This window comes from Mycolicibacterium chlorophenolicum (genome assembly GCF_001044235.1).
Lineage (GTDB): Bacteria > Actinomycetota > Actinomycetes > Mycobacteriales > Mycobacteriaceae > Mycobacterium > Mycobacterium chlorophenolicum.
The window spans coordinates 1-56478 of record NZ_JYNL01000019.1; the positions used below are offsets into that span (position 1 = coordinate 1).

52 protein-coding genes, 1 tRNA gene and 9 pseudogenes (1 of these 62 only partly in view) are annotated in these 56478 nt (G+C 63.5%); 28 read left to right on the forward strand and 34 right to left on the reverse strand.

The window, feature by feature from the left end:
• Nucleotides 1-133 precede the first annotated feature (133 nt).
• Nucleotides 134-1537, reverse strand: a complete 1404-nt coding sequence (locus MCHLDSM_RS07725; protein WP_048469561.1) for an IS1380 family transposase — start codon at nt 1535-1537, stop codon at nt 134-136.
• A gap of 293 nt (nt 1538-1830) precedes the next feature.
• Entirely contained in the window at nt 1831-2394 is a 564-nt protein-coding gene (locus tag MCHLDSM_RS07730) for a type 1 glutamine amidotransferase domain-containing protein (RefSeq protein WP_048469562.1), read from the reverse strand.
• A gap of 487 nt (nt 2395-2881) precedes the next feature.
• On the opposite strand from MCHLDSM_RS07730, the gene MCHLDSM_RS39145 reads away from it, so the two are divergent.
• The 3 genes from MCHLDSM_RS39145 to MCHLDSM_RS07740 are packed head-to-tail and all read left to right on the forward strand — an operon-like array spanning nt 2882 to nt 3937.
• A complete protein-coding gene (locus tag MCHLDSM_RS39145) occupies nt 2882-3112 on the forward strand; it encodes a hypothetical protein (RefSeq protein WP_234713920.1) in 231 nt (76 codons plus the stop codon).
• Entirely contained in the window at nt 3109-3447 is a 339-nt protein-coding gene (locus MCHLDSM_RS39150; protein WP_234713921.1) for an MDR/zinc-dependent alcohol dehydrogenase-like family protein, read from the forward strand. The genes MCHLDSM_RS39145 and MCHLDSM_RS39150 overlap by 4 nt, the downstream gene beginning before the upstream one ends.
• Nucleotides 3448-3496: 49 nt before the next feature.
• Nucleotides 3497-3937: an STAS domain-containing protein gene (locus MCHLDSM_RS07740; protein WP_234713922.1), complete on the forward strand. Its 441-nt coding sequence runs from the start codon at nt 3497-3499 to the stop codon at nt 3935-3937.
• Between the two features lie 27 nt (nt 3938-3964).
• Here the strand turns inward: MCHLDSM_RS07740 and MCHLDSM_RS07745 are convergent, their stop codons facing one another.
• The 3 genes from MCHLDSM_RS07745 to MCHLDSM_RS07755 are packed head-to-tail and all read right to left on the reverse strand — an operon-like array spanning nt 3965 to nt 7163.
• Nucleotides 3965-5143: an AI-2E family transporter gene (locus tag MCHLDSM_RS07745; protein WP_234713923.1), complete on the reverse strand. Its 1179-nt coding sequence runs from the start codon at nt 5141-5143 to the stop codon at nt 3965-3967.
• A 35-nt stretch (nt 5144-5178) separates the two neighbouring features.
• Nucleotides 5179-5976: a type 1 glutamine amidotransferase domain-containing protein gene (locus MCHLDSM_RS07750; RefSeq protein WP_407661949.1), complete on the reverse strand. Its 798-nt coding sequence runs from the start codon at nt 5974-5976 to the stop codon at nt 5179-5181.
• A 35-nt stretch (nt 5977-6011) separates the two neighbouring features.
• Complete coding sequence (locus MCHLDSM_RS07755) at nt 6012-7163, reverse strand: low temperature requirement protein A (protein WP_048469565.1); 1152 nt, start codon at nt 7161-7163, stop codon at nt 6012-6014.
• 492 nt (nt 7164-7655) lie between these two features.
• Here MCHLDSM_RS07755 and MCHLDSM_RS07760 point away from each other — a divergent pair, with 492 nt between their 5' ends.
• From MCHLDSM_RS07760 to MCHLDSM_RS07770, 3 genes are all read left to right on the forward strand, one after another.
• Entirely contained in the window at nt 7656-8804 is a 1149-nt protein-coding gene (locus MCHLDSM_RS07760) for a zinc-dependent alcohol dehydrogenase (protein ID WP_048469566.1), read from the forward strand.
• 21 nt (nt 8805-8825) lie between these two features.
• A complete protein-coding gene (locus MCHLDSM_RS07765; protein WP_048469567.1) occupies nt 8826-9404 on the forward strand; it encodes a hypothetical protein in 579 nt (192 codons plus the stop codon).
• 227 nt (nt 9405-9631) lie between these two features.
• Entirely contained in the window at nt 9632-10201 is a 570-nt protein-coding gene (locus MCHLDSM_RS07770; protein WP_048469606.1) for a DsbA family protein, read from the forward strand.
• 87 nt (nt 10202-10288) lie between these two features.
• Here MCHLDSM_RS07770 and MCHLDSM_RS07775 read toward each other — a convergent pair whose 3' ends face one another.
• From MCHLDSM_RS07775 to MCHLDSM_RS38075, 4 genes are all read right to left on the reverse strand, one after another.
• On the reverse strand, nt 10289-11203 hold the full coding sequence (locus tag MCHLDSM_RS07775) for a hypothetical protein (RefSeq protein WP_322788668.1): 915 nt from the start codon (nt 11201-11203) through the stop codon (nt 10289-10291).
• Nucleotides 11204-11390: 187 nt separating this feature from the next.
• Nucleotides 11391-12671: a sensor histidine kinase gene (locus MCHLDSM_RS07780; protein WP_048469569.1), complete on the reverse strand. Its 1281-nt coding sequence runs from the start codon at nt 12669-12671 to the stop codon at nt 11391-11393.
• A gap of 145 nt (nt 12672-12816) precedes the next feature.
• Nucleotides 12817-13125, reverse strand: coding sequence for a hypothetical protein (locus tag MCHLDSM_RS07785; RefSeq protein WP_048469570.1), 309 nt, complete (start codon nt 13123-13125; stop codon nt 12817-12819).
• Nucleotides 13126-13334: 209 nt separating this feature from the next.
• Nucleotides 13335-13419, reverse strand: a tRNA-Tyr gene (locus tag MCHLDSM_RS38075).
• Between the two features lie 1010 nt (nt 13420-14429).
• Between MCHLDSM_RS38075 and MCHLDSM_RS40080 the strand changes: the two genes are divergently transcribed.
• Entirely contained in the window at nt 14430-14552 is a 123-nt protein-coding gene (locus MCHLDSM_RS40080) for a hypothetical protein (protein ID WP_268781453.1), read from the forward strand.
• Nucleotides 14553-14873: 321 nt separating this feature from the next.
• The gene (locus MCHLDSM_RS40330; RefSeq protein WP_109788768.1) at nt 14874-15035 is read left to right on the forward strand and encodes an ATP-binding protein; all 162 of its coding nucleotides are present in this window, start codon (nt 14874-14876) and stop codon (nt 15033-15035) included.
• Nucleotides 15036-15157: 122 nt separating this feature from the next.
• Here MCHLDSM_RS40330 and MCHLDSM_RS07795 read toward each other — a convergent pair whose 3' ends face one another.
• The 4 genes from MCHLDSM_RS07795 to MCHLDSM_RS07805 all read right to left on the reverse strand — a co-directional run bounded on the left by MCHLDSM_RS07795 (nt 15158) and on the right by MCHLDSM_RS07805 (nt 19794).
• On the reverse strand, nt 15158-16474 hold the full coding sequence (locus tag MCHLDSM_RS07795; RefSeq protein ID WP_234713924.1) for a prolyl oligopeptidase family serine peptidase: 1317 nt from the start codon (nt 16472-16474) through the stop codon (nt 15158-15160).
• A 490-nt stretch (nt 16475-16964) separates the two neighbouring features.
• Nucleotides 16965-17798 (reverse strand): COG4705 family protein, encoded by an 834-nt coding sequence (locus MCHLDSM_RS07800; RefSeq protein ID WP_048469573.1) that lies wholly within the window; start codon nt 17796-17798, stop codon nt 16965-16967.
• Nucleotides 17799-18251: 453 nt separating this feature from the next.
• Nucleotides 18252-18599, reverse strand: coding sequence for a serine dehydratase beta chain (locus MCHLDSM_RS35890; protein ID WP_082168796.1), 348 nt, complete (start codon nt 18597-18599; stop codon nt 18252-18254).
• 301 nt (nt 18600-18900) lie between these two features.
• Nucleotides 18901-19794: an EamA family transporter gene (locus tag MCHLDSM_RS07805; protein WP_048469607.1), complete on the reverse strand. Its 894-nt coding sequence runs from the start codon at nt 19792-19794 to the stop codon at nt 18901-18903.
• 173 nt (nt 19795-19967) lie between these two features.
• On the opposite strand from MCHLDSM_RS07805, the gene MCHLDSM_RS35895 reads away from it, so the two are divergent.
• The 3 genes and pseudogenes from MCHLDSM_RS35895 to MCHLDSM_RS35900 form a co-directional block, all read left to right on the forward strand.
• Nucleotides 19968-20822 (forward strand): LysR family transcriptional regulator, encoded by an 855-nt coding sequence (locus MCHLDSM_RS35895; RefSeq protein WP_082168788.1) that lies wholly within the window; start codon nt 19968-19970, stop codon nt 20820-20822.
• Nucleotides 20823-21014: 192 nt separating this feature from the next.
• Nucleotides 21015-21188: pseudogene (locus MCHLDSM_RS40335) on the forward strand (Mu transposase domain-containing protein); the annotation flags it as partial.
• A 96-nt stretch (nt 21189-21284) separates the two neighbouring features.
• Nucleotides 21285-21600: pseudogene (locus MCHLDSM_RS35900) on the forward strand (ATP-binding protein); the annotation flags it as partial.
• Between the two features lie 3 nt (nt 21601-21603).
• On the opposite strand, the gene MCHLDSM_RS07810 reads toward MCHLDSM_RS35900, so the two are convergent.
• From MCHLDSM_RS07810 to MCHLDSM_RS07855, 10 genes are all read right to left on the reverse strand, one after another.
• Complete coding sequence (locus tag MCHLDSM_RS07810; RefSeq protein ID WP_063840622.1) at nt 21604-23325, reverse strand: PucR family transcriptional regulator; 1722 nt, start codon at nt 23323-23325, stop codon at nt 21604-21606.
• Between the two features lie 43 nt (nt 23326-23368).
• Complete coding sequence (locus tag MCHLDSM_RS39155) at nt 23369-23689, reverse strand: hypothetical protein (RefSeq protein ID WP_048469574.1); 321 nt, start codon at nt 23687-23689, stop codon at nt 23369-23371.
• Entirely contained in the window at nt 23686-24399 is a 714-nt protein-coding gene (locus MCHLDSM_RS07820) for a gamma-glutamyl-gamma-aminobutyrate hydrolase family protein (protein ID WP_048469575.1), read from the reverse strand. The genes MCHLDSM_RS39155 and MCHLDSM_RS07820 overlap by 4 nt, the downstream gene beginning before the upstream one ends.
• Nucleotides 24396-25109: a substrate-binding periplasmic protein gene (locus MCHLDSM_RS07825; RefSeq protein ID WP_048469576.1), complete on the reverse strand. Its 714-nt coding sequence runs from the start codon at nt 25107-25109 to the stop codon at nt 24396-24398. Before MCHLDSM_RS07825 ends, MCHLDSM_RS07820 begins: the two co-directional genes overlap by 4 nt.
• Entirely contained in the window at nt 25106-26557 is a 1452-nt protein-coding gene (locus tag MCHLDSM_RS07830) for a glutamine synthetase family protein (protein ID WP_234713925.1), read from the reverse strand. The genes MCHLDSM_RS07825 and MCHLDSM_RS07830 overlap by 4 nt, the downstream gene beginning before the upstream one ends.
• A gap of 33 nt (nt 26558-26590) precedes the next feature.
• Nucleotides 26591-27802, reverse strand: coding sequence for an NAD(P)/FAD-dependent oxidoreductase (locus MCHLDSM_RS07835; RefSeq protein ID WP_048469578.1), 1212 nt, complete (start codon nt 27800-27802; stop codon nt 26591-26593).
• Nucleotides 27802-27990 carry a ferredoxin gene (locus MCHLDSM_RS07840; RefSeq protein ID WP_048469579.1) on the reverse strand — a complete coding sequence of 63 codons (189 nt, stop codon included), beginning with the start codon at nt 27988-27990 and terminating at the stop codon, nt 27802-27804. Before MCHLDSM_RS07840 ends, MCHLDSM_RS07835 begins: the two co-directional genes overlap by 1 nt.
• A gap of 34 nt (nt 27991-28024) precedes the next feature.
• Nucleotides 28025-29227: a cytochrome P450 gene (locus tag MCHLDSM_RS07845; protein ID WP_048469580.1), complete on the reverse strand. Its 1203-nt coding sequence runs from the start codon at nt 29225-29227 to the stop codon at nt 28025-28027.
• 90 nt (nt 29228-29317) lie between these two features.
• Nucleotides 29318-30058 carry a PDC sensor domain-containing protein gene (locus MCHLDSM_RS07850; RefSeq protein ID WP_048469581.1) on the reverse strand — a complete coding sequence of 247 codons (741 nt, stop codon included), beginning with the start codon at nt 30056-30058 and terminating at the stop codon, nt 29318-29320.
• Entirely contained in the window at nt 30055-30792 is a 738-nt protein-coding gene (locus MCHLDSM_RS07855) for a FadR/GntR family transcriptional regulator (protein ID WP_048469582.1), read from the reverse strand. Before MCHLDSM_RS07855 ends, MCHLDSM_RS07850 begins: the two co-directional genes overlap by 4 nt.
• A 141-nt stretch (nt 30793-30933) precedes the next feature.
• On the opposite strand from MCHLDSM_RS07855, the gene MCHLDSM_RS07860 reads away from it, so the two are divergent.
• Nucleotides 30934-32442: an APC family permease gene (locus MCHLDSM_RS07860; RefSeq protein WP_048469583.1), complete on the forward strand. Its 1509-nt coding sequence runs from the start codon at nt 30934-30936 to the stop codon at nt 32440-32442.
• Between the two features lie 22 nt (nt 32443-32464).
• Nucleotides 32465-33823 carry an NAD-dependent succinate-semialdehyde dehydrogenase gene (locus MCHLDSM_RS07865; protein WP_048469584.1) on the forward strand — a complete coding sequence of 453 codons (1359 nt, stop codon included), beginning with the start codon at nt 32465-32467 and terminating at the stop codon, nt 33821-33823.
• 1020 nt (nt 33824-34843) lie between these two features.
• Here MCHLDSM_RS07865 and MCHLDSM_RS07870 read toward each other — a convergent pair.
• From MCHLDSM_RS07870 to MCHLDSM_RS38085, 4 genes and pseudogenes are all read right to left on the reverse strand, one after another.
• Nucleotides 34844-35119, reverse strand: coding sequence for a WhiB family transcriptional regulator (locus MCHLDSM_RS07870; protein WP_048469609.1), 276 nt, complete (start codon nt 35117-35119; stop codon nt 34844-34846).
• Nucleotides 35120-35255: 136 nt separating this feature from the next.
• A pseudogene (locus MCHLDSM_RS38080) lies at nt 35256-35723 on the reverse strand (gamma-glutamyl-gamma-aminobutyrate hydrolase family protein); the annotation flags it as partial.
• 262 nt (nt 35724-35985) lie between these two features.
• The gene (locus MCHLDSM_RS07880) at nt 35986-36705 is read right to left on the reverse strand and encodes a substrate-binding periplasmic protein (RefSeq protein WP_048469585.1); all 720 of its coding nucleotides are present in this window, start codon (nt 36703-36705) and stop codon (nt 35986-35988) included.
• An 11-nt stretch (nt 36706-36716) separates the two neighbouring features.
• Complete coding sequence (locus MCHLDSM_RS38085; protein ID WP_156455052.1) at nt 36717-36884, reverse strand: hypothetical protein; 168 nt, start codon at nt 36882-36884, stop codon at nt 36717-36719.
• Nucleotides 36885-37315: 431 nt separating this feature from the next.
• Between MCHLDSM_RS38085 and MCHLDSM_RS07885 the strand changes: the two are divergent.
• The 5 genes and pseudogenes from MCHLDSM_RS07885 to MCHLDSM_RS07895 all read left to right on the forward strand — a co-directional run.
• Nucleotides 37316-37968 (forward strand): annotated as a pseudogene (locus MCHLDSM_RS07885) (aminotransferase class III-fold pyridoxal phosphate-dependent enzyme); the annotation flags it as partial.
• 72 nt (nt 37969-38040) lie between these two features.
• A pseudogene (locus MCHLDSM_RS35910) lies at nt 38041-38325 on the forward strand (acyl-CoA dehydrogenase family protein); the annotation flags it as partial.
• Nucleotides 38322-39794, forward strand: a complete 1473-nt coding sequence (locus tag MCHLDSM_RS07890) for an aldehyde dehydrogenase family protein (RefSeq protein WP_048469586.1) — start codon at nt 38322-38324, stop codon at nt 39792-39794. The pseudogene MCHLDSM_RS35910 and the gene MCHLDSM_RS07890, both read left to right, overlap by 4 nt.
• An 80-nt stretch (nt 39795-39874) precedes the next feature.
• Nucleotides 39875-40072 (forward strand): annotated as a pseudogene (locus tag MCHLDSM_RS39160) (CoA transferase); the annotation flags it as partial.
• Complete coding sequence (locus MCHLDSM_RS07895; protein WP_053082937.1) at nt 40069-40881, forward strand: gamma-glutamyl-gamma-aminobutyrate hydrolase family protein; 813 nt, start codon at nt 40069-40071, stop codon at nt 40879-40881. The pseudogene MCHLDSM_RS39160 and the gene MCHLDSM_RS07895, both read left to right, overlap by 4 nt.
• A gap of 259 nt (nt 40882-41140) precedes the next feature.
• On the opposite strand, the gene MCHLDSM_RS07900 is transcribed toward MCHLDSM_RS07895, so the two are convergent.
• A complete protein-coding gene (locus MCHLDSM_RS07900) occupies nt 41141-41602 on the reverse strand; it encodes a DDE-type integrase/transposase/recombinase (protein ID WP_053082938.1) in 462 nt (153 codons plus the stop codon).
• A 270-nt stretch (nt 41603-41872) separates the two neighbouring features.
• Here MCHLDSM_RS07900 and MCHLDSM_RS38090 point away from each other — a divergent pair, with 270 nt between their 5' ends.
• Both MCHLDSM_RS38090 and MCHLDSM_RS07905 read left to right on the forward strand, forming a co-directional pair.
• Nucleotides 41873-42034, forward strand: coding sequence for a hypothetical protein (locus tag MCHLDSM_RS38090; protein ID WP_156455053.1), 162 nt, complete (start codon nt 41873-41875; stop codon nt 42032-42034).
• A gap of 108 nt (nt 42035-42142) precedes the next feature.
• Nucleotides 42143-42736 carry a helix-turn-helix domain-containing protein gene (locus tag MCHLDSM_RS07905; RefSeq protein ID WP_048469587.1) on the forward strand — a complete coding sequence of 198 codons (594 nt, stop codon included), beginning with the start codon at nt 42143-42145 and terminating at the stop codon, nt 42734-42736.
• Between the two features lie 59 nt (nt 42737-42795).
• Here the strand turns inward: MCHLDSM_RS07905 and MCHLDSM_RS07910 are convergent.
• A pseudogene (locus MCHLDSM_RS07910) lies at nt 42796-43362 on the reverse strand (transposase); the annotation flags it as partial.
• Nucleotides 43363-43389: 27 nt separating this feature from the next.
• A complete protein-coding gene (locus tag MCHLDSM_RS07915; protein ID WP_048469588.1) occupies nt 43390-44625 on the reverse strand; it encodes an IS256 family transposase in 1236 nt (411 codons plus the stop codon).
• Between the two features lie 335 nt (nt 44626-44960).
• On the opposite strand from MCHLDSM_RS07915, the gene MCHLDSM_RS07920 reads away from it, so the two are divergent.
• Entirely contained in the window at nt 44961-46013 is a 1053-nt protein-coding gene (locus MCHLDSM_RS07920; RefSeq protein WP_048469611.1) for an IS110 family RNA-guided transposase, read from the forward strand.
• 7 nt (nt 46014-46020) lie between these two features.
• Here the strand turns inward: MCHLDSM_RS07920 and MCHLDSM_RS35920 are convergent.
• Nucleotides 46021-46402, reverse strand: a pseudogene (locus MCHLDSM_RS35920) (IS21 family transposase); the annotation flags it as partial.
• A 438-nt stretch (nt 46403-46840) separates the two neighbouring features.
• Here MCHLDSM_RS35920 and MCHLDSM_RS07925 point away from each other — a divergent pair.
• From MCHLDSM_RS07925 to MCHLDSM_RS07945, 5 genes are all read left to right on the forward strand, one after another.
• Nucleotides 46841-48118 carry an aminotransferase family protein gene (locus tag MCHLDSM_RS07925; RefSeq protein ID WP_201780366.1) on the forward strand — a complete coding sequence of 426 codons (1278 nt, stop codon included), beginning with the start codon at nt 46841-46843 and terminating at the stop codon, nt 48116-48118.
• A 193-nt stretch (nt 48119-48311) separates the two neighbouring features.
• Nucleotides 48312-49142: a hydroxypyruvate isomerase family protein gene (locus tag MCHLDSM_RS07930; protein WP_048469590.1), complete on the forward strand. Its 831-nt coding sequence runs from the start codon at nt 48312-48314 to the stop codon at nt 49140-49142.
• A gap of 29 nt (nt 49143-49171) precedes the next feature.
• Nucleotides 49172-50056 (forward strand): 2-hydroxy-3-oxopropionate reductase, encoded by an 885-nt coding sequence (locus MCHLDSM_RS07935; protein WP_048469591.1) that lies wholly within the window; start codon nt 49172-49174, stop codon nt 50054-50056.
• Between the two features lie 33 nt (nt 50057-50089).
• Nucleotides 50090-51880, forward strand: coding sequence for a glyoxylate carboligase (gcl, locus tag MCHLDSM_RS07940; RefSeq protein ID WP_048469592.1), 1791 nt, complete (start codon nt 50090-50092; stop codon nt 51878-51880).
• Nucleotides 51881-51908: 28 nt separating this feature from the next.
• Complete coding sequence (locus MCHLDSM_RS07945) at nt 51909-53048, forward strand: glycerate kinase (protein WP_048469593.1); 1140 nt, start codon at nt 51909-51911, stop codon at nt 53046-53048.
• A gap of 165 nt (nt 53049-53213) precedes the next feature.
• Here the strand turns inward: MCHLDSM_RS07945 and MCHLDSM_RS07950 are convergent, their stop codons facing one another.
• Nucleotides 53214-53522, reverse strand: a complete 309-nt coding sequence (locus tag MCHLDSM_RS07950) for an IS110 family transposase (RefSeq protein WP_234713927.1) — start codon at nt 53520-53522, stop codon at nt 53214-53216.
• Nucleotides 53523-53661: 139 nt separating this feature from the next.
• On the opposite strand from MCHLDSM_RS07950, the pseudogene MCHLDSM_RS40680 reads away from it, so the two are divergent.
• Together MCHLDSM_RS40680 and MCHLDSM_RS07955 are read left to right on the forward strand one after the other, a co-directional pair.
• Nucleotides 53662-53811: pseudogene (locus MCHLDSM_RS40680) on the forward strand (IS30 family transposase); the annotation flags it as partial.
• 90 nt (nt 53812-53901) lie between these two features.
• The gene (locus MCHLDSM_RS07955; protein ID WP_048469595.1) at nt 53902-54672 is read left to right on the forward strand and encodes an IclR family transcriptional regulator; all 771 of its coding nucleotides are present in this window, start codon (nt 53902-53904) and stop codon (nt 54670-54672) included.
• A gap of 143 nt (nt 54673-54815) precedes the next feature.
• Here the strand turns inward: MCHLDSM_RS07955 and MCHLDSM_RS07960 are convergent, their stop codons facing one another.
• Together MCHLDSM_RS07960 and MCHLDSM_RS07965 are read right to left on the reverse strand one after the other, a co-directional pair.
• On the reverse strand, nt 54816-56180 hold the full coding sequence (locus tag MCHLDSM_RS07960; protein ID WP_082168790.1) for a (Fe-S)-binding protein: 1365 nt from the start codon (nt 56178-56180) through the stop codon (nt 54816-54818).
• Nucleotides 56181-56202: 22 nt separating this feature from the next.
• Nucleotides 56203-56478, reverse strand: the end of a protein-coding gene (locus MCHLDSM_RS07965; protein WP_082168791.1) for an FAD-binding oxidoreductase. It continues 930 nt past the right edge of the window; only the last 276 of its 1206 coding nucleotides appear in the window; the start codon falls outside the window, past its right edge; the stop codon is at nt 56203-56205.

The following is a 56478-nucleotide window of genomic DNA, read 5'->3' on the forward strand; positions in this document are numbered from 1 at the left end:
CCTCAATCCGTGGATCGACCCTGTTGAGGTCCGGTCAGACTGATTTTGCTGTGCTGCGGTGGGTGGGCAGCGTGAATCCGCTGGTCTGTCCAGCTTTTCCTGTGGTCTCCGGTAGTGCCTGTTCGGCGAGTGGTCAGACGGTTGCGGTGGCTGGTGGGCTGTAGCCGATGGTGTTGCGCCACAACGTGAGCCAGTGATCTGCCCAAGGCCAATGTGCTGGTAGGTGCAGGATCGGTCGGCGTTGTGTCCGGGCCAGCCGGGCCGGGACGGTGACGATCTTGCGGCGCAATGTCGCGCCGCGGGCTACCGCGTGGGCGCCTCCGGCCAGCACGCCGGCGGCGCGCAGCAGGTTGTGCGCGATCGCGGCGCACAACACCCACGCCGAGTTCGCCCCGAACCGCCCAGACGGCATATGGGCCAGGGGGCCGTCGATCAGGTCGGCGAACACGGTTTCGATGATCGCGTGTTGGCGGTGGGTGATGTCGGCCTTGGCGGTGGGAAGGTCGGTGTTGGTGAAGAACGGGTGATATCGCCAGACGGGGAACAGGGCGTCGCGGAATCTGGCGTCTTTGACCCGGCGCACCACTAGGCGGGCGGGGAACCGGTCTTTGGTCGACGCGAAGGCGGTGTAGCTGATTTCGGCGACCTCGGCATCAGAGATCCAGTCCCCGGTGTCGGGATCACGCACCGCACCGGGATATTTCACTGGTGTCCAGGCGGACTCGTCGATCGCGGTGATGGCCCGATCAACGGCCGAGTTTCGAGTCATGACCACCGAGAAGCGGGCGCCGTGGCTTCGGCAGGCACCCACGACGGCGCGGGTGCCGTAGGCCGAATCACCACGCACCAGAATCTGCCCGGTCACGCCGGCAGCGCGGGCGGTCGCGATGGCTTGGGTGATCATCCGGCCCGCGCCTTTCCCGGAGCCGGTCTTGCCGGCACGCAGTCGCATCCCGGCGATCACCGGTGCCGACCCGGGGGTGCTGATCGTGGTGGCCAACGGCGAGAGCCCTTTGCGCAGGACCTGCTTGCCGGCGATCTTGGTGTGACCGTAGGAGGCACCTTGCTTGGCGTGACCGAAAACCGGACGCAGCAACGAGTCAATGTCGATGAACGCTTGGGTGTCCGCGCCGGGCAGCAGGTCCACCCGTTCACACAGCGCGGCCAGATGATGACGCAGGACTGACTCCAGTTGGCGGGCATGTCCGAAAGTGAACTCCCGCAACAATGTTCCAATCGTCGACGGTGCGTACACGCCGCCGAAGAGGCTCTTCATCCCACCAGAGCGCACCACATCGAGGTCATCGATGCTGTCAGCGCCAGCGCACATCCCGGCGATCACCGTGGTCAGCTTCGGTGCCGGATTGGCCGAGCCAGATCTGACCTTGGGTGCCGGGATGGAAATCTTGTCAGCCAACAGTTTCGGCAGCCCGGTCTGGGTGGCCAGTGTCATCACCGGCACCAGCCCCGCGCACGACACGAGATGCTCATCATCAAAGACCGCCGACCCAGCGGCGAACCTATGGGACACTTTCACCGGAAGTGCCTTTCTGAACTGGCCTGATTGATGCGTAGAGAACACCAATCCTCCCAGCTCAAGGGGCACTTTCCTCATTCCGACACCCCACGACCAACCAATTTATCGGTGGATCGAGGNGCCTTTCTGAACTGGCCTGATTGATGCGTAGAGAACACCAATCCTCCCAGCTCAAGGGGCACTTTCCTCATTCCGACACCCCACGACCAACCAATTTATCGGTGGATCGAGGCTTAGTAGCCATGGTCGATCCTCTCGGGTGGGTGATTAGTCGAGGGAGACGGATTTTCACGTCACGGTGATGCGGCCGCTGGGGACTGAGCGAACTCCTCGACGATGGCGCTGCAGAATGCGGGCAGGTCGGCGGGTGATCGACTGGAAATGAGATTCCCGTCGATGACGACCTCCTCGTCGACGACGGTGGCACCCGCGTTGCGCAGATCCGTACGCAGGCTTGGATAAGACGTCAGGGTACGGCCTTCGGCCACACCTGCCTCTACCAAAGTCCACGGTCCGTGGCAGATCGCCGCGACCGGCTTTCCCGACTCCACAAAGGCTCGAACGAAGGACACAGCGGTTTCGTCGATGCGAAGCTTGTCGGGGTTGACCGTACCGCCGGGCAGCAACAATGCGTCATAGTCGTTGACCGATGCGTCGCCGACCAATCGGTCCACAGTAAACGTACCCGCCGAGTCGAGGTCGTTGTTACGCGCCTGGATCTCACCCTCCTTCAGTGACAACAGTTCAGTGTTCGCGCCGGCGTCCTGGAGCGCCTCGCGCGGGTCGTCCAACTCGACGCGTTCGACTCCGTCGGCAGCCAGGATCGCAACCCGCTTACCCTGCAATGTGTTCGCCATGGGAGCTCCTTCCTTCGAGACATGTACGCAGGCTCCTCACCGGAGTGTCCTATGTACGAACAACCTGCTATCCCAAGGCTCGGCGTTTGAGCCGCCGATCTCCTGGCCCTGCCAGGGCGAAAGTGCGGACCGGCATTCACCCCGGCGCATCATGAGGCTGCTCAGCGGATCAGGCGACCTCCATGCGCTCGAGGCGGCCGCGGAGGTGACATCGGACATGCGCCTGAAATATGGTGCGCGGGTGTGCTACCCGGTGCGAGCCGCTGGCCGCACTGCCATGGTTCCCGAGGATGTTCTCTACACCGCACTCGTCCTGGCGGGTCGAATTCGGTGCCGAAGATTCGCCTCGTAGGTGCCTGCACCGAGTCCCCGCGGCATTTCAGACTGCGAGAAGAGAACGCGACTAGAACGACACCGACAAGCGAGGAGATGAGCAGTGGAAGCAGTTGTGTACAACGGACCGCGGGAGATAGGCCCCGTGGGTTTGATGGCTGCGAACTCGGCAATGATCCAGGGCGCCAGCAAGGTGATGATCGTCGACCGGCATCCCGACCGCCTACGCCTTAGTGAAGAAGTCGGCGTCATCCCGATCGACGACTCGAAGGGTGACCCGGTCGAGCAGGTGATGGAGCACACCGGGGGCGGGGTGCCGACAAGGGTTGCGAATGCGTCGGATATCAAGCCCATGACCCTCAGGGACACGAAGATTCGGCGATGACACTGAACCGGCTGGTCGATTCGGTGCGATTCACCGGGCACATCGGAGTGGTGGGCATCTTCTTGCCCCAGGATTCGAACACGCCCGACAAACTGGAGCAGGAGGGGAAGATCGCCTTCGACATGGGCAAGTTCTGGTTCAAGGGTCAAAAGGTCGGCACCGGGCAGGCAAACGTCAAGCACTACAACCGCCAGCTCCGTGACTTGATCCATGAGGGTAGGACCAAGCCTTCATGGATTGTCTCCCATCAACTGTCACTCGACGAGGCTCCGTCCGGCTATCAACACTTCGATGCCCGCGATGACGGATGGACCAAAGTCGTCCTCCACCCATAGAGCGATCAGTGATCCGGCACGCAACGCGACACGTAGCAGCATCTGCTCAGTGGCAGTATTGTGGTGGCTGACCGCGCCGCGTGCCGGATCCGTGACCTGTGCCCTTTCACTCGCGGAGGGTGAAATGCAGGAAAAAAACACTGCCCCAATACGTTTCAATTCAACCCATATAGGCGTACGTCGCGCGCTCGTGGACACGAGCGTCATCAGCATTCAGGGCCAGTTATGCCGGCCTACAACCACCTCGGTCTGGCGAACCGTCGAGGCGGAATTGCGACGAGCACCCGACTCGGTCGCGCTCGATTTGTCGGATGTTACCGACATCGACGCCGCCGGTCTCAGCGTCTTGGTGTCCACCGCCATCCGCGCGGGGGAATCGGACATCTCGTTCTGCTTGGTCGGGGCGTGCGAAGGTGCCGTAGGAGCTGCCCTCGCACAGGCGAATTTGACCGACCTTTTTGAGATCGTCCCGGCAGCAACCGCTCCCTGACAAGCCGCAATCAACAACGCCCGGCAATCACATCTCGTCCAGCCGCGGGAACAGGACTTCGCGCACGATGAGCTGAATGGCGGCCGCCACCGGTATGGCGACCAGCGCTCCGACGATGCCGAGCAGTCCCCCGCCGATGAGCACCGCCACTACCGTTGTGATCGCCGGGATTTCGACTGCGCGCCCGATGATCTTGGGTACCAGCAGATAGTCTTCGATCACTCGCAGCACGACGTAGAACGCCGCCGTGGCGATCGAAAGTGGAAGAGACACGGTCAGCGCCACCGCCGCGACGATCAAACCCGCGACGGTCGAGCCGAACGGTACGAGGTCCAGAAGCGCCACGAGGATTGCCAGCAGCACAGGATACGGAATGCCGAACGCGACGACCCAGGCGAAGGTCGCGAGCCCGGTGATCGCCGAGATCACCACATTGCCGAGAAGGTAGGCACCGACCTTCGCGCACACTTGGTCACCGATCAATATCGTGCGCGGACGACGGGAATTGGGTGCGAAGCGGTAAAGGGTCGCGCGGATACGCGGTATCGATATCAGGAAGTACACGGTCAGCACGGCGAGGACAAACAGATCAGCGATCCCGCCGACGACCGTGCTGCCGGCTTTGACGACCTCACCGACAGCCGAACCTCCGAGGTCGTGAACCGCGCCTGTGACCCGTTGCTGAAGGCCGAACCGATCGTTGAGCCTGCCGATCCAGGAGGAATGGTCCTGAATCGATTGCATGTAGCGGGGTGCGAGGTCGACAAATTGGCGCACCTGCTCGGCAAGGGGCGGAATGCACGCGGCGATCGAACCAACGACCAGAGCGAACAAGGCGGTCAGCACGACCGTGACCGCCGCCCACCGCGGCATCCGCCGGTTGACCAACCATGACACCGCAGGTTCCAGGCCGAGCGCGATGAAGAACGCGGCACCAACCAGCAGCAGCATCGAGGAAACAGAACCCAGCGCTCGAACAGCCCCGTAGGTGACCGCGACCCCGGCCGCACCTGCAAGCCCGATGAAGAATGGCGACCGCCAGTTGGCCCGAGGGCCCGGCGGACCGAGTGGCTCGTCGCGGGAGCGCAGCTGTGCGGCACGTATCTCGGCTCCCGCGATCGGACCCTCAGCGTCGGTGTGGGGCTGACCCACCAGGCGATGGTGGGCCGAGTTGTTGTCCTGTGTCAGCATTTCGTTTTGGGTCATCGTGGCTCCACGGCGTTCAGGCGGCCGAAGGCCGGCTAGGCTCGGATTGACAGATGCCTGCGTAGGGGCGGCGTCAGTGCGGCAGCGACCACACTGGTCAACGCCGTCGCCGAGGGCTTCGGCGACCAGCGCAACGCGGCCATCGCCCAACCGAGTGGCTTGTCCAGCGACGGGTCTGAGCCGTCATGGTCGGGGACCGTCTGCTGTTGACTTGTCGGTTCGGCGAAGATGTCGAGCATGGCAGGCAGGAACGCCCGCATGTCCTGCGGTCCGCGACTCGTGACGAGGTTGCGATCCCGCACCACCTCGCGGTCAAGCCACGTGGCGCCGGCGTTGACCAGATCGTCGCGGATGCCGGGCCAGGAGGTCAGGGTGCGCCCCTTGAGCAATCCTGCTGACGCAAGCACCCAGGGACCGTGGCACAGCGTGACGATCGGTTTACCGCTGTGGTCGAAGGCGCGAACGAAATCCCGTGCGGCTGCCGACTGCCTCAAGAGATCAGGATTGATGAAGCCGCCGGGAAGCAGCAATCCGTCGTAGGCGTCGGGGTCGGCCTCGGTCACCAATTTGTCCACGCCCACCCGGCTGGCGGGCATGTGCAGATTGACCCCCCGAATCCGGCCTCTGCGCAGAGACACGATGTCGACGTTTGCGCCGGCCAACTGCAACGCACGCAGCGGAACCACCAGTTCCACCTTCTCGAAGCCGTCAGCTGCCAGCGCCGCGATATTCCGCCCTGAAAGGCGTCGTGTGTTTGACATCATTCTCCTGTCAATGTCATGGCGCTCCAAGCGCCACTTGCACTTTCGAGTGTCGGCTCGCTGCTCAACCAACCCTGCGACTCACTTACTCGGTTATCGATGCCACCTCAGCGCGCCTGCCCTGCCACCCCGGGACCGATGCGGGGTCGGTGCCGAAGTTCCCAGGCCAACCGAACCCACCCGATGCCGGTGAGCAAGCCGAGCGCCGCGATCGCGGGCATGTGCAGCAGAGCCGGCACGGTTGCTGCGGCTGCAAGCCCGGTCGCGGTGCGGTCGATGGGGACCTGTCGGTGATCGCGCCACCGGTAGGCGACATCTCCTAAATAGAACAACGCCATACCTCCGGCGAGGGAGATGGCCGGCAGCAACGGCAGCGCACTGCCGGGGTGCGCGACGGCGGCGTGGGCGCCGACGGCGAACAGCATGATCCCGGCGACCAACAACAGATGCAGATAGCTGTAGGCGTCGCGCGCCAGATTGGCGCGCTCGGTACCGGTGGCCTGTTCCAGCCGTTGCTCTGCTCCGCCGGTCAGACCGAAGTAGGTCCACCAGAATGTCGCCATGATCGCGACGCCCAGAACGAGGGCGGCGATCACCGCTACCCGATGCAGATTCGTTGCTCCGGAACCCAGTTCGACGACCGCTTCACCAAGAGCGATGATGATGATCGAACCGTGACGCGATACGAAATATGATGGTGAGACGCGGAAACCGCCCAAGCCGAGCACGGCCGGCGCGCCGTAGTCGATCACCGCGGCGGCTATCCACAGCAGTTCGCGTCCCGGACTGGCAACGAAGGCAGCCGCCACGATGCACGCGGGCGCCGCGACGAAGGCAGGCGCTATCCGCCTGATGCTGCGGCGCAAATCGGCGTCCTCATCCGAGGAGTAGGCGACGAACTTCGCGACATGGATCAAGCGCACCGCCAGCAGGGCGATCCCGAACACCAACGCCGCCGACGTGAACGCTGCGGGCAGCGCGGCAGCGGCGACAAGCATGGCCGCCATCGCAGCGATGACCACCGCCTCGTGACTGACGTTGGCGGTGTCGAACGTGTTGATCAGCCACGTATAACCGACCCAGGCCCACCACACGGCGAGCAGCGCGAGCGCCGCCCGCCCGAGTCCCCTCGGCGAGGCGTCATGCAGCACGAGCTGCGTCACCTGCGACATAGCAAAGGCGAACACGAGGTCGAAGAAGAGTTCGAGGTTGCCCTCGGACGTCGATCCACCCCGCTGGCTGGTGTTCTGCCCGGTCACGCCACTACTCCGGCTTGCGTGAAGTGCACTCGGGCCGGCCCGACTTCCCCGGAGGTAGATCCTTCACCGCTTACTTCCTTCCCCCGGGGCGACATCACGCAAGGTCTCGAGGCGAGACGAACCTATGTCCTGACAGCAACAGGCAAGCGTCGGAGCATGTTTCGTCCTCGCGAGACCCCAGGTACCCGTACTTGGCATGGCTAGTCAGCGCGATTGGGACAGTGCTCTGTGGTGACGAAATTGCCGCCACCTTTTCACCATGCTGTGGTGAAAGCGGGGAATAGCGAAGTTAGCCACGATGCGTAGCACCGTCATAGATACCTACGACCAACGTCTTTCTCGACCTATTTCCACGAGTCATGCCACACGGACGCCCGCCTTTCCGTGTTTGCCGACGGTGGGCTCCATGCCGTCGTTGCTGGCAGTTTTGCCGGCGGCGACGCGGGTAGACGGACGTCGCTTTCCGCTTTCACGTACACAAAAGGAGCTCTCATGAAAGCAATGACCTATCGCGGACCTTACAAAGTTCGGGTCGAGGAAAAGGACCGCCCTAGGATCGAGCATCCCAACGACGCGATTGTGCGGGTACAGCTCGCGGCGATTTGCGGATCTGACCTTCACCTGTACCACGGTCTGATGCCGGACACCCGGGTAGGCCACACATTCGGACACGAATTCATCGGCGTCGTCGACGAGGTCGGCCCGTCGGTACAGTCCATCAAAGTCGGCGACCGGGTCATGGTGCCGTTCAACATCTACTGCGGATCATGCTACTTCTGCGCCAGGGGACTGTATTCCAACTGTCACAACGTGAACCCGAACGCGACTGCAGTCGGCGGGATCTACGGCTACTCACATACGTGTGGCGGCTATGACGGTGGGCAAGCCGAGTTCGTCCGGGTCCCGTTCGCGGATGTCGGGCCGTCGGTGATTCCCGAGTGGATGGCCGACGAGGACGCCTTGTTGTGCACGGATGCGCTATCGACGGGATACTTCGGGGCCCAACTCGGCGACATCGTCGAAGGCGACACGGTGGTGGTGTTCGGCGCCGGGCCGGTAGGCCTCTTCGCGGCGAAGTCGTCGTGGTTGATGGGGGCCGGACGAGTAATAGTCATCGACCATCTGGACTATCGGCTCGCGAAGGCCCGTGACTTCGCCCACGCCGAGACGTACAACTTCGGCGAGTACGGCGACATCGTGCTGGAGATGAAGAAGACGACCGACTTCCTCGGCGCCGATGTGGCCATCGACGCAGTGGGCGCCGAAGCTGACGGGAATCTGTTCCAGCACGTCACCACGGCAAAGTTCAAGTTGCAGGGCGGCTCTCCGGTTGCGCTGAACTGGGCCATCGACTCAGTCCGCAAGGGTGGCACCATCTCCGTGGTCGGCGCGTACGGGCCGATGTTCAGCGCCGTCAAGTTCGGAGACGCGATGAACAAGGGTCTGACCATCCACACCAACCAGGCGCCGGTGAAGCGGCAGTGGCCCCGCTTGTTCTCACACATACAGAACGGCTACTTGAAGCCCAGTGAGATTGTGACTCACCGGATTCCGCTCGAGCACATCGCCGAGGGCTACCACACGTTCTCATCCAAGCTCGACCAGATCATCAAACCGATCATCTCTGTCAACGCCAACTGACAAGTCCAACAGGAGAACCCCATGACGCGAACCACCGAACACGTGCCGGCGTACACAGCCGATCATCCCCCAGTACCCGACAAAGACAGCCTGCAGGCGCGAATCCCCGGCTGGGGCGCCGACCTCAACAAAGAGGACCGGCCCTCGGTCCCCAAGCTGAAGTTCCTCGACACCGGCGCCTGGTGGGACTTCCCGGAGCGCCAACCGGAAGACCGGCCGCGGGAACGATCGGTCGAGCACAGGTTCCTCACACCGGCATTCGGGACGGCTCAGCCGCTGAGTGGTGTCTCCGGCGTGATGCGCCGCTTCGCCTACAAGTTCAGCGAGGGCCGCGCGCTGCATTGGCTCATTCTGCTCTACGCCGACCGCGTTGATGCCGCCGAGCACCACATCCGTTCGCTGGCGACTCTGCGACCGGACAACCCGATCACTGAAACCGGGATCAAGGCGGAATGGACCCGTAACGGGATGAAGTCCCGGGTCGGCAGAAAACGGGTCGACACCCACCACATGTGGCTGGATCCCCTGATCGTCGGGGGCCCATGGTTTCTCGCAGCTGCGGTGGTCATTCGCCTGCTGAGAAAACGGCGAGCAGACTGATGGCCGTTGGCCGCCAGCGCACGGTGCTCCTGGGAAGCTAGCTGTCTGGTGTCGCAGAAACGTGACGCGTCGGCTCACCGGTGCCCGAGCGCTGTGCGGCCGTCGGTGCGTTAGGCGTGAAACGTGTTCTGCGGTAGGGATCCCGTCCCGCGAGGCTGAACCGACATTGAACAGGTTGCACTGCTGGGCCCAGGTTACAACGGTCGGCAGCGGGCAGCATGGCGGCCATGGATCAGAACCAGACAGTCGAAATGCCGGCCCCCCGCGGTGCCACCGACGACAAGACTGGCGTTGTCGTCGGCTCGGGCCCGGTCGATGTAGAAGCTTATATCGACTTCCAATGTCCGTATTGCAAGCAGTTTGAACTTGCTTCCCGCAACACCATCGACAAGTTGCTGGAGCGGCAAATGATTCGGTTCATCCGTCATCCGATGAACTTCCTCGACGCCGTGTCAACGAATCACTATTCGACCCGTGCAGCTGCAGCGGCGGCGTCTGCGTCGGACACGGGTCGTTTCCACGAGTACGCCTACGCCTTGTTCGAAAATCAGCCCCCCGAGGGGGGTTTGGGACTGACCGACGACCAGCTCATCAGTCTTGGACAGCATACGGGCGTAACGGATTCCACGTTCGTCACCGATATCCGAACGGGCAGATATCTCCCCTGGCCCGCGTTTGTCACGGCGCGCGCGACGGCGCGCGGCGTCGGTGGCACGCCCAGCGTTTTCGTTCACGGCGTACCAGTTCCCGCCCGTGCGGACCTGATCGTGGCCGCGGTCGGGCGGGTGATCGGCTGACCGCAGCCGCCAGGCACCGCTCCGCGCGCACGTCGGCCGCAAAATTACTGCGGCCGACCGTGGCGCAAGAATTCCTGCGGTCGAGCGCTATTCGTCGTTTGCCTCGTTGTCACGGTCGAACCGTTGTTGCTGACGCGCTCCGTAAGCCGCCTGCTTGACCGCCTGGTCGTCCTCGAGCCCAGACCCGAGGGCACCGCCCAACGTGGCGACTGCGGCTACCAGCCACGCCAACCTCAGATAATCTGCCGGACCGACCGAATGGCCCAGACTCTGCGCCAGCATCTGTGGAGGCAAGGTCCACCATGCCGTCAGCACAAGCAACACGAACGTTGTGGCGTGCAGAAAGACGACCCCAATTGTGAGCGTCGCGGCGGTGGAAGCGTTGTACATGGCTGCCCGTTCTCGCTCAACCGGTGAGCTCGGCCGTTCCCACAATTTGTGGTTGACGATCAGCCAACCCACCATCGCCGCGGTCGCCAAAACTGTTGTAACGCCGAGTCGCCACGGGCCCATCGTCGATGAGAGTTGCCAGATTGTCGGGTAGGCCAGACTGACGGCTCCAGTGGCGAAAGTCGCCATCATGACGCGCGACATGCCCGCTGCCAACTTCCACGGCCGGTTCGCATAAACCATGCCCGCGAGCAAGCGCAGCCGTGCAAACCTGGACGGCGCGGCGTATCGCACCGTCTCCTCCTCCTCGGTTCGGGTTAGCCCGCCTCGAGTCGGAGCTCGACCATCGGGTTTCCCGTTCACCTCGTAGACGATGAACTCGACCATCGTTCGCACTCGCCGACTGATGAACAGTCCACCGACGCTCGGCACGGAAATCACGCCGAAGCGATGCGGGACACTGATGTCGGCGACCACCGGCCGGGTGCCGTCCCGACGGGGCAGATCGGTCACGTATACGACGACATCTTGCTGTTGGCTTGCTGGGTCGAGGCGCTCGAGCACCTCGGCCAGTGATGCTTGTTCCGTGACGAGGTAGGAGCCCGTCTTCACCGAAACCGTCCACTCCGGAGACGATGAGTAATCAGGCAGCAACCCGGGTAACTCCTGCGCCAATTCGTCTGCGAGGGCCGCCGGAGCGCCGGGCTCCGCGATGAGGACAAGTGAGGTAGACACCAGAACGCCGCCTACCCATTGCACGTCACCTCAAACTGCATGCTCTGGCGGGCGACGTCGTTACCTAGACGACTGTCTGGTTGACCTGCTCGGGAGGTTTACCGCTGACTACCAGGCCGCCGGCGGCTGGGCGGTGCGCTGTCGGCAGCGGGATGGAGATGGTGAGTTCGGTCCCCGGAGATGTCGACCGGACATCGAACTGTCCTCCGGAGGCGAGTACCTTGGTTCGGATAGATGCCATTCCGATGTGGCCTTCTCGCGCCTTGCGCGCGATCATCTCCTCCGAGATTCCGACGCCGTCGTCGGCGACCCGCAAGGAAGCAAGACCGTTGTCAGATTCCAGCTCGATCCAAATATGCTGTGCCCGTGCATGCTTGATGACATTTGTCAGTGCTTCACGCGCGGCGCTGTAGAGCACGTAATCCGCCTCGGTGCGTGAGTCATCAGGCCATGTGCGGGCATCGAACTCCATTGCGAGCTTGGTACGAGAAGTGAGGCTCTCGGTGAGCGCGGAGATCGCCGATTTCAATCCGAGCCGTGTCAGCACGTCCGGGTGAAGTTCGCGGACCACATCGCGCAGCAGCCCCGAGCATTCGACGAGCGCCGATTCCATCCGGTCCGCGGCAACCGTCGAACCCTCCCGGACCTCTTCCATATCTTGTCGCGCGACCAGGACGTACTGCAGGGCGCCGTCGTGCAAACGTTCCGAAATCGTTTGGCGCTCGCGCTTTTCGAGTCCGAGCAACTCCTCCAGCAACTGGTTTCGTTGGCGGGCCAGTTCGACCACCGTGTCGACTACGGACCGCTGGATGAACGACAGTGCGACTGAGCCGCCGGCCAGCCCGGCCAGCACGGCACAACTCAGGAGAATCGAGGCCCACGGCTCCTCATTGGCCGATCTGGTTATCCAACACGTGGCCAGAAATGCCGACACCGTCGGAACTGCCACGGCCGCGCTGATGACCGGATCCAGCTGCGCCGCCGCGATCAGCGGGATCAGAAAGAATCCCATGCGCACCACGTCTGACGTCCACTCCTGCGGTGAGGTGACGCCAGACAGCACCGACAGGGCAGACACCACCAGGACATCGGCGGCCGATACCAGCAGTGTCACAGCGGTTCTAGCGGGTAAGGCCGCGCGCGCCGGAGTCCGCACCCACACGCTCCAACACCCGATCACAACCACGTAGACCATCAGGACAGCCACGCAGATCCATCGGTCGCGGACCGGCGGCTCCAATAACAGCGTCACGACGATGAAGGCGGTCAGCAGCGCGCGCAACGCCAACTGCAGCAAGGTCCCGCGCAGCAAAGTCAGCTGGGAGTCCGGCGCGACTTGTTGCACTCGCGAGTCGGCCGCATGCTGGCGAAATCGGGGTATGGGCGGCTCCTATCCCGTCACGATGGCGAAAGCATAACGCCAGATGGAAGCAAGAAGATACGGCGTCGTGGTCGATGCCGCGTCCGCCCTACGACGTGCCGCCCGCAGGTCAGATCATGGCGACGACGAAGGCGACGATCGCGAGGATCACCAGCACCAAACCGGTGAGGACGAGAAACCCCCCCAACGACGCCGTGCGCTTATCCTGCTCCGCGTCGGAGTTCGCCGCTCCCTTGACCGAGGTCCTCATCGTCGCGAAGAGATCTGAGCGGTTGATCCGCGACAGGCCCCGCCGGGTGGCCGTCACGTCCTGCCCGGGCCGGTCGGGAACCGTTCCCCGCGCATTACCGAAGAACAGCAACCCGGCCAGCACGGCCACCACGGCCAAGACCAGTAACACCACACCGAGCACCACCATCGCAGCCCTCCGTCCGATCGGCTCCTTCGCACCGCTTACCCGCAACCGACGCCGCGAACACTTCCACCGGGCGGGCGCTGTCGATTCAGGGTCGGGTGCGGGACCGGAAGGAGACCGCACCCGTTTGAGGGCGGCCAAGAGAAAGCGCCGCCGTCATCAGCTGCGAAACAAAAAAGTCAGGGCCGGTTGAAAACCAGCCCTGACCAGCGTGGCAGGTAGTGGATTCGAACCACTGTAGGCGTAAGCCGACGGATTTACAGTCCGCGCTTCTCGGCGTTTGTTCCGACAAGCCATGTTGGTAGCATGAGAAACATGCAGCTCATAGCGTTGGCTGCGTTGTTGAGGTAAACCTGTCGCTAGCTCTACTGCGGACGACCTGCGGACGATACTCGGATGGTGCCAAGATCCGCGCAGGGTGACGGTCAGGCTTTGCACCCACGTGCAGCCCCGCCCATGTGGCGGAGGGATTTGAACCCTATCCTGCGCTACTGCTACGCGAAGAATTACCACCCTGAACTGCAGCAATACGTGATGGGAGATCACCGGTAATTACAGCGTTTCACACTTAAGTGTGGGCAAATTGTGGGCAGTGGATTAGGGCAGTGGCCATCGGTTGACGGCTGAAGAAGGCCGCTGGCCGGATTTCTGTACGGAGCTTGCCCAAGCGTGACCTCACACCAGCAGGTGCTAGGAACGCCGCTCGCGCCACTCGATAGAGCGATTCCTTCTGGAACCGTGGCCCTCCAGGCCCTCCAGCCCTCGCTAACGCTGTCGCGCTCGTTCGATGAACACGGATCTAGGTGAACGTCAATGGCCGCGAATCCGGCCTTGAATGAAGACGAGTGCGTTCTTCAGCGGGGCCTCGATGGCTCTCCTTGCACACCGCATAGCATCGCTGCCGAACGGACCGTTGCTCGAATCATCAGTCCCAGTCGAATGCGCTCAGTCAGCGAAGCGCGCAACGGCTTCAACTCTCTCATCGCAGACGCCGAGGAAGAATTGACCACCCACGTCGTCAAAGGCTCAACGGTCGTCGCCTATATCGTCCCCCGACCACCCCGGTCCTCCATGATCCCCAGCTGCGCCTCGCGCTCGTCCTGGCGCTCAGCGAGCAGGAAGCCCTCGCCGTCAGCAAGCAGGAATGGCGGGACGACATGGTTTCGCAGGCAGGCGATCCATGGGACGCCTCTGGTCGTGGGCCTGGAAGCAAACCTGGACCTGTCTATCCGGACATTCGCCCAATTCCACTCGGTCCTGCAGGAGGCGCTTGGCCAGCAAATCGGATAAAGACCCTGTGGCGCGGAGTGAGCGCGGCGCTCACCGTGGGAATGGACAGCGGTGAAATCGCAGCAACATTCCGCTATCTGGACCGCAACTACGAGCAGTACGAAGTCAGCCCCGGCGACGACAGCAAGGGCCGGAGGTAGCGACAAATCGGCGGGCCCTCGCAGGCGCGCCGAAACGTCAAGCGAGGAAACGCCTCTTGTGCAAGATGATCACGAGGGCGTCGATTTGGGTGCCGATGTGGTCGGTGGCTGATACCAAACAGGCACGGGCGTGACTCCTTCTTCGCAGACATCCAGGTCGTGAAGCGGAACCTACGCCCGTGCTCCCTATTTACACGGGCTTCCGGACACGACCTGGGGTGGGGTACGTCCTGACCAACGCTTATGGATGTAGGCGGTCTGCCTCGTGCTCGGATACCGCCATGTTGCGTATCGACGGTTGCTTCCAAATAACTCCGTACGGTGCCGCAGTCGCGGTTGGCTGGCGGAACCAGTCTAGGCCTGGCGATCGTACGAGCAATCATCCATAGCCACAATGGCAGGATCGGCCTGTCGGCCTCGGCGCGTGGAACGGCGTTCGCCGTGACGCTTCCTGCCGCCGCCCACGCCATCACTGCTCACTAACGGCGTAGCCGAAGACGACGATGGTTTGGCCGACATATCGCGCGATGGCAGCCTCGAGATAAGGCACGCCGGCCCCGGTGGCCGCCTGAGAACCGAGATGAGCAACCCCTCCACGGCGCTTCTCACAGGTGCTGCAACATGATCCAGTCGCGAATCGCGGGGATGCCGTAGGCGATGTGCCAAGTGGACATGTGCTCACTGCCCGACCCGCCGGCGGGCGTGCCCGGCGGGATGGCAGTGCCCTTCTCGAAGGCGACGTAATTGATAGACGAGTCGTTCGCCGTGATCGCGGCGTAGGCGTCCGCGAACTGCTGCTGTGTGGATTGGCCATTCCACACGGCGCGAGACACCGTGGCCCCGCGTTGCTGGGCCAATGCAGTGATCGCATTCTCGCCGGGATAGGCCTTGTCGTCGCCCTCGGACACGGTGATCCAGAGTCGCTTGCGAGACAGCGGGGCGGTCTGATCAGTTGGCCACTGCCCTGCCACAACGTACGAGGCGGCGAATAGATCTGGATGGGCGAGATTGAGGCCGATCGTCATCATGGCGCCCATCGATTGACCCGTCGCATAGATCCGATTCGTGTCGATCGGGTACTGGTTCACCACAGCGCGCACCAGATTCGCGGTGGCGTCGAACGCCGGTGTCGGCCGATACGTGTCGTCGATCACCACGGTGCCGTATTGCGGTGCCAGGACGAAACATTCGTGCCGGCTTTGATTTTCGGGGCTGGCCCACGACACCGCGCCCAATCCCTGCACGAGCGGGCCGGTAGGAGGGGCGCCGACCACGCTGGCGTCATGCATAAACAACACCAGGGGATACCGCTTGGCCTGATCGAAGTGGGCAGGCGCGAACAGGTTGTAGTCCAGCGCGGCGCCTGTGGCTGGATCCTCGTACCGCAATTGCTGGAAGTCGTCAACGATCGCGTTGATGACGTCGGTGGTTTCGGTCGGCCCGGTCGGTACGGCGACCGATCCATCGGCTGCGGACAACGGAACAGTCTGGGTGATCGTGGCTTGAGCGGGCCTAATCGTCGGCGCTGGACCTGCTTCGCCCGCGGCGGGCGGACCGCCACTTGGGCTACCGGCGCCAGGGGCAGCCGGTTGCGCGCTGCTGGGCCCGCCACCTTGCGGGGAGGCCCACAGCGCGGCTGCCGGGTCGGCAGCGGAAAGTTCGACGATGACCCACGGGCCGTCGTGCCCGTTCCTTGCGGAGGCCGGACTGGTGTTGGCGTAGACCCGAGTAACATTCCTGCCCGCGACAGTGAACGCCGAGGACGGCAGCGTCGTGGTGTTGATGTCGCGGTCGTAGCGCACCGCTACCGCCGTCAGTTTCATCCCATCGCCGAACACTTCGGTGAGCGCGGTGGCGTTCTGGACGACCGCAGGGCCTGCGGCGCGGGTTGCGGCACAAGCGCTACCGGCCACCAGTGCCACACCGGCCCCAGCGCATCCCCGCAGGAACGTTCGTCGGATCATTAGCGCCCTTCCTTTCGGTCCAGCTGTGCTCACGCTGGGTTGGTGGGTGACGTGTCCGTCGGCATGGCCCACCCGTCGGGGGTGTGCTCGCCTCGGTTACGGCGAACGGAGCGGGTCTTAACTGTCGACCGTGAAGACCGGTGTTCGGATGTCGAGGGTTAACGCCCCACCCTCGGTAGGAGTCGATGCGGTCGTCGGGAATACGTCGAGGCGTCCCGGTTCCCTTCGAGTATTTCCTTATTGGCGTCAGGCACTCACCATCCCGGGGCTCTTGCAACCTTGTATGCGGTTCGGATCTTCCGCCGTCAGTCCCGCCTGGCGTAGCCGTGTGGGCTACGCCCCCCCTTCCTACCCCAAGTGGTATGACTGCCGTGAGTCGGGTGGTACTGGTCATATGGCGTAAGCTCGCCAGTCCCTGTTCACCAGCGCATGATGACGCTAGCCGTCGTCAGCGCGATGTCGCTCGCTCATCTAATTGCACCCCTTGCTCGGCAGTAGAAGCCGGCCCGTCAGACCGCTGCCTCAAATCGGCAACGCTGAGATAACCGACCAGACAGACAACGGGTAGCGCCCACAAGACGGCGACCAATGGTGCCCCCAGGCCTAGACCGCCGTGACCGTGCGGCACGCTCATCCAGTCTGCGAACGAGGCACCCAGAGGTCGAGTCAGGACGTATGCGGTCCAGAATCCAGCGACGGCATTGAGGCCGATGACGCGGACAGCGACAGCCGGGACGGCGATGAGAGCGCAGAACACCAAACCCGAGGCGAGATTGCCCCAGCCCCACACATCAGCGATCAGGTCACCGACCGCCGTGCCGAGGGCGAATGTCGCCAGGACCGCTGCCCAATAGAACCCCTCCCGTGAACGCGTCGTGACACTGGAGAACGACAGCGTTCCCTCGCGTCGAAACCAGAGCGCGAAAACGATCGCCGCGATGAGTAAGTAGACAGTCGAGGTGGCCCACAACGGAGCTCCCAGCGAGGCCGGAATATCGGCGGCCATTGTGCCAAACACCGCCACCAGCACCACTGCCGACCAATACACCGCCGGTCGGTAACGGCTGCAGGCGAATTGCACAAAGAGTGCGGCCAGCAACCCGACCCCGGCAACCGCAGCCGCGACTGTGCCGAAGCTGCGCATAACCGCATCGGAGGCGGCTTCACCCAGACCTGTCGTCAAGACCTTAAACACCCAGAACAACGAAGTGACTTGTGGCACCTTGCCCTTCAACAGCTTGGACTGCGCAATCGGCGGATGTAACTCGTTGATGCTGGACATGGCGTTCGCTCCTTCTGCCGCGGACGACGACTTAGCAGTGCGCCGGCAATTTCCGGACGTCGCGACGGCTCCCATCGTCGCTGACCCCGATGGGTGCAGGGTCGGCACACGATGAGAGTCGGCTATGAAGTCCGAGGCCGCGTGCGGAGTCCACGGATCGCTACGGACGTCGCGCTACATCTGCTGCAGGAGATGGAGCGGCTGCACCGCGGCCGGGACGGTCTGGTAACCGATGGTGGCATCGGCAAACAAGACATCAGTGACCGCGATGGTTCCACACTGATGTTGCCGAGATTCAAGAAATCGCGTGTTGATCGGTTTCCCTGTGGACTCCGCTTACGCGTAGAAAGGTACGGCCGCCGGTACAGCGCATAGGAATCGATTTGAGCAGCGCCCTAGCTAGCTGCAGCACTAGGAGACCATCTACGCGCAACAATATTCGGTGAGGCTATATCAAATACCCGTTGCCGCCTTAGCAAGTCTGTCATTCAATTGCCTACCGCCACCGTCACTGAACGGGTCTCCGGCCTCTAGCCTCTTCGGGGCGTCCCGGAACGTGTCTGCAATGATCGGTACGCCCAGGAAACCCGCAGCGAAGCCTTCGTCAGTGCTTTGCTGAGCGTAGGTTGGGGCGAAAGAGCCTCGAGGGTCAAACGTCACGCGAATAGACTGCACCGTGCCGGATGAAGTAGTCAGTTGTCTTATTGTGTCGGCGATTTGGAATGGCCCCGCTGTGTGCGAACTCGACGGGCCGCGCATCACTGGGCCGATCACCGAGTTCAGCAAGCTAATGGTCTGCATGTGAAATTCCTTTTCCCGGCCCTGGCGCCCCAACCGCCGAAGCGCTGCACTACAGTCACTCCCCAACCTTAAGGTTGAAAGCGATACCCACTGTCCGTCGTGTGATGAGACTTTGTCCGCCAGCCTGCGACGTATGTCGCAGTACCGTTGATGCTCGTCGGACCGACCGGGACTCCCGACACCCGTCTCGTCGGCTCCATCACCTTGTCGCCGAAACGACCCGGAGCTGACAGCTGGGCAGCTAGCAGGTCACAGGCGTCGTGTGACTGTCAATTGACGGCGTGAGCGCCTTGCTGCTCGGTCAAACCAGCGCTGAGCGACCATCCTGCCCGCTTGCCGACGGAGCCCTCTGCGCCTGTAGGTCCCGAGGAAGAGCTGCGGGTCGCGAGGAAGGGAACGCCCGGGCCGAGACGATGACGTTACTGACAACAATTAGTGCCGCTCCTACGTATTCGTGGAGTTGGAGCGCTTGGCCCAGAAGGACCCAGCCCGCCACTGCTGCCCATACCGGGTTGATGCTGGCGAGTGTGCCGAAGAGACCCGCCGACACTCGGCGCAATGCCATGAGGTCGACCGCACACGGTACAACCGAAGACATCAGCGCACAAACAACGCCTAGCAGCACTGCAATCAAGGTCGGCTCGTGCATGTAGAACCAAATCAAGGCGACGGGCGTCCACGCAATTGCACTGGCGAGGGAGGCCGTCGCAGTACCCTGTATCCCCGAAACACGCTGCCCCAGAATGCGATTGAGGAGTATGTAGGCGGCCCAGGCTGCTGCTGCCAGGAGCGCGAGTCCGACTCCGATCACGTCGGTGCTGGGCCCGGGGTTTGTCAGCACAACGACTCCGATTCCGGCCAGGACAGCACAGAAGATCTCTCCGGCGCGCCGCGACGCCGCGACGGCGACCGCCAGCGGGCCAAGAAATTCCAGTGTCACTGCCAAACCAAGACCGATGCGGTCGATCGCCGAGTACAGAGACAGGTTCATCACTATCAACGTGCAGGACAGGCCGAGCACCGGCAACCATTGGTCACGCCGAAGCCGCGACAATCTTGGACGCGCGATCGACATCAACACCACGGCGGCGACAACTTGTCGGATTGCCACAACTCCCACCGGACCAATGACAGGGAAAGCCATAGCACCGAAGGCGGCGCCGGTCTGATTGGCGGCAGAACTGGCTACCAGCATCGCCACGCCCGCTTTTCGCGAACCTGCGGGCACTGATGCTGCGTGGCCCTGCCGGCCGGTCAACCGACTGGAATCTGAGCAGCTCGCATCTTGGGTCTCGCACATGCGGCCACTGTAGGCAGGAGGAACGCAAATGCCTATTGCAAGTTTTGCAGCTGCCATACGATTTGGTTATGCATTGGACTCTTCGCGAACTGGCGGTTTTCGCCGCCGCAGCCGATCAGGGTTCGTTCTCAGAGGCAGCCGCAGAACTACACGTCTCACAAGCCGCGGTCTCACGGACGATCGGGGGCTTGGAGAAGAGCATCGGCGGAAAGCTGCTGAGACGAGTCCCACGTGGTTGTGAGTTGACCCCTACTGGACAGCAGATCTTGCCTCAGGCGCGCCGGGTCCTCGCAGAGGCACAACGATTCACCGACTTCGTCGTCTCCCGACGCAGCGTGCTGCGCCTCGGTTACGCATGGGCGGCAGTCGGCCGTCACACTACACAGCTACAGCGACAGTGGGCCGTAAGTCACCCTGCGTTGGAATTGAAACTCATACGGCACAATTCGCCCACCGGCGGTCTGGCTGAAGGTCTCTGCGACGTGGCGATTGTGCGCATCCCCCTCGAGGATCCGCGACTGGAGTCGGTAATAGTGGGACTAGAACGCCGGTTCGTCGCTTTCGCCACCGACGACCCTCAGTGGTCCCGCCGACGTCAGCTGAGCATGAGCGAGATCGCCGAGCGCACCGTGCTCATCGACCCACGCGCCGGGACAACGACAAGCGGTCTGTGGGCCGGCACCGAACGTCATCCCACTTTTATCGAATCATCTGAAGTCGATGGCTGGCTCGATGCGGTAGCAGCGGGCGGCGCAGTAGGAACCACGGCCGAAGCCACCGTGCATCACCACCCCCGACCAGGGGTGACCTACCGACCAATCAAGGACGGTCCCCGCATTCCGGTCAGGCTCGTCTGGTGGAGTGACGACGTTCCCCAGGGCCTGAGCGATTTGATCGGGGCGATTACTCGGCTCTACTCGTGACCCGACAACTGGTCAAATGGTCTGTCTCGCAAAGCCCCGGCATCGCTATCAACTAATTCAAGCTGAGCGCCCGGATCGATCGCCGTAGCACGATTGCTCTGTAATCGACGCGAGGAGCTGACTTAGCTGCGCGCGGGCGGCCAACCCGGCTTCGATTGATACCGCTTCGAACGCGCACCTACCACGGTCGCCGTTACCGCCGACCTGCACACCGTGCGAATCCATTGCGACACGGCCCTTGTCGGTGCGCATCAGCGTTGTTGGGCATCGCATCAAACGATCAGCGATGCCACCCACGTCACCGCTGCGGCACGGCTACGCACCCAAAGCTGGCCGGCCGCCGCGACCCCGCCCAGTGATGCCTGAGTGGACTATCGGGATCTGGCTGACTACGACCGCATCCTCGGTCTCGACGGCGAGGTCGCCTCGTGACGACCAAACGTCGGTGCGGAGTTGGCGTTTGTGACCCGTGCCCTCAAAGCGCCCTCCTTGGCTGACGCGATTCCCAGATTGGCCGAGCGGGCCCGCGCTGAGACCTGGACCCACGAGGACTTCCTGGCGGCGTGTCTGCAACGCGAGGTCGCCGCACGAGAGGCTCACGGCGGTGAAGGCCGTATCCGGGCAGCACGCTTCCCGGCACGAAAAGCATTAGAAGAGAGTTCGACTTCGACTATCAACGCTCGCTCAAACGCGAGCAGATCGCTCACCTGGGCACGTTGGACTTCATCGCCGCTAAACAGAACGTCATCTTCCTCGGCCACCCGGCACAGGCAAGACGCACCTATCCATCGGGTTGGGTATCCGCGCCTGCCAGGCCGGTCATCGCGTCGCGTTCGCCCTCAACGATGCAAGGGGTGCCAACACAGCTCGGAGGCTTCTGTGCATGCTTTGGACCGGGAAAGCAACCGCCATCGGTAGTACCTTCAGGCTGCATCCAGTTCGATAGACGTGGGGCCGTAGTCGAGGACCAGCGAGAATCGACAAACGATGCCCCTGCTCGGCTCCTGATAGCAAGCAGTTCCCTGGCCCTGATCGCCAGCCACAGTTGAGTGCGCGTGTCGGCGGACTGCACGTCGTCAGCCAACAGTTCCGTGATGCGCTGCATGCGGTTGCGCATGGTGTGGCGGTGGATGCCCAGACCCGTTGCGGCAGCCTCTATCTGCCCGTTATGGGTTAGGAATGCCACGAGGGCGGCGAGCAACTCCTCACCCTGCTCAACCAGCGGTTCCAAAGGTCCCGCGAGCACACGGAGTTCAGCGTTACCGCGACCGCCGAGGAGCACACCGAAGACATCGAGCTGACCGAACTCGGTGAACCTGCTGCCCTTCTCGGCGAGCGATGCGATGCGCGCCTGCTCGACGCCCTTATCGATCTCGGCAATGCGGATCGGCTCGCTGGCTCCGCCGCGAATCGCTTCGCCCGATTCGTTGGCGAGCCCGGTAAGCACATCGGGGATGCGCCGCCCACACGCAGCAGGGATCACGATCACCATCTCGTCGCTCACCGTCGTCATCAGGTAGGGGCCTGCGCTTGCCAATAGACGGTCCAGGACTTGTTCCGCGGCCAACGTGGGGCCTGCGCCGGTGAGCACAACGACGACCACCTCATCACGGGGGTCGAAACCGAAGTAGCGCAACATCCCGACGTCGACATTACCGGTGCCGCAGACCATTTCGCGGGTCACCGCCCGGCGCAGGCGTTGCTCGGCATCGACAACCCGTGCCGGCTTTTCCATTGCGATCGATATCAATGACACCGCATGCGAGACCAGCAGGCGGTGGGCGTTATACATGGGATGAGCGGTCCGCACCGCAAGATGGCCACGAACCGGTAGGGCCGTACGCAGTTTCTGGACGGTGACAAAGCCGTCACCGTCCGCGGTGACGTAGCCGGCCTGCCGGTTCGACGCCGCTTTGCGCACCGCCTCGGACAGAACGGCGGTCAGGCGTTCCTGCCCGCCACCAGCTGCGGCCAATATCGTCCCATCAGTGTCGGCGACGATGACCTCGGCGGACAAGCTATCGGCGAGCGCACTCACCGCACCGGGAATGCCGCCCCGTAGCGTAGCCCTGGCGAGGAATTCCTGTTCGTCGACGACGCGTTGCACCGAGCGCAGTTCGTCGGCTTTGAGCGCATCGATCACCACCCTCGCTATCGCGATGAAAGGTGTCGACCGGGGCACCTCGAGGACCGGCATGCCCAACGCGTCGCCTGCGGCGAGCACACCTGCAGGCACTTCTCTCAACGTGGTGCCGGTGTCGACGGCAAGGGCCGCCGCATCAGCCGTTACCAGGCGCGCGACATAGTCCAGCTGTGCCGCGTCGTCCGTACCGATGTTGATGCCCGTTGTCATCACCAGCTCGCCCCCGGCCAGATATGGCGTGGGGTCGGACAGCTCAATCGCATGCGCCCAGTCGATCTCGCGATCCGCGGCCTCGGCGCCTGCGACCAAAGCCAAACCGAGGTTCTTGACCTGGGTCAGGCTCCGCGCAGTGATCGCCATGGTGCTATGTTGCCAGCTGCCCGACGCTCCCCGTGCGGCATTCTTAAGCCGCCGCAACGAAATGCGCCGAACAAGCCCAACCGATCGACCTCCGGGCCGTCGGAGTCCTCGGGATGCCATAGACGCCGGGGTACAACCAGTCGGGGTCCTCAGCGCCTTCCGTGAGACCATATTGATAGCCGGCGCCGATTTCGACCGGCGTGGTTAGCACGAAACGAATCAACCTTTTGATGAGCGCCGCTTCCTCCCCATCGGCATCGGGATAGTTGGGTGACATAAGGACGCACGCGTGAGCGCGCGGTCGCTCGTGCATCGGCGAATCGGGGGTGACATCGGCCAGGTACGCCCGGTTGCCGACTGTCATTGGGAGTCCCTTCTTTTACGTGCGCGGTCGACCAGATCGCCGAAGAGTGCGGCGTCGGTATCCGATGTCGCGTGGCGGTCCTCTGGATGCCATTGAACGGCGACGATGTCGGCGCGTCGGTGCTCGACCGCCTCCACCACGCCGTCGGCGGCCACCGCAGTGACCGTCAAGTCTCCACCCAATCGATCAATGGCCTGATGGTGATACGACGACACATCGATGGTCTCGGTGCCGACGATGGCATGCAGTCGTGAGCCCACGGTGACATCGACATGATGAACCGCATTGTGATGCAACGTGTTTGTCTCATCGATGTGCTGCATCAGCGACCCACCCAACGCGACGTTGAGGACCTGCATACCCCGGCAGATCGCCAGCGTCGGAAGTTCGAGGTCAATCACCGCGTGGGTGACGCCCAGATCAAAATCGTCCTGGAAGGCCACCGTGTCCGTGGTCTGCGAGGCCGCGGCCGCGCCGTAGCGGCTGGGTTCGACGTCGGCACCGCCCGGCAACAGCACCCCATCGAAACTCGACAGGCGTTGCCGCAGTTCGGCAAGGGGATCATCGGCTGGGCCGTGCAGGACGACCGGCTCACCTCCCGCCGCCCATACCGCCTCGCCGATGGCTTCGGCGGCGAGGGTGGCCGAGAAGCGCAGGATGGGCACCTGCGCGGCCCGCCGCCCGATCACCGCGACGAGGGGACGGCTCACACCGGGACCTCGTCAAACGGGTAGCCCAAGGTCGGCAACCACCTCTTCCACACCTCACGCAGACGTCCAGAATCGATGAGCCGCCCTAGCGCACCATCGATTTCGGCGAGGACCTGCGGTCGGTCCTTTGCGACGCCGATCCCCCACTTGTTACCGGTCTGCACCGTGAATACGAGCCCGTAGTCGGGATGGGTGGCACCAAGCGGAACGAATAAGACGTCGTCATCGACCACCGCGTCGACATCTCCTTTCAACAGCGCCGCCAGCATGTCGGCGTAGACATCGTCGGATCCTGCGCCGAACGCCACCGGGATTGCGCCGGTGAAGGTTTCGGCGAGCGCCATGTTGGTGCTGTTCTCGATCGCTGCGACCCTGCGGCCAACTAGATCCTCGGTGCCTTGTATTGCGGACCCGCGGCGGACCAGAACGCCCTCGTGGAAGACGGCGTAGGGCCGCGTGAAGTTGATTTGCGCTGACCGTTCCGCGGTGATGCCCTGGCCGCACAGCACTGCGTCGACATCGCCACGCTGCACAGCCGGGATCATCTCGACCCACGGCAACCTGACCCACTCAACCGGCCCCCGTAGTTCGGCGCCAAGCGCCTCGGCGACGCCTGGCTCATAGCCCTCTCTGCCGCGCTCGGTCGTCCAGAGCGAAAATAGCGGTGGCGCTTCGGCATCCAAGCATGCCAGACGCAGCGGTGCGCTCACGGTGTGTCGTGCCAGTACATGTCGCGCTCCCAATCGGTAACGTATCCACAGAATCGGGCCCATTCGTCGGCGGCGAAATCGACCAGCAATGCCGACAGCTTCGGTCCGAACGCCTCGGTGAGCACGGTGTCGGTCCGGAAGGCGCCGATGGCTTCCCCGAGGGTCAGCGGCAACGCAGCGAACCGGTCGTCCTGGGGTGTGTCATAGGACGAACCCTGCGTGGGCTGGCCGGGGTCGGTGGCGTTCTTTATGCCGTCCTCACACGCCGCGAGGATCACTGCATGAGAAAGATAGGGGTTGACGCTGGCGTCGGGCAGCTTGTATTCGAGACGGCCATTCGCGGACAGCCGGACGGTGCATGTCTTGTTGTCCAGGCCCCAGTCGATCCGCGATGGTGCGAATTGACCTGCGTCCCAATAGCGTTTGTAGGAGTTCACCGTCGAGCCGTTGACCAGCATGGCGCCAGCCGAGTGATTCAGCAACCCGCCGAGGGCGTGCTTGCCGATCTCGGTCAGATGCAGTTGCGCGACACCGGGATCAGCCAGCACGTTGACGTCGTCGCGCCACAGGCTGAAGTTGTGGTGGCATCCGTTGCCCATCATTCCCGTTGCGGGCTTCGGCATGAAACTCGCCTCGATGCCGAGTTCGCGGGCGACTTGCTTGCAAATCTGCCGGTAGGTAATGAGCCGGTCGGCGGTGAGATCGGCCCGGTCGAACATGAAGTTCAGTTCGACCTGAAACTCGTCCTCGTAGTCGCCTTCAATCATGTCGAGACCCAGCGCCTGCGCGTAGGCCACCACCTTCTTGACGATCGGGCGGTTCCGCTCGAGGTGCTCGATGTGGTAGGCCGGACTGGAGCCGGGCCGGAAGTGCGCCTCCAGACCCTCACCCTGCCAGGTCATTTCGGGTTCACACCCGGTCCGCAGCTCGAGGCCCGTCCGATCGGTGAAACCAGCGTGCATGCGCCGGAGTAGCCCCCGCGTGTCACAAGCGAATTCGGCGCCGCCGAATTCGGGTAGGTGGTCGGCCTCGTATAGCCGGCAGAACACCCGCGCGAAGCTGGTGTCCCACGGCAGGACAGCGAAGGTCTCGAGATCGGGTACTGCGGTGTACTCAGGTGCGTGGACTCCCCCCGCGAGCAGCACGCCCTCGCGGGTGCCCTGCAGGTTCGCGATAGCAGTCTGGTGCTGCTGTACGCCCTTGATGGCGAGACGCTCGAAATGTCGGGCGGGTGCCACCTTGCCGAGGACGCGGCCGGTGATGGTGATCGCTTGGAAATAAACGAATTCCACGCCGCGGTCGGCGATGGTCGACAGTGCCGCGGCCAGGCCGGGACTCGTGGCGTTCGCCTGGCGATGGACGTCGAGTGGTGTTGTGGTCATCGGATCACCTCGTTGTTGTTTTGGGCTGAAGTTGTCATGCGGGCAGCTGGACGGCGGTGAAAACATCGCGGAGTTTCGCGGAGTCGTGCGGGGCTGAGGTTATGCGGGCAGCTGGACGGCGGTGAAGGCATCGCGGAGTTCGCGGAGTCGTGCGGGGCTGAGGTTGACCGCGACCGTCCCCACATGCCGGTGGTCGCGGTGGTACGTCAGGATCACGCCGCCGGTGAGGTCGTCGACGTTGCCCTCTTCGAGGTGGGCGGCGTCGGCCAGAGCGGGTGATCCGTAGCTTTGCAGGCGCAGGTCGAGTTGGTTGCTCCAGAACGCCGGAACTGGGGCGAACGGCGCATCATTGTCGTGCGGACCGAGCAGGGTGGCCGCTGCGCGGTTGGCCGTATCGCCGGGAATCGACCAGTGCTCGACACGGCGTGGCACGTCGTCGAACAACGGGTTAGGGAAGCGGGCGAGATCGCCGACGGCGACGGTGTCGGACACACCGGCGACGGCGAGGCGGTTGTCGGTGAGCACACCATCGCTGAGATCGAGCCCCTGCCCGTAGAGCCATTCCACGTTGCAAACAGATCCGATGGCTTCGACCACGATGTCCGCCCGAAGGGTCTCGCCCGTCGCGAGCTCGACACCGGTGACGGCATCGTCGCCGGTGAAGCTGACCACACCGGTCCCGATCACGAACTCGATTCCGCTGGCCGTGAGGTGCGCCTGCACCGCGGCCGCCAGGTCCGACCCCAGAACACGCTGCATGGGCGGTCCGGCGGGTTCGACGACGGTGACGTCGTGGCCAAGCGTGCGCAGGGTGCCCGCGACCTCGCATCCAATGAACCCGCCACCGATGACGACGGCGCGGCTGCCCGGCCGCAGGGCCGCCCGCAGTCCCAGGCAGTCCTCGACCGTTCGCAGTACGTGGCGTCCCCGTGCGGGTCCAGGCGCAACCAGCCTGCGGGGCCGCAGTCCGGTGGCGATGACCAATGCGTCGTAGGCTTGCTCGGCGCCGGAGCCTAGCGTGAGGCGGTGTGCACGGAGGTCAGCGGTCGCGACCGGTGTTGCGAGGCGGATGTCGACGTCGGCGATGCTGGCCCTGCGGCGGAAGGCAAGCCTACCAGCCAGCTCTTCTGCTGTGGCCGAATCGAATTCGCCGAGCGCTTCCTTGGACAGCGGTGGGCGGTTATAAGGCAGGTGTCGTTCGGCGGAGAACACCGTTATGGGGCCGGTGTGGCCAAGTGCGCGCAGCTGCTCGGCCGACCGGAGTCCGGCCAGTGAGCCGCCTACGACGGCGACGTGCCGCGGGGTGGTCATCAGTCCTCGATGAAGATGGCCTGGGCCGGGCAGACGTCTGCGGCCTCCTCGACGTGGTCGCGCTCCGAATCGTCGGGAGCTCCGTTGTATTCGAGCTTTCCGTCGTCGTTCATCGTAAAGACCAGGGGTGCCGCAATGGCGCACTGGCCGTGGTCTTGGCACTTCGTGGGATCTACGGATACGCGCATTTGGGGGTCCTTCCTTGGGGTTGATGGGCGGCGATCAGCGCGCCGGGGTGAAACCGATGGGCAACTGGATGGGCCCGGTGTTGCCCGAGTCGGGCAGCCAGGTCGCCCCGGGCAGCGCGTGCGGGTCGCGCATGCGGCGCGCTAGCAGCGGCAGTGCCTCGCTCATGTCGGAGCGCGCGACGAAGTGACCGAGGCAATGGTGTGCTCCGCCGCCAAAGCCGAAGTGCGGCTTGCGTTCTGCGGTGATATCAAAGCTCCCGTCGAAGACCCGGGGGTCGGTTCCTGCCGACTCGCTGTATAGGTGGACGGTGGTGCCGGCCTTGAGCGGGACTCCTTCGTACTCGAAGTCCTCCAATACCTCGCGGGTCACCCAGCGCACGGTAGGGTTGACGCGCATGACTTCCTCGACCGCCTTGCCGCCGAGCTCGGGACGCTCCGCGAGAAGGCGCCACTGATCGAGGTGAGCCATGAAGGTCTGCATGGCCAGACCGAGCTGATTGCGGGTGGTGTCGAAGCCGCCAAAAATCAACAGCACCATGGCATCTCGCAGCTCGGTATCGCTGAGGCGGCCGTCTTCTTCGCGCGAAGCTTTGACCAATGCGGTGACGAAGTCCTCGCGCGGATTGGCGCGCCGGTCGGTGATCAGCGCGTCGCAGTACTCGTAGAGCCGCTGCAGGGCCGCCTCGATCTTGGGCAGGTCCTTGCCCAGCGTTACGCCTAGACACAATCCCATGGTCGCCGCCTCGGTCGAGATGACCTTCCATTCGTCCTCGGGGATGCCGAGCATGATCGCGATGACACGGGCGGCATAGGGTTCGGCGAACTCGCTCACAAACTCGCAACGGTAGGGCTCGGCGAAGTTGTCGACCAGTTCGTTGGCCAGGGCCTGGAACCGCGGTACGAGCGAGCCGATGAGCTTGGGCGAGAACGCCGGGTTCATCAGGCGGCGCAGTCGGTGATGCTCCTCGCCTTCCTTGTTGAGGATCCAGCTGGCGAACCATTGGGCGAACGGGCCCTCGGTCACGCCGTTGTGCGCGGGCCACGCGACGCTGCCCTGCCGCAACTTGGGGTGCTTGAGCAGGCGACTGAACTGCTCGTAGCGCAGGACGGCGATACCGTACGGCGTGGTGGCGTACCAGCTGCGCTCCCGCGCCGCGTGAACCTCGTCGGAGGTGATGGAGAACGACGGATCGGCGACATCAAACGCAGCGACAGGCCCGAGGGCGAGGGACGACATCAGTGCTACCTCCAAGAGTCTGCGACCGAATGGTCATTAAATATTCTAGAATTAGATTGTTAATTGTCAAGCTCTGGGTTCGGACGGCTGTCAAGCCTTGGTGGCGTCAGCCTCCGGCCATGCCACGGCAAGCACCCAGCCGGTGCCCAACGGCATCTCGACAACCTCACGGAACGCTGACGGATCCGTTGCCGGACCGGCCGTGGGCAGTGCCGCCAGCCGGGAGCCGACCAGCCACCTGGGGGTATTCGCGGTGATTACACGGCGTTCGGCGCTGACGATGACGGCGTCCTCGGCCGTCTGCCGCAGCACACTAAGGAGTCGGTGCTCGACCTCCCCCACCACGAGGTCGGCTCCCGCCAAACCCAGGAAAACGCCGTCCGCTACGACGGGGATTGTTGCGGTGATCGTGTACATGTCCGATCCGCTGTAGTCGACATACGGTCCATAGGCCACCCGGGCCTGCCCGCGCCGGGCCAGCTGATACCAGTCCATCTGCAGGTAGTCGTAGACGTCGATGCTCGCCGGGTCGAAGTTGAGCTGCAAGCGCGCGATCCGTTCGCCGAAGCGCTGCCACCAGGCCATATAGCGCGCCCGACCCTCGACCACCGACGGCGCCGCGATGAAGCCCATCCCCCACGCCGCCCGCTCCTCGCCGATGAATACCACGAGGAGTCGCTGCAGATTGCTTAGGTGCGCCTCGGTGAACGCGGCCCGCGGCGGTCGGGCCCGCAGCACCTCCTCGGCGATGCGGTCGAGGCGCACATAGATCGGTTCCAGGGATTCCGACGCTTGCTCGGCGAGCTCGCGCGCCAGCGCGTCACCGGTCATGACACAGTCCCCCGCGTCGACAGCTCAAAATTGATTTCGGTCAATCGAGCGAGCTGACCCATCACGTGGGATTCGGCCAGCCGGCGCGCCTTCTGCGCGTTCTCCGAGGCGATCGCCGTGGCAATGGCGTGCTTCTCTTCGATGTAGGCGGCGACAGCGACACCCGGATCCACTGGCAGCCAGATGAACCCGGCCACCTCGGCCTGCAGGTTCGCTTCCCGCCGCGCCAGTCGTGCTGATTGCGAGGCTACGGCCACCTGGATGTGGAACCTGCTGTCGGCGCGAATTCGGTCGCCCAGCGTCGAAGCCGAGCCGAGCTGGTCGGTGAGTGCGAAGAGCCGTCGCACCGCATACGGCGCGGCGCGCTCGGCCGCGAGCCGCGCCGCCTGGCCGGCGATAGCGGTGTGCTCGTCGAACAAATCACGCAGGTCAGAGGCGCTCATCTCGGCCAGGCGGGTGGTCAACTGGTCGACGGGCGGGCCAGCGGGGCGTCGGACAAACGAGCCACCGCTGCGCCCGCGCCTGGTCTCCACCAATTGCTGGTCCCGCAGCGTCGCGAGTGCCTCGCGCACGGTCATGGGGGCGACGCCGAATTGCGCGGCCAGATCGATTTCGACCGGCAGGCGTTCCCCATCGTCGAGCAGACCGAGATGAATGGCCTCGGTAATTCTCTCAACGATCTCGTCGGCGCGACCGCCCGAGATCTCCGGCGAGACAAGCGGCGATAACGACATCATCGTCTCCTTCCGCGAGCGCCTGACGTGGGCAATTTACCCGACTTTCGAGTAATTCTGCCGTTTTCCTTGCCCGATAAACAATAGGACTGTAGTTTTTCTCACAGCTCGCAGCCCGCACCACGGAAGAGAGTGGATCCTATGTCCTCAACTGCGTCAACCGACGATGGCTACTACACCTTTCACGACCAGGACGACGCAGCGCATCTGCACGCGCTCGGCTACAAGTCGGAGTTCAAGCGAGAGATGAGCCCCTGGGCGAACTTCTCGCTGGGCTTCACCTACCTGTCGCCCGTCGTCGGTGTGTACACACTCTTTGCCTACGCGCTGGCCACCGGCGGGCCGCCGATGATCTGGAGCCTCGTAATTGTCGGCGTGGGACAGTTGCTTGTCGCCCTGATTTTCAGTGAGGTCGTCGCGCAGTTCCCGGTCGCAGGTGGTGTCTATCCCTGGGCGCGGCGGCTGTGGGGTCGCCGGTACGCCTGGATGACAGGCTGGGTCTACATGGTTGCTCTGTTGGTGACCATCGCGTCGGTGGTCTACGGCGCGGGACCCTACATCGCCGCGGCATTCGGCATCGACGCGACGGTGAACAACGCCATCGCCTTCGCATTGGCGCTGCTCGCGCTGGCTACGGTGATCAACCTCATGGGCACGAAAGTGCTAGCGACCGCGGCGATCATAGGGTTTACCGCCGAGATGATCGGCGCGCTCGCCGTCGGTGGATGGCTGCTGATCGCGCATCGCGAGCACAACCTCGGCGTCATCTTCGACAACTTCGGCGCGGGCGGCGACGGCAATTATATGTGGGCGTTCGGGGGTGCGGCTCTAATCGGTATCTTCCAGTACTACGGTTTCGAGGCCTGTGGCGACGTTGCCGAGGAGGTCCCCGACCCGGGCGGGCTAATCCCGAAAGCCATGCGCAGGACCATATACATCGGCGGCGCCGCAGCGACTTTCGTCTGTCTAGCACTGGTGCTCGCCGTGACCGACATCCCCGCCGTAATCGCCGGGAAGGACACCGATCCCGTCAGCACTTTGCTCAACGAGGCTTTCGGCACGACGGGCGCCCGGCTGGTCCTGTTCATTGTGCTCATTTCGTTCCTGTCCTGCGCGATGAGCCTGCAGGCCGCGGCCAGCCGGCTGGCCTACTCGTACGGACGCGATGGCATGATCATGGGCAGCTCGTTGCTAAAGAAGTTCTCGGCGACCCGGCACGTCCCGCCGTACGCGTTGCTGCTCGCCGCCGCAGTGCCCGCGGTGATCGTCATCGGGTCGAAGTTCTCGACGGACGCGATCACGAAGATCATCAGCTTCGCTGCATTTGGCATCTACCTGGCATTTCAGATGGTCGTCTTCGCGGCCTTGCGCGCCCGGCTCAAGGGCTGGGTCCCCAGCGGGAAGTACACGCTGGGCAAGTGGGGCGTGGCGGTCAACGTCGCGGCACTCGTGTACGGGGTGACGGCAATGATTAATATGGCGTGGCCGCGGACACCGGACGCCCCGTGGTACGACAATTGGATTGTCGCCTTGTCGGCCGTGATTGTGGTGGGAATCGGCTTGTTGTACATGATGATTCACCCGCTGCACGACCGAAGCACAGCACCGTACGACGACGCCATTCCGAAGAAACTGCATTCGGCGTCCTGACCCAATGATCGGAAAGACAGCAATGAGCATTATCCAACCGCCCTACCAGAGTCTCGATCCGGCCACCGGCGAGGTTATCGCGAAGTTCAAAACGGCCACCGACGACCAGGTGGCTACCGCCCTCGCCACGGCCGACGCGGCCTACCGCAGCTGGCGTGACGAGCCGCTCGAGAATCGGCTCGAAGTGGTGCGAACGGTCGGCCGCCTGTTGCGAGAACGTGCCGACGATCTCGCCGCGTTGGCACAGTTGGAGATGGGCAAGAAGCGCAACGCGGGCAACGAGGAGGCGGAGTTCTCGGGGTCGATCTTCGAGTTCTACGCTGACCAGGGCGCCAAACTGCTTGCCGACGAACCCATTCCGACGTTCAGCGGCGGAACCGCTGTCGTGCAGCGCCGACCCGTCGGCGCGCTGCTGGGCGTCATGCCGTGGAACTACCCCTTCTATCAGATCGCCCGATTCGCAGCACCGAATCTGGTTGTCGGCAACACCATTCTGCTCAAGCATGCGGAATCGGTTCCGCAATGCGCGTTGGCCATGGCCGAGATCATGCGCGACGCCGGGGTGCCCGATGGCGTGTACACCAACCTGTTCGCCACGTTCGATCAAGTCCAGACTATGATCGAGGATCCCCGGGTGCAGGGTGTATCGGTGACCGGCTCGGAGCGTGCCGGGGCCACGGTCGCCGCGATCGCTGGTCGGGCGTTGAAGAAGTGCGTCCTGGAACTCGGCGGGTCGGACCCGTTCATCGTGTTGGACGGGAACAGCAGAGAACTGGCCCGAACGGCGTGGGAGTTCCGGACGTCGAACATGGGCCAGGCGTGCAACTCCAACAAGCGGATGATCGTGCTCCACGAGCTGTACGACGAGTTCGTCTCGGAACTAGTGTCGTTGGCCGATCAACAGAGCGACATCGCTCCAATGTCGTCGCGTGCTGCCGCGGAGAACTTGGCCGCGCAGGTCGCCGACGCCGTCGACAAGGGCGCAACCCTGCACGTCGGCGGAGTGCTGGGCGATGCGCCAACCGCGTTCTACACACCGGCTGTCCTGACCGGGGTTTCCCCGGGAATGCGTGCGTACACCGAGGAACTATTCGGTCCGGTGGCCGTGGTGTACAGCGTCGGCACCGACGATGAGGCGGTCGAACTGGCGAACTCCACGGTGTATGGCCTGGGTGGGGCGGTCTTCAGTACCGACACAGCACGCGCCGAAGCGGTGGCCCGGCGCATCGACGCCGGGATGGTGAACGTCAACATGCCCTCAGGCCAAGGACCCGATATCCCGTTCGGCGGTGTCAAGCGCTCCGGCTTCGGTCGCGAACTGGGAGCGCTGGGGATCGACGAGTTCGTCAACAAGCAGATCTACGTCGTCGCCGAAAGCTGAAAGACAGATTAGGTCGAGGTATTGCAAAGGAGGGCCGTGGTCTCGCACGCGAGGCCACGGTCCGACTGCGATTTCTATTCAATGCGCGTCGGTATCTACCAGCGGCTTACAGATATATAGGAACCGGCCGCCCGACGACGAGTGGAAGGACGATCGCAGGCATGCCGTGTCAGACGACGTTGTCGGCTTCGACGGTGAACCAGCTCGCGAGTTCAACGGCGCGGTTGGGTGGTTGGATTGCAGCCGGCGGCGAAGCGGCGCCACCTTCGAAGTAGGGGGTCCTGGCACTGCGCAATGAACCGCGAGCTTGCCCGCACGTGTTCGATGAACAGCCCCTGCCCGTCGGAGGCGAGCACACGCGTGGTTTCGCGCAGTGTGCGATCGGGGTCGTTGTGCTCACCGCCGCGTAAAAACGAGGCCTTCGGTGGGCTATCGATCCCCACGGAGACCTCCTCCGGAGGCATTCTGTCCACATGCACGAGCTGTGTTGGTGCGCAGCGATTTTGGACCGGCCGACGTTCGATGGACCGCATCGTCGCGACAGCCCGACGCCCGGTGGGTGAGGAAGAACGCCCGTAGCCGTCGGCGCCGATAGCCCCAGTCCAGATGTCACAATAAGAAGCCTTAGCCGCAGACCACGTGACTGCGGAACCGGGTGATCTCCCCGGAATGCACTCGCGCATCAACAATCAGCCGGCTCGCACTTCTCATGACCGCCAACCCGAGATCGCGGCACCGACACTCACCGCGCCCACCACAAACACGCCCAACACCCTGGCGACCGGCGACATTAGCCGGCCTAAGGGGCGAGGTACTGCATCGGATTCGAGTGTTTCCGGACATCATCAATCCTTCCCGCCAAGCTCACGTCCGGCGCGTCAGACCAAGACCAGATCCACCGTTATTCCGACCTATTCTGATGTCTTGCGCCATCACACGGTGCTTTAGTGGGTGTGTGCTCATCTCGTGCTTGGCACGTGAGGGAGCAAAACGTCGACGCAGGCCTGTGTTTCAGGAGGATCAGGTGTAGCGGAGGGTTCGTCGGCGTTCCCGTTCGGATAGTCCTCCCCACACTCCGAAGGGTTCCTGGTGCACGGTGGCGTAATGGCGGCATTCCGCAATGACCGTGCATTCGGCGCAGATACGCTTGGCGCGCGCCTCACGTTCGTTCTGGGCGCGGCCTCGCTCGCGGTCCGCGCCGAAGAAAATGGTGAGGTCTTCCCCGCGGCACCGTGCTGCTTTCTGCCACTCCCAGTGGTCGGGGTTGAGGTCGACGGTCCGATCGCGGTGCCGCAGCGGTGACACACGTAGACCGGCGGTGCGGTCGCGGCCGGGGTCGTCATGGCGCAGCGCACATTCAGGGGCAGTGTGCGCCGCGCCCGCGGCGACCGATGCCGGGTCGGTGTCACGGTGTGTCGCGGTGGACGCCACGTCAAGCCCTGAGCGCGTCAGCCAGGCCTGCAGGCGAGTCGCCGCGACGGCGTGAATCGGCGGCTGCGACGACCGAATCAAACAGGCCCTGTTGATGGCCGGCGGTGTCGGCGTCGTCCTCGGGGTGCCACTGCACGGCCAACACCGGTGCGTACCGGTGCTCGACGACCTCAATGCATCCGTCGTCCGCGCGACCGACAACCCGCAGATCGGTGCCGAGTCGGTCGAGGGCCTGATGGTGATACGACGACACCGCGAAGTCCTCTCCGCCCATCGCCAATGCCGTGGCACAGCCGGATTCTAGAGTGACGCGGTGCATGCCTCGGCGGTGCGCCACAGTGGTTTCAGTCAGGTGCTGGTGCAGGGTGCCGCCTTGTGCGACGTTGAGCACTTGCATTCCGCGGCAGATCGCCAGGAACGGCAGGCCCGCGCCCAGCAGCGCCTGGACGAAGGCGATGTCGTAGGCGTCCTGAACGGGGTCGGTGTCCTCGGTGCGGTCGTCGCGAGGTTGGCCGTAGGTCGCCGGATCTCAGGTCGGCCCCGCCGGGCACCACGGCGCCGTGGGGCGTAACGCAGACGCTCGGCTACCTCCCCGCCGGGTGGCAGCAGGAACGGGTCCCCGCCGGCCCGGTAGATCGCTTCGCAGATCTTGTCGGCGGCGACCACGCCGGAGAAGCGCAGCGCACTGATCTTCGATGCCCGAATCGCGGGGACGGCGATGAACGGCCGGGTCACTGGGTTGTGTCCGCGGAGTCGGCGTGCAGGGGGAACGTTAGGTTGGGCATCCACTGGGTCCAGGCCCGTTCCAGGGACCCGTCGGCGACCGAGGCGCGCATCGCGGCATTGATCTCCTCGCGCAGACCGTGGTTGCCCTTGGCTACCGCGACGCCCCACCGGTTGCGGGTGGCGATGGTGAACGCGATCTTCAGGTCGGGTTCATCGCCCACCGGGACGAGGGCGACGTCGTCGTCTACTAATCCGTCGATCGTGCCGGCGCGCAGTGCGGCGATCATGTCCCCGAACACGTCGTCGGTGCCCTCGAAAGCCACCGGCACCACGCCGGGGAACGTCTCGGCCAGCGCCATGTTGGTACTGCCGGCGATTGCGCCGACCCGCCGCCCGGCCAGGTCGGCCGCGGTGGTGATCTCGGTGTCTGCACGCACCAGCAGGGATTCGTCGAATACGGCGTAGGGGTCGGTGAAGTCAACCAGTGCGGCGCGCTCATCGGTGATGCCCTGACCACACCAGATGGCGTCCCCGCGGCCGTCGTTGACGGCCGGGATCATGTCACCCCAGCTGGTGACGACCCATTCGACGGGTCGTCCGAGTTTGGCTGCGATGGTTTCGGCGGCCGAGGGCTCGTATCCGCGGCGGGTGCCGTCGGGGTCGGCTTTGTCGAAGAGCGGAGGCGCCGAGAGGTCGACGCAGATCAGGCGCAGGGGCTGGGTCACAGGAACTCCAATTACATTTCGCGGTCGAAGTGAGTCACGGCGCCGCAGGCGCGGACCCACTCATCGGACTTAACTTCGGTGTACTGGTGGGCCAGGTCGGGGGCCAGGGCCCCACGGATGACCTGGTTGTTGAACGCCGCAGCGGCATCGCCGAGGGTCAGCGGCAGATTGGCATGCACGGTGTGCCCGTCGTACTGCTGCCGACCTGAGGCTGGCCAGGGTCGGTGGCCTTCTCGATGCCATGCTTCATCGTGGTCAGCAGCGCGGTGTGCGACAGGTATGAATTGACGCTGGCGTCTATCCACGCCACCACCGCGCCCGGTACGCGCCCTCAACGAGAAGCATTCGTTCCTGCAGCGGTTGAACAGTTGACTGGATCCGGCTCAGCGCAGCAGCGATCCCCGGATCGTTGTCCAGACGCTCAGCGGTCGCGACGTCAGAGCGCATGTCAGGTGTCCCTCCATTCGACGCCCCCAGTGTCAGGGACCACACTCCGCGCCGACATCGCCGACATGGACAAATCCACAGCAAGAAATGTCCGTCTCGGCGATAACCGTCGGTGCGTGGTGCTTCCTAGGATGGGGCCGACGCCAACGGAAGGAGCGAGCTGATGACGATGCTCGACACGGTGCTCGACGGCCCAAGCCTGCGTCAGGAACGTCGGCTCATCACCGAGGTAGCCGGTCCCCGCTTACGGGAGCTGGCCGCCCCCCGGGCCGACGCGCTGCCGGCGGGCTGGTCCGGCGGCGCGCCGGTCTACACCGTCGCCGCCGGTGGCGGGATCCCCGTCGACGTTGACGGCAACTCCTTTATCGACCTGGGCAGCGGCATCGCGGTCACCACCGTCGGTAACGCTGCACCCCCAATCGTGGCCCGCGCGGCCGACCAGCTCGCTCGCCACACCAACACCTGCTTCCTGGCCACTCAGTGCGAGCCATATATCGAAGTCGCCGAGATCCTCAACCGGCTCATTCCGGCACCCACGACAAACGCACCGTGCTGTTCAACACCGGCAGTGAAGCCGTCGAGTACGCCCGAGCGGCCACCAAGCGTCCCGCCGTGGTCGTCGTCGATCACGCGTTCCACGGCCGATCGCTGCTGAAGATGACTATCAACGCCAAGAATCAGCCCTACGAGCACAGCTTCGGTGCCTTCGCCCCCGAGGTGTACCGGGCACCGATGGCTTACCCCTACTGCTGGCCCTCGGTATCCGACAACTGCGCCGTCGTAGCCTTCGCGCAGTTCTGCCGGCTCGTCCAAGATGTGGATTACCAACGGCAACCTCGCCGATGCGGCCACCGTGCGGGCCCAAACCGAGGACGGTATCCGCGCCGGGGACGCATTAAGAACACCGAGGGTGTGCGCCCCGAACAAGTGTCCCTGGGCAAGCTCAACAACGTCCGCGAATCGCTGGCCATCGCGAGGGAATGTTGCACCCTGCTCGGCGGCAGCGGCATCACCTCGGGGTACTCGACGCTGCGCCACGCCAAAAACCTCGAAGCGGTGCTGACCTACGAAGGCAACTCCGAGATGCACATGCTGGCGATCGGCAAGGCGCTCACCGGGCAGTCCGCGTTCCCGTTAACCGCCACCAGCGCAACCCGATCGGAGCATCGATGACCACCTCTTCTCCCGCCTCCCTGCAGCACCTCATCGCCGGACGATGGGTGGCCGGCACCGGCGAGGACGTCAGCAGCGTCGACCCTTCGCAGCCCGACATCATTGTCGCCGAAGGCGCCGCGGCGGGCAGCGCCGACGTCGACGCGGCGGTCGCCGCGGCCGCCGAGGCTGCACGCGCCTGGGCAGCCACCCCGATCGCCGCCCGGGGCGCGGTACTGCTGGCCGCCGCGGAGGTCGTCGACCGCCACGCCGAGGACTGGGGCCGCGACCTGTCGGTCGAGGAAGGCAAGACCCTCGCCGAAGGTGTCGGCGAGGTGCGCCGGGCCGCGCAGATCCTGCGCTACTACGGCAACGAAGGCGACCGACAGGCCGGCGAGATCTACGCCTCCCCCCGCGCCGGGGAGCAGATCCTGGTCACCCGCAAGCCAGTCGGCGTCGTCGGAGTCATCACCCCGTTCAACTTCCCGATCGCGATTCCGGCCTGGAAGATCGCCCCGGCGCTGATCTACGGCAATCCCGTGGTGTGGAAGCCCGCCAGCACGGTCCCGCTATTGGCGACCCACCTGGCGCGGGCCCTGCACACCGCCGGACTGCCTGCAGGGGTGCTCAACCTATTGATCGGCGGCTCCGACGTCGGCGACGGCATCGTTAACCACCCCAACATCGACGCCATCACCTTCACCGGGTCCACCGGCATCGGGCGGCGCATCGCCAGCATCGCGGCCGCACGCGGCGTACCGGTGCAAGCAGAGATGGGCGGCAAGAACGCCGCCGTCGTCCTCCACGACGCCGACTTCGATCTCGCCCTGGACCAAGTGATGCTCGGCGCGTTCCGCTCCACCGGTCAGAAATGCACCGCGACATCGCGATTAATCGTCACCGACGGCATCGCCGACCGCTTCCTCGACGCCCTGGCTGAGCGCACCCGCGCACTTGTCGTGGGCAACCCGGTCCAAGCGGCCACCCACATGGGACCGGTCGTCAGCGACTCGGCGCGCAAGACCATCACCACGGGCATCGACACCGCCCGCACCCAAGGGGCCACGATCCTGGCCGGCGGAGCGCCCTACACCGATGATGCCCGCGCCCGCGGCTACTTCATCGCCCCCACCGTGGCCGAACTCGGCGACCAACCTGCCGACGTCTGGACCGACGAATTGTTCGGTCCCGTCCTGGCCGTGCGCCGAGCCACCGACGCCGAGGAAGCGTTCGCCCTCGCCAACGACAGCGAGTTCGGGCTGTCGGCGGCCGTGTTCACCCAAGACCTCACCCGGGCTCTGCGCGCCATGGAGCACATCGACGTCGGCGTGCTGCACGTCAACTCCGAATCGGCCGGCGCCGACCCGCACGTACCGTTCGGCGGCGCTAAGAAGAGCGGACTTGGGCCCAAGGAACAAGGCACCGCGGCACGGGAGTTCTTCACCCACACCACCACTGTGTACCTGCGCAGCGGAGCACCCCGCGCATGACCTTCGCTGCCCTCGACGGGCCACCGTCGTCGACTTCAGCCGCGTGCTCGCCGGCCCCTCCGCCACCGGGTGGCGTTCCGACCTCGGTAGGGTCGCCCGCCGGTCCCATCAACGACATGGCCGAGGCGTTCACCTTCTCCGAGAAGCTGGGTCTGAACGCCACCGTTGCAGTCCCCGGCAGCCGCACACCACAGGTCGCCAATCCCGTGTCCCTGCCAGTCACACCGCCGCAGTACCGTTGCGCACCACCCCGCCTCAGACAGGACACCCTCCCATGAGCGCACTAGCCCCGATCACGGTGGCCGAAATCATGCCCACCAACCCCATCGACGACCCCGAGGCGCCCCTCATCGGCGTCATAGCACCGCTGCACTACCCCGACATCGGGGAGGAAATCCGCGCGCTGATCGTCCGCTTCACCCACTCGGTCCTAAGCACTCTGACCGAACTCGGCGCACGTTTCCGCGTCATCGAACCTACGAGTGAGGCGCCGCTGCCACTCGACGCCGCCATCGATGGGGTTCTACTGCTTGGCGGCGGGGATATGGATCCCGCGCTCTACGGACACCACGACGACGTTCCGAACCTGTCGGGGGTCGACCGGCGCTGCGACGAGCGCACCATCGAAGCCATTCGCTGGGGACTGGACCACCGCCGACCTGTGTTCGGGATATGCCGAGGAGCCCAAGCCATCAACGTCGCTCACGGCGGCACCCTCATCCCCGACCTGGGCCCCAACAGCCCCCACAGAGGTCACGGCGACAGCCCGACCTTCATCGACGACCCCGTCATCGTCGAAGCAGGCACGCGCCTCGCCCAAATCCTCGGACGCACCGAGGTCACCGTGCGAAACGGCCACCACCAGGCCGTCGGTGACGTCGCACCCACCCTGCGAGTAGCCGCTCGAGGTCTCGACGGAGTGATCGAAGCCGTCGAACACCGAGACCCCAACATCTGGCTGGTCGGCGTCCAGTGGCACCCCGAAGACACGGACGGATCCGCCGCAGACCGCAAGGCGTTGTTCAGCGCCTTCCTCGCCCGCGTCGACGCCGACCGGCGGATCGCCGTCAAGCCCAACCGGCGTTGAAAAAAGCTATCGCGAGTACCTCGGCCATAACCCTGGAAACCATGGTCTCCGATCCGCGACGATCCGCCCTCGCGAACCAATGGCGGCGAGCCAGCCGCCCATGAGCATGACCGTGCGTCGGCTGGCACAAGATCCCACCCTCGGACTGACGTTGGTCGGCGGCCGCAAGAAAGGAGACCGACCATCGCCTGGGCCCACGCCATCGACTCCGAGATTGGGTTCCCCTGCATCAGTCGGGCTACATTTAAGCTGCGTCCAGTTAGATGGCAGCGATGCTCTCGTACTCGCCAGCAACGCGGCTGAGCTGTGCCGCCGTTTGAAGTTGTAGAAGTCCTGGCACGAGGGGACGACGACAGCGCGGGATTTGGCGCGGGTGCGGAAACGATGCGGGACAGCACCTCATGCTTGAGCGTCGAGAAGAAGGCTTCCGAGGCGGCGTTATCGGAACAAGACCCGATCCGCTCCATCGACTGCACAATTCCCAGCCGGCGGCATATTTCGTGAAGTTCTTGGCCGTGTAGGTCAAATTACGGTCGGTGTGGAAGATCACCCCGTCGATCACAGTGCGTCCGGCTTGCACCGCGGCAGCCATCTTGATTACGTCGCCGGCCAGTTCGGCACCCGGATGCTCCGCCGTCGGGCTGGTCAGCAACTTGCGGGAGAACAGATCCAGGATAGTAGCCAGGTAGAGCTTGCCCTCGTCGGTCGGGATCTCGGTCATGTCGCCACATCAATCCTGGTTCGCCGCCGGTGCGGTGAAGTCGCGGCGCAGGTTGACGCGATCGCCGACCTACACGGTGGCCGGGTTGCCGTCATCCCGCTGGTTGTGACAGCAACCGGCGTTCTCGTCGCAAAGACTTGTGCGGTCTGAATGTGGTTCTTCGGCTCGCCTTCCGCAGCATAAATCTCGCCTCTCAGTTGGGGATTGAGCCCGAGGACCGTACGGGGCTGCTATTCGCTATGCATGCACCCCAAACAGGTCGGAAGCGTCATGAGTGCCGCGGGCGCCGTCGACAATGGCGGCCAGCTGGGCGCGAAAGATACTGGCGGCAGGGATTTAGCTGCGGTCGCCCTCAATGGACGATGTGACAAGCCGGTGATTTACAGAGCCAGAAAACTCGTCGCGGAAGCGGATGTTGCGTCGAACCGCTGAGGGCGGTCCGCGCATGGTTATCCTCATGATGTGACAATGGTTGATCGCTAGGCAGGTGCGGATTCCGTGGCTGACGAAAGCCCGCTCGGATCAGACGCGAGGTCCGGCATGGGTGTCGCAGGTCCGCGACTGCGTGAGGCCCGCCTCCGTCGGGGACTGTCGCTCTCTGATGTTGCGCAAGCCGCCGGCGTGACGAAAGGTTTCCTGAGTCTGGCGGAACGGGCCAAGACACAAATTTCGGTTCCGACCTTGCTGCGCATCTGCGACGCGCTAGATATCAAACTTGGGTCGCTGTTCGACTACCCCTCGGAGACTGTTGTCGGCGTCGGCGCTGTGCTCAACATGGGAGGTGTCGGCCTGACCGAATACTTGTTGACACCCGCCGAGCAAGAGGACCTACAGGCGATCAGGTCGGTGGTACAGCCTGGCGGCGGTTCAGGTGGCGCTTACCGGACGGAGGCCGACACCATTTTCGTGCTGGTCGTGCGAGGAGCGATCGAATTGTCTGTCGATGGCGCGGTCCGACAGTTGCGTGCCGGTGACACAACAACGTTCGCCGCGCAGTCCATGCACGAGTGGCAGAACTCCGCTGAGGGTGTTGCCGAGGTGGTGTGGGTGGTGACGCCGCCGATCCCCCGGGACGGTTTGGAAGGGCACCGAATACAGGCATCGACCGGGAGAGGAAAAGGGCGCCGACGGTGACGTTAGACGTGTCGACCAGTCCACGCGCAAATCAGCGTGGAATCACTTAGGTGAATATGTGTGACCGTCGTTCCCGTCGCCGGCGCCACCGGCGGCAGACCGGCCATCGTCGCTCGATCGGCTGCCAGCGCATCGGCGGGGATCAGGCCGGTGGTGGCGTTAATGCGGCGGTTGGCTATCGCGGCCAGCCACGCCGACAGCTGGGCGTTAATATCCGCCGTTGAAGCGAAGGCCCGACCCGGCAGGAACGAGGTCTCCAGATAGCCGTTGACGCGTTCCACCAGTCCCTAGTTTCGGGGACAAGGGGTCGGTCTGGATGATACGGGCAGCCAGCACCCCGCAGAATCCGACCATCCCTTCGGTCAGCTGACCGATACCAGACTCGTTGTCCCACATGATTGTTCGGGGCACCGCGCCGATACCCTGGAGCAGCTGCCACATCCCGGCCAGCAGATCTCCGGTCACCCGTAACGGGCTCATCATCGCGACGATGAACCGCGTATACGCGGCAACCATCACTAAAAAACACTGTATACGAGCGCAGCGCTCCGGCGTGATCTGGCTCGAGCTGTCCCGGGAACCACAGGTCGCACTGGGTCAAGTCCAGGGATGTGGTGTACGGCGTCGTCGTGTGATTCTTCGTCGTGATGGGTTCATGCGGTCAGTGCCGCGGGGATGTCCTCCTGTTCTGTGGGGGTGTCGTTAACGGCGCGTGATTTGCTCAGGACGTCGAGGCCGAGGTAACGCCGTGATTCGGCCCATTCGTCGTGTTGTTCGGCCAGCACAGCACCGACCAGACGGATCAGCGCGTCACGGTCGGGGAAGATACCGACGACGTCGGTGCGCCGGCGGATCTCCTTGTTGAGCCGCTCTTGGGGATTGTTGGACCAGATCTGGCGCCAGATCTGTTTGGGGAACGCGATGAACGCCAGCAGGTCCGCCCGTGCCGCCTCGAGGTGTTCTGTGGTTTTGGGGAGCTTGTCGGCCAGAGCGTCGATGATCCGGTCGTATTGGGCGGCAACCGATTCGGCGTCGGGTTGATCGAATACCGAATGCAGCAGCGTTTTGACCCAGGGCCAGGACGCCTTGGGTGTGACGGCCATCAGATTGGTCGTGTAGTGGGTGCGGCAGCGCTGCCAGGCCGCGCCGGGCAGCGTGGCGCCGATCGCGGCGACCAGTCCGGCGTGCGCGTCGCTGGTGACCAGTTTGACCCCCGACAGGCCGCGGGCGGTCAGCGACCGCAAGAACGTCAGCCAGCCGGCGCCGTCCTCGGCGGTGGTGACGTCGATGCCGAGGATCTCCCGATACCCGTCGGCGTTGACTCCGACCGCGATCAGGGCGTGCACGTTGACCACCCGGCCCTGCTCGCGAACCTTAAGTACCAGGGCGTCGGCGGCCAGGAAGGTGTACGGGCCGGCATCGAGCGGGCGGGTGCGAAACGCCTCGACAGCGTCGTCGAGTTCCCTGGCCATCACCGACACCTGCGACTTGGACAGACTGGTGATGCCCAGTGTTTCGACGAGCTTGTCCATCCGCCGGGTGGACACCCCGAGCAGGTAGCAGGTGGCCACCACCGTGGTCAGGGCCCGCTCGGCGCGCTTGCGGCGTTCCAGCAGCCACTCCGGGAAGTACGAGCCGTGCCGCAGCTTCGGGATCGCTAAATCGAGACTGCCTGCGCGAGTGTCGAATTGGCGGTGCCGGTACCCGTTGCGGGAATTGGTGCGTTCGGTACTGCGCTCGCCGTAGCCGGCCCCGCACAGGGCGTCGGCCTCGGCACCCATCAGGGTGTGGATGAACGTGGCCAGCAGCTCACGCAAGACGTCAGGATGGCAGGTGGTGAGTCGTTCGGCGAGCACAGCGGGCAGGTCGATATTGTGGGCCGTGGTCATCGCGTTGATTCCTTTGCTCGAGTGACTTTGGACGGTCCCTCGAAGAATCACGCGATGACCTTCACTCATTCGGCTACGACACGCCGGTACCCCTTATCAGGTCCGACTCGTACACCAACTTGTTGAATTCGGACGGGGATGCGCCGCCTGCAGCGATGCTCCCTGTGGTGGTGACCGGTCTGGCTCGTCGTACACCTGTCGCCTTCGGGCTGACTCCGAGAGTGGCCTGCCGGCCGGCCACCACCAACAGCGTGGAGTGGCTGAAGAGAGGCTTGTTCGACCCGAAGTTGGTGTGCCCTCCTCGCAACCGAAATCCATTCGAGCAGAGGAACAACGTGCCATCAACCCTGAACACGTCCACCCCGTCGGTAATGATCGCGATCGACCCGCACAAGCGGTCGTGGACCGCCGCGGCCGTTGATACCCGGCTGCAACCACTGGCAACAATCCGCGTCCCGGTCAGCCGAGACGGCTACCGAACGCTGCTGCGCTTCGCCCGGCGCTGGCCCGACACCGCGTGGGCGATAGAAGGCGCCAGCGGTCTCGGGGCTCCACTGACCGTTCGACTGCGTCAAGATGGCATCACCGTCCTCGACGTCCCGGCAAAGCTCGCGGCCAGAGTAAGGCTCCTCTCGAGAGGACACGGTCGAAAAAGCGATGAAGCCGATGCCGTTTCAGTGGGCGTCGCCGCTCATACCTCTAGTTCTCTGAACACGGCCGAGATCGACTCTGCAACAACGGCTTTACGCGCACTCGTCGAACACCGCGACGACCTGGTCAAGACCCGCACACAAACCATCAACAGGCTTCACACCGTTCTCACCCACCTCATTCCCGGCGGCGCCAGCCGCGACCTGAACACCGCACGGGCCGCTGAGCTACTGCGCACCGTGCGCCCGCGAGACACCGCCGGCAAGACGCTACGCGCACTGGCTGCGGATCTGATCTCGGAACTGCGTGGACTCGACCGCAGAATCGACAAGGCCGTCCATGACATCGAGACTGCGGTGAAAATCTGCGGTACCACCCTGACCGAGCTCCACGGCATCGGGGCGCTCACCGCCGCCAAGATCGTCTCCCGCGTCGGCTCGATCCACCGCTTCGACTCCCCTGCGGCGTTCGCCAGCTATACCGGCACAGCCCCAATCGAAGTGTCGTCCGGAGACGTCGTCCGGCACCGGCTTTCGCGCGCCGGCGATCGTCAACTCAATTACTGCTTACACGTCATGGCCATCACCCAGATCCGACGAGACACCCCCGGACGTACCTACTACCTGCGCAAACGCGCCAACGGCAAGAGTCACAGCGAAGCGATGCGATGCCTCAAAAGGCGACTTTCCGACAGCGTCTACCGACAATTACTCAACGACGCCAACACCACGACTTGACACAGAGAGGCGCCACTCTGCTGGACGCAACCTCGCACTGCACCTGTTCGCCGGGCAGATGCACCAGCCGGTCACACGGATCAGCCGGGGCGTATTCCGGACGTATCCGGCGACATTCTCGGCCACTAGGAATGCCCGCCGGCTCAACCGACTCGCCGCGCGAGCACAGTGCCCGGCATCGTCGGGCACCGGCCTAGAAGAACCTGCAACGCCAGCTCGATCTGCGCCCACGCCGACGTCGTCGACGGTGCGCGTGCATGGCGTGGCGGCGCCTCGGCGTTGATCGCCTTGGCCACGGCGTTGCGCGACAGCGACAACCTTCGCGCGATCGCAGCCTGCGACAGGTTCTCCGACCGACATAGCCGACGAGTCTCCGCCCGATCCTGCACAGTGATCACTCTCCATCAAAAGGGTGCTCACTTTTCGACCGGAGCCGACAAGACCGAGTCGAGCAGGCTGGCCCAGCACGGCCCAGCTGTGAGCTATAGGTATCGAATGCGCGGCGCTGCAGGAGATCATTGAGACAATCGGTTCTCGCAAGGCGTCTCGACCTGAAGTAGGGGCACTCGAAACCGTTTGCGCTCGACGAGCAGACGGTTCAACTCTCGCGCGGCTCATGTCACAAGTGTTGCAGCAGAGCCGCTTCGGCCAGTCAAATGCACGTAAGAGTGTCCGCGTCCACCCGGTGCCGACAAAACGCGTCCGCTCGCTTGCGCTGTTGTCGCCAGGGCAGGACAGCAGGTTTTGTATTGCTAAACGTCAGGCGCTGGTTTAGTCTCATTAAACCCGCGTGGACGAGGCGGGAACCACTGATCAAGGAGCACATGATGACCGCCGCGCCTGCATCAAACACCTACCCTTTGTGGCACCCATTCGCCGACATGCATGCTGTCAAACAGCAGCAGCTATCGATCGTCCGCGGAGACGACGTATGGGTCTGGGACAGTGATGGCAATCGATACTTCGACGGGACGGCGAGTCTCTGGTACTCCAACGTGGGTCATGGTCGCTCTGAGATCGTCCAAGCGATCACCAAACAGCTGAAAGAGCTGGAGGCGTATCACTGTTTCGGTGACTTCGTCAACGAGCCCGCGTTGCGCTTGGCCGGTCAGCTCGCCGAGAGGGCGCCGATCCGTGGCGGAAAGGTTTTCTTCACCAGTGGTGGCGGCGACTCCATCGAGTCCGCTGCGAAGATCATCAGGGCCTACTTCGATGCGGTCGGCCAGCCGGAGCGCACCGTGTTGATCCACCGGCAGCACAGCTATCACGGCACACATGGCTTTGGTACGGCTCTGGCTGGTATGCCGGCCAACAGATTTGGCGGTCCTTACATCCGAGATGTTGTCGAGGTCCCTGCCTTCGATGCTGCTGCTCTCGAAGAGACGATTCTTGAGGTCGGCGCAGATCGGACAGCTGCCTTTTTCTGTGAGCCAGTCATCGGCTCCGGCGGAGTGCTTGCACCGCCGCCTAATTACATCGCCGAGGCGCACGCGGTTTGCCGCCGGCATGGAGTCATATTCGTTGCCGACGGGGTGATCTGTGCCTTCGGGCGTCTGGGTACGTGGTTCGGGATTGAGCGTTTCGGAGTCGAACCCGATATTATAACGTTCGCGAAGGGCGTCACCAGCGGATATCAACCGTTGGGTGGTTTGATTGTAAGCCCCCGCATTGCCGCTCCCTTCTGGGATGAGCCCGGGCGGGTGCTCAGACATGGGCAGACTTACGCCGGTCACCCGGCGGCCTGCGCTGCCGGAATTGCCAACCTCGATATTTATGAGCGTGAGGGTCTCCTCGAGCGTTCGATGAAGATGGAAGGCGTTCTTGCTGAGGCACTCCAAACTGTTGTCGACCATCCGCTCGTGGATCACGCTAGGGCCGGAACAGGCTTCCTGGGGGCTCTCGAGCTCGATGCGGAGCTGCTTGCCGGCACGCCCGGGCTACCGGCGATGATTGCCCACGCCGTGCGTCGTCACGGCGCACTCATCCGGCCGATGATCAGCGCCCTCGGCTTTTCCCCTCCGCTGACCGCCACGGAACAGCAGTTAGATTTTGTTGTCGAGGGCGTAAGGGCCGGCCTCGATGAGGTCAACGCCGCCTTGCACTAGACGGTATGGAGGCGACTCGAGGCCGAAGGCCTCGGGCTGCGATCGGACTGGATCGATTGCTGAAACGAGAATTCCGCAATACGGAATCACTGCGTTTGGGCGGTGTGTGCGGACAATGCTCGATTTCAGCCCGTGATCGGCGCAGGGCACTAGGCGTAAGTCCATACACATACGCTTCATTCGAGAGGAACTCATGACTCGCATTGCATACACCGTCAACTGCTCCATCCTGTTGACCGACATCCCGATACTGGACCGCCCCCAAGCAGCGCGCGACGCCGGTTTTGATGCGGTCGAGTTCTGGTGGCCCTTTCCGACGGCGTTGCCCAGTGATGCCCAGGTCGACGCGTTCATCAGAGCAATCACAAACGCTGGTGTGCAGTTGACTGGACTGAACTTTGCGGCGGGCGACATGCCCGCCGGTGAACGAGGCATTTTGTCCGACCCCGGCCGTATCGGTGAATTCCGCGCCAACGTGGATATCGCTGTCGATATCGCCCGAACTCTTGGCACCAAGGCCTTCAATGCGCTCTACGGCAACAGAATTGAGGGACTATCGATCGAGGAGCAGGATGCCGTGGCAACCGACAACCTCGGAGTGGCGGCGGCCGCGGCCGATGAGATCGGTGCGGTGGTTCTCATCGAGCCGGTAAGCGGGGCGGCCGCCTATCCGCTGAAGACGGCTCGCGACGCTGTCACAGTGATCGACCGCGTGCAGCAGAAACACAAAGCGAACAACCTCCGTCTGTTGGCCGACCTGTATCACCTGCACGTCAACGGCGACGATGTTGCTGATGCCCTCGAGGTCTATGCCGAGCGAATCGGCCACGTTCAGATCGCTGATGCCCCCGGCCGCGGTGAGCCCGGTACCGGAAACCTCGATCTAGCTTCATATCTCGATCGGTTGACTGATTTCGGTTATGAAGGCTACGTCGGCCTGGAATACAAGGCCACGCGACCGGACCCCTTCTATTGGCTAAACGAATCGGTCCGAGCATCCACGGGCCGCCCCATCACACGTTGACACCTCAGCGACGATAAGGAAACACGTTAATGAGCACCATCGCCTTTATAGGACTCGGAATCATGGGCAGTCCGATGGCCGTCAACCTCGCCAAGGCCGGCCACCAAGTCATCGGCTATAACCGGTCACCGAAGCGAACAGCGCCACTTGTCGAGGCGGGCGGCTCACCAGCCGAATCCATCTCCGCCGCAGTCAAAGACGCTGATGTGATTGCTGTCATGGTGCCGGATTCTCCCGATGTTGAGGAGGTATTGGTCGGCGAAGGCGGAGTCTTCGACAACGCGCGGGACGACGCCCTGATCATCGACTTCTCTAGCATTCGGCCTGATGTGTCGGCTGCCCTCGCAAAAGAAGCGAAGCGACGCGGTTTTCGTATCATCGACGCTCCCGTGTCCGGCGGTGAGACGGGCGCAATCAACGCATCTCTGTCGATCATGGTCGGCGGTGACGTCGCCGATTTCGATTCGGCGAAACCCATCCTCGATGCAGTTGGCAAGACTGTTGTGCACGTAGGTTCCAATGGGTCAGGCCAAACCGTTAAAGCCGCGAACCAGCTGATCGTTGCCGGCAACATTCAGCTGCTCGCCGAAGCGCTCGTCTTCCTCGAAGCGTACAGAGTAGACACGGATGCCGCCATCAAGGTGCTCGGCGGAGGCCTAGCCGGATCTACGGTATTGAATCAGAAGGCGCAGATGATGCTGGACCGCCAGTTCAATCCGGGATTCCGAATTGACCTACATCACAAAGATCTCGGTATTTTCACCAGCGCATCTCGAGAAGTTGGAGTCGTCACGCCGCTCGGTGCTGCCCTTGCTCAGCTGATGGCATCGGTGCGCGAGAACGGTGATGGCGGCCTCGACCACTCAGCACTCCTGCGCGGGGTGGAGCGGATGTCCGGCCGTAGTCCGCGATAACTCTCACAATCGACGAAGTGAAGGAGAATTACCATGCCACGCATGCGTACCGTAGACGCAGCCGTGCGGGTACTCGAGATCGAGGGCGCGACACAGGCATTCGGCTTGCCTGGAGCCGCGATCAACCCATTCTACTCGGCAATGCGAGCGCATGCTGGTATCAGACACGTGCTGGCACGCCACGTTGAGGCGGCCAGCCACATGGCTGAGGGATACACCCGTGCCAGAGCGGGCAATATCGGGATCTGCATCGGCACATCTGGCCCGGCTGGAACGGACATGATTACGGGTCTGTATTCGGCTATGGCAGATTCAATTCCAATTCTCGCTATCACAGGGCAGGCTCCCGTCGCGCGCCTTCATAAGGAGGACTTTCAAGCCGTCGACATCGCTGCGATCGCGGCGCCGGTCACCAAGATGGCCATGACGGTCCTCGAGCCTGGCCAGGTGCCAGGGGCCTTCGCGCAGGCGTTCCACCTGATGCGCTCAGGCCGTCCGGGGCCGGTGCTGATCGACCTCCCGATCGACGTCCAACTGGCCGAGATCGACTTCGACCCAGACACCTATCAACCTCTCCCGGTCTATAAGCCGTCGGCCAGCCGCGCACAGGCCGAGAAGGTACTGGATATGTTGTCTGCCGCACAACGTCCCCTGATCGTTGCTGGCGGAGGAATTGTCAACGCCGATGCGGCCCACCTACTGGTGCAGCTGGCCGAACTACTCGATGTGCCCGTGGTGCCGACTCTGATGGGTTGGGGCACGATTCCCGACGACCATCACCTGATGGCGGGAATGGTGGGCCTGCAGACGGCGCACCGCTACGGCAACGCAACAATGCTGGCCGCCGATTTCGTACTTGGCATCGGCAACCGGTGGGCTAACCGCCACACCGGTGGTTTGGACACCTACACAAAGGGGCGCACCTTCGTCCATATCGACATCGAACCGACGCAGATCGGTCGCGTGTTCACTCCCGACTACGGTATTGTCTCGGACGCCAAGGCTGCTCTAGAACAGCTGGTTGCGGTGGCTAGCGAGCGTAGCGCCGCGGGGGGCTTGCCCGACCGCTCCGACTGGGTGCAGGAATGTCTTCACCGCCGACGCACTATGCACCGCAAGACCGACTTCGACGACGTGCCCATCAAACCTCAGCGGGTGTACCAAGAGATGAACCGGGCGTTCGGCCGAAACACCCGATATGTCTCAGCAATCGGGCTGTCCCAGATCGCGGGAGGGCAATTCTTACACGTCTACAAGGACCGGAATTGGATCAACTGTGGGCAGGCAGGTCCTCTGGGCTGGACCTTGCCAGCAGCGCTCGGCGTCGTCGTCGCCGATCCGACCGCGACCGTGGTTGGTCTGTCCGGTGACTACGACTTTCAGTTCCTCATCGAGGAACTTGCAGTGGGCGCACAGTTCAACTTGCCCTATGTTCATGTGGTGGTGAATAACTCCTACCTGGGATTGATCCGGCAAGCCCAAAGGCAGTTCGACATGAACTATCACGTCTCGCTCGGCTTCGACAACATCAACGCCGAGGAGGGGTCGCCCGAGGACCATCCCAAGGGTTACGGCGTCGATCACCTACGTGTAGCAGAAGGGTTCGGTTGCAAGGGAATTCGTGTCACCGACCCGGATGATATCGCCGACGCTCTGCTGCGGGCCGAGGTTTTGGCCAAGGAGCACAAAGTTCCGGTCGTGGTGGAGATAATCCTCGAGCGGATCACAAATATTGCGATGGGCACCGAACTCGACAACGTCAATGAGTTCGAACCGCTCTCCGAAAGTGAGGGGTTCTTATTGGCTGCAGGCCTTAGCGACTAGGCAATCCAGGCCAGTAAAGGAGGCTGGAATGGCCGCGCACATCGTGGTCGCACCAGACAAGTTCAAGGGTTCGCTCTCGGCCGCCGAAGCTGCCAGTGCAATTGCGCAAGGGCTGCGGCGTCGCAATCCGACGCTGAAGACAGTCGAATGTCCCATCGCAGACGGTGGAGAAGGCACCTTATCGGCGGCCCTGGCAGCTGGCTTTCAAGCCGTCGAGGTGAACGCGCCGGGGCCCGTCGGCGATGTCGTACGAACCGCTTACGCTCGCCGGGGCGACACCGCAGTCGTCGAAATGGCCGATGTGTCGGGTCTGGGCCGATTGGTCGGCAATGTCGGAGAACCTCTGCGTGCATCCAGCCGTGGTCTTGGGGTGGTAGTTAGCCACGCCCTGGACGACGGCTGCTCAGACATCGTAATTGGCATCGGCGGCAGCGCGTGCACCGACGGTGGCGCCGGGTTCCTGTGCGCACTCGGCGCCGAGCTCATCGATAAGGCGGGCACCACTGTACCCGACGGAGGTGGCGCGCTCGCCTCCGCGTCCGCGCTCGACCTCACCAACCTGCACCCCGGCCTAGCTGATGCAGCCCTGTTGATCGCCTCTGACGTCGACAACCCGCTATGCGGTCCCCATGGCGCCGCCGCGATCTACGGGCCCCAAAAGGGCGCGCGACCAGACCAGGTGGTCGAACTTGACGCCGGATTGTCACATTGGGCAGATCTGGTTGCGCAGACGACGGGCCGCGACCTTCGAAATGTACCCGGCGCCGGCGCCGCCGGCGGCGTGGGGTTCGCCGCGATCGCGGTAGTAGGGGCCGAGATTCGCCCCGGCGTGGATGTCATCCTCGACATGGTCGGGTTGCACAACAACCTCGACGGGGCGATCGCCCTCGTTACTGGAGAGGGTTGTCTAGACGGCCAGTCGTTACGGGGTAAGGCCCCAATAGGTGTCGGAATGGAAGCTCTCGCCAGCGGGGTGCCAGCGTTCGCGATCGTCGGGATTTCGATGTTGACCGCATGTGAGGTCAACGAATCTCCCTTCGCTGCAGTCTATTCCCTCCACGACTACGAACCAGACGCCGAGCGATCCATGGTGCACGCACGAGACTTGCTCGGCATCGCCGCCGTCGATCTGCTTGAGAACCATCTGCATCCGCTCCCCCGACGCTAAGTCCGGGAGGTATTGTGCGGATCGCCTGCTCGTGGAGACGTCGTCCGAGGACCCCGTTACACGCGTTATCATGCACATATCGAGGTTGACGGTCTGAATTGAACTGGGTCCACGGTCTTTCGGGGACGCTGCACACATCCACAAGAGTGCGGTGAGATTCGAACATCACGCGGCGGTTTCAAGGGTTGATGCGCTCATCGCCGCGACGACTCGCCCAGATGCGTACCGCACCGACTCATCGGCTCGAGCCAGCAAGGCGAGCAGCAACGCCGAAGGCGAGCCGATGATGTCGACAGCCCAAACGAGCTGTCTCGCTTGTGAATAGGCGTCGCCAATAAGCGCCACGATATCCGCCTCGTCGTTGGCGACCTTCGTCGATAACAACTTCTTACCGTCGGCATCAACCACGCAGGCCCAGTGGTGGGTCTTGCCGACATCGATACCTACCCATGCCCTGTCTCGTTGTGCGGTCACGCTGCTCCGTCCGTCGAATTGGCGCCAACAGCGGCCCGTGGAACACCCCGCTGACGCATCCGTAACTAAGCGACTGAGCGCAGATCTCAATTAGCAGCCCGGGCACCCCGGAGAGTCGGACAAACATTCCCAGTAAGCGACACACCTGTCGGTGTTCCCGGCTGACTACCTCGACTACGTCGCCACCAAGCCGAACACCCGGCCCCGCATGACCCTCGGTTGGAATACCCCGGCCGAGGCCCTCGATGAACTACTGTCCAACCCGTTCAAGCCAACAGCTGTTGCATGAAACCCTTGAAACCGCTCACGCTATCGTCGCCATAATGGTACTTCCGCCAGTCGGAGGTACTGTTCCGATCCGCGCGAGAAAGGAGAGTAAGTGGGGAGTGGTGCGACACGATCGGGTGGCGTTCAGTCGGTTGATCGAGCCATTGATCTACTGGAAATCATGGCCGCTGTAGGTGGGTCTACGGCACTCGGCGATCTCGCTGCGCGCGCGGGGCTACCTCTGCCCACAGCCCATCGCCTGATTCGTGCGTTGGCTTCCCGAGGCTATGTCCGCCAGCTGCCTGGTCGCGGTTACGCGCTCGGACCTAAACTCATTCGACTCGGCGACGTCGCGACAAACTTAATAGGGGCGTGGGCCGCACCCCACTTGGCTAATTTAGTAGCCAAGAGCGGCGAAACCGCGAACATGGCGGTTCTCGACGGTGCCATGGCTGTGTACGTGGCCCAGGTGCCTTCGCCGCACTCGATGCGGATGTTCACCGAAGTGGGTCGACAAGTGCATCTACACTGCACCGGCGTCGGCAAGGCGCTGCTGTTGCAACTACCCGACGAGACCGTCCGCAACCTGATTAGCAAGGCGGGTATGCCGGCGCACACCCCTAATTCGCACGTTACCTCCGAGACTCTCCTCGCTGACCTCGCCGAGTGTCGAACCCGTGGATATGCATTGGACGAGGGAGAGCAGGAAGTCGGTGTGCGGTGCTTCGCCGTCCCGGTCCCAGGCGCACCGACATTGACGGCGCTGTCGATTTCGGGTCCCGTAGCCCGTCTGCGGATCGAATCAGCCGATCATGTCACACCCCTGCTGCGGCGGGTTGCGGATGACTTAGCGGTCGAATTCGACCAAAACGCAGTGCCATAGCCATCTGAGTAATCAGGGCGCTGATTTGCAGCCGCTTCGTGACGGTGCCAGTGACTAGCCTCGACGACGTGATGCACTTTCCGACACTATGCATCGCCCAGTGGTAGTCATTGACTCCCCCAATGCGGCCAGTGATGGGCTGGTCACTCACCCACGGCGCGCAGCTTCGACGAGCTGCTCAAAGTGGTCTGCGGATTCGCGTCGGAGAGGTTCGACGCTGTGGCCGTAAGGAGGTTGACGCCCCGGATGGACGCATCGATGAGCTCAATTGGGTGGAAAAGCGGAACCCCGTCAAGGTAACGCGCTATTTGCAGCAAACATCCGGGATTGCCGGTGGTCACGGCGTCGGGTCGAGTGTGAAGGATGTTAGCAGCCTTTCGGTTTCCGAGCTCCTCGCCGGCCTCCGGTTGCACCATGTTATACGTCCCTGCTGAGCCGCAACACAATTCAGACTCGGGCACCTCCAACAGCTCGAGCTCGGGAATGGTCCGTAACACATCGCGGGGCTGTTTGCGGATCTGTTGCCCATGCGCAAGGTGACAAGCGTCGTGATATGCCACCCGCGCTGCGATGGGGTGTCGCGGGGCTTGGGGGGGCAGCTCCGCTAAAACCTCGCTAATGTCGCGAACCTTAGCACTGAATTCTGCAGCGCGGATGGCGAATTCGGGATCATCGGCAAGCAGCCCTCCATACTCCTTCAGTGTAGAACCACATCCGGCGACATTTACCACGATGTCATCCACGTCGAGATCTTCGAATGATTGGATCATCTTGCGGGCGCGCGCCAGACCTTCATCTTCACGCCCGGCGTGCACACTGAGGGCACCGCAGCATTCCTGTTTGGGCGTGATGACCTCACACCCTTCAGCGAGCAGCACCCGAACCGTAGCTTTGTTCACCTCGGCGAAGAAGACCTGCTGGACGCAGCCCGCGATGAGAGCAACCCGTCGGCGGGTCTCACCGATAGGGCGACGGACTCCGCGGTGCCTACTGAAAATATTGCGCAGTGTCACCGGCGGCATCAACGCCTCCAAAGCCTGCAGCCGCGCAGGCAACAGGCGGAGAAACCCGCTCGTGTGTAGCAGCCACCGAAGTCCCGAGACCTGGTACAGCCACGCCCCCAGTGCGACCACCCGGAGGCGGGCAGGGAACGGGAACACCGAGAAGATCAGTCCCCGAAACAATCTGTCGGCAACTGTGCGAGGCACTGCGCGCTCGATCTGCGGGCGTACCGCCTCGATTAGCTGGTCATACTGCACACCGGACGGGCACGAGGACACACACGCCATGCAGCCCAGGCATGCGTCGAAGTGCTTAGCGAAGCTGTCGTCGATGGGGATCTGCCCCTCTGTAGCCAGGTTCATTAGATGAATTCGGCCTCGAGGTGAGTCCATTTCCTCGCCCCACAGCTGGTAGGTCGGACAGGTCGGTAGGCAGAAACCGCAGTGAACGCAATCGGACAGCAACTCTGGTTTCGGTGGGTTGTGTTCGTCGAACGAACTGGGCATGGTGCATCTCCTTAAGCGGCCGTCAGAACCACGGATCGAAACGTCCGGGTTCTAGTAGATGATCTGGATCGAAAGCTGCCTTCACGGCTCGCATGGCGTCGATGGCCGATGGTGGCGCGCCCCACGCGCTGATCAAGTCGGTGAGTTCGTCGGAGCGGTGACGAAGAATAGTCGAGCCACCAAGGTTCTCTACGTGTCGACGCCACCGCGTCACCACCGCGGCATGCGAAGACAAGATGACTGCATCCACTTTCAGATCTACGCGACCGGACAGAACTGCGGCGGCGACGGTCGGCAG

Bases quoted from the DNA above. Each gene is read 5' to 3' on its own strand.
- MCHLDSM_RS07730 (WP_048469562.1), bottom strand. From the start codon at position 2,394: ATGGCGAACACATTGCAGGGTAAGCGGGTTGCGATCCTGGCTGCCGAC.
- MCHLDSM_RS39145 (WP_234713920.1), top strand. From the start codon at position 2,882: ATGGCTGCGAACTCGGCAATGATCCAGGGCGCCAGCAAGGTGATGATC.
- MCHLDSM_RS39150 (WP_234713921.1), top strand. From the start codon at position 3,109: ATGACACTGAACCGGCTGGTCGATTCGGTGCGATTCACCGGGCACATC.
- MCHLDSM_RS07745 (WP_234713923.1), bottom strand. From the start codon at position 5,143: ATGACCCAAAACGAAATGCTGACACAGGACAACAACTCGGCCCACCAT.
- MCHLDSM_RS07760 (WP_048469566.1), top strand. From the start codon at position 7,656: ATGAAAGCAATGACCTATCGCGGACCTTACAAAGTTCGGGTCGAGGAA.
- MCHLDSM_RS07765 (WP_048469567.1), top strand. From the start codon at position 8,826: ATGACGCGAACCACCGAACACGTGCCGGCGTACACAGCCGATCATCCC.
- MCHLDSM_RS07770 (WP_048469606.1), top strand. From the start codon at position 9,632: ATGGATCAGAACCAGACAGTCGAAATGCCGGCCCCCCGCGGTGCCACC.
- MCHLDSM_RS07785 (WP_048469570.1), bottom strand. From the start codon at position 13,125: ATGGTGGTGCTCGGTGTGGTGTTACTGGTCTTGGCCGTGGTGGCCGTG.
- MCHLDSM_RS07800 (WP_048469573.1), bottom strand. From the start codon at position 17,798: ATGTCCAGCATCAACGAGTTACATCCGCCGATTGCGCAGTCCAAGCTG.
- MCHLDSM_RS35890 (WP_082168796.1), bottom strand. From the start codon at position 18,599: ATGCAGACCATTAGCTTGCTGAACTCGGTGATCGGCCCAGTGATGCGC.
- MCHLDSM_RS07805 (WP_048469607.1), bottom strand. From the start codon at position 19,794: ATGCTGGTAGCCAGTTCTGCCGCCAATCAGACCGGCGCCGCCTTCGGT.
- MCHLDSM_RS35895 (WP_082168788.1), top strand. From the start codon at position 19,968: ATGCATTGGACTCTTCGCGAACTGGCGGTTTTCGCCGCCGCAGCCGAT.
- MCHLDSM_RS07810 (WP_063840622.1), bottom strand. From the start codon at position 23,325: ATGGCGATCACTGCGCGGAGCCTGACCCAGGTCAAGAACCTCGGTTTG.
- MCHLDSM_RS39155 (WP_048469574.1), bottom strand. From the start codon at position 23,689: ATGACAGTCGGCAACCGGGCGTACCTGGCCGATGTCACCCCCGATTCG.
- MCHLDSM_RS07830 (WP_234713925.1), bottom strand. From the start codon at position 26,557: ATGTTTTCACCGCCGTCCAGCTGCCCGCATGACAACTTCAGCCCAAAA.
- MCHLDSM_RS07835 (WP_048469578.1), bottom strand. From the start codon at position 27,802: ATGACCACCCCGCGGCACGTCGCCGTCGTAGGCGGCTCACTGGCCGGA.
- MCHLDSM_RS07840 (WP_048469579.1), bottom strand. From the start codon at position 27,990: ATGCGCGTATCCGTAGATCCCACGAAGTGCCAAGACCACGGCCAGTGC.
- MCHLDSM_RS07845 (WP_048469580.1), bottom strand. From the start codon at position 29,227: ATGTCGTCCCTCGCCCTCGGGCCTGTCGCTGCGTTTGATGTCGCCGAT.
- MCHLDSM_RS07850 (WP_048469581.1), bottom strand. From the start codon at position 30,058: ATGACCGGTGACGCGCTGGCGCGCGAGCTCGCCGAGCAAGCGTCGGAA.
- MCHLDSM_RS07855 (WP_048469582.1), bottom strand. From the start codon at position 30,792: ATGTCGTTATCGCCGCTTGTCTCGCCGGAGATCTCGGGCGGTCGCGCC.
- MCHLDSM_RS07860 (WP_048469583.1), top strand. From the start codon at position 30,934: ATGTCCTCAACTGCGTCAACCGACGATGGCTACTACACCTTTCACGAC.
- MCHLDSM_RS07865 (WP_048469584.1), top strand. From the start codon at position 32,465: ATGAGCATTATCCAACCGCCCTACCAGAGTCTCGATCCGGCCACCGGC.
- MCHLDSM_RS07890 (WP_048469586.1), top strand. From the start codon at position 38,322: ATGACCACCTCTTCTCCCGCCTCCCTGCAGCACCTCATCGCCGGACGA.
- MCHLDSM_RS07895 (WP_053082937.1), top strand. From the start codon at position 40,069: ATGAGCGCACTAGCCCCGATCACGGTGGCCGAAATCATGCCCACCAAC.
- MCHLDSM_RS07900 (WP_053082938.1), bottom strand. From the start codon at position 41,602: ATGACCGAGATCCCGACCGACGAGGGCAAGCTCTACCTGGCTACTATC.
- MCHLDSM_RS38090 (WP_156455053.1), top strand. From the start codon at position 41,873: ATGAGTGCCGCGGGCGCCGTCGACAATGGCGGCCAGCTGGGCGCGAAA.
- MCHLDSM_RS07905 (WP_048469587.1), top strand. From the start codon at position 42,143: ATGGGTGTCGCAGGTCCGCGACTGCGTGAGGCCCGCCTCCGTCGGGGA.
- MCHLDSM_RS07915 (WP_048469588.1), bottom strand. From the start codon at position 44,625: ATGACCACGGCCCACAATATCGACCTGCCCGCTGTGCTCGCCGAACGA.
- MCHLDSM_RS07925 (WP_201780366.1), top strand. From the start codon at position 46,841: ATGACCGCCGCGCCTGCATCAAACACCTACCCTTTGTGGCACCCATTC.
- MCHLDSM_RS07930 (WP_048469590.1), top strand. From the start codon at position 48,312: ATGACTCGCATTGCATACACCGTCAACTGCTCCATCCTGTTGACCGAC.
- MCHLDSM_RS07935 (WP_048469591.1), top strand. From the start codon at position 49,172: ATGAGCACCATCGCCTTTATAGGACTCGGAATCATGGGCAGTCCGATG.
- gcl (WP_048469592.1), top strand. From the start codon at position 50,090: ATGCCACGCATGCGTACCGTAGACGCAGCCGTGCGGGTACTCGAGATC.
- MCHLDSM_RS07945 (WP_048469593.1), top strand. From the start codon at position 51,909: ATGGCCGCGCACATCGTGGTCGCACCAGACAAGTTCAAGGGTTCGCTC.
- MCHLDSM_RS07960 (WP_082168790.1), bottom strand. From the start codon at position 56,180: ATGCCCAGTTCGTTCGACGAACACAACCCACCGAAACCAGAGTTGCTG.